The 57,671-nt window shown below is 73.4% G+C and carries 47 protein-coding genes (2 of these 47 running past the window's edge); 22 read left to right on the top strand and 25 right to left on the bottom strand.

Translation table 11 applies throughout. The features are described 5' to 3' along the window. Window positions 1–332 carry the beginning of a phosphatase PAP2 family protein gene (locus IEY96_RS29130; RefSeq protein WP_189198024.1) on the bottom strand. The gene continues 499 nt to the left of window position 1, outside the view, so only the first 332 of its 831 coding nucleotides appear in the window; it begins with the start codon at window positions 330–332; its stop codon lies beyond the left edge, outside the window. A 151-nt stretch (window positions 333–483) separates the two neighbouring features. Between IEY96_RS29130 and IEY96_RS29125 the strand changes: the two genes are divergently transcribed. Continuing rightward, window positions 484–1,158 carry a DUF3159 domain-containing protein gene (locus IEY96_RS29125; protein ID WP_189198023.1) on the top strand — a complete coding sequence of 225 codons (675 nt, stop codon included), beginning with the start codon at window positions 484–486 and terminating at the stop codon, window positions 1,156–1,158. Window positions 1,159–1,447: 289 nt separating this feature from the next. On the opposite strand, the gene IEY96_RS29120 is transcribed toward IEY96_RS29125, so the two are convergent. After that, window positions 1,448–4,345 carry a glycoside hydrolase family 48 protein gene (locus IEY96_RS29120; RefSeq protein WP_189198005.1) on the bottom strand — a complete coding sequence of 966 codons (2,898 nt, stop codon included), beginning with the start codon at window positions 4,343–4,345 and terminating at the stop codon, window positions 1,448–1,450. 855 nt (window positions 4,346–5,200) lie between these two features. Here IEY96_RS29120 and IEY96_RS29115 point away from each other — a divergent pair. Next, on the top strand, window positions 5,201–6,694 hold the full coding sequence (locus tag IEY96_RS29115) for a GH1 family beta-glucosidase (protein WP_189198004.1): 1,494 nt from the start codon (window positions 5,201–5,203) through the stop codon (window positions 6,692–6,694). On the opposite strand, the gene IEY96_RS29110 is transcribed toward IEY96_RS29115, so the two are convergent. The 4 genes from IEY96_RS29110 to IEY96_RS29095 form a co-directional block, all read right to left on the bottom strand. Further along, window positions 6,691–8,598: a zinc ribbon domain-containing protein gene (locus tag IEY96_RS29110; protein WP_189198003.1), complete on the bottom strand. Its 1,908-nt coding sequence runs from the start codon at window positions 8,596–8,598 to the stop codon at window positions 6,691–6,693. The genes IEY96_RS29115 and IEY96_RS29110 overlap by 4 nt on opposite strands. Before the next feature lie 299 nt (window positions 8,599–8,897). Next, window positions 8,898–9,320 carry a roadblock/LC7 domain-containing protein gene (locus IEY96_RS29105; protein WP_013287300.1) on the bottom strand — a complete coding sequence of 141 codons (423 nt, stop codon included), beginning with the start codon at window positions 9,318–9,320 and terminating at the stop codon, window positions 8,898–8,900. Further along, window positions 9,317–11,824 carry a sensor histidine kinase gene (locus tag IEY96_RS29100; protein WP_229791954.1) on the bottom strand — a complete coding sequence of 836 codons (2,508 nt, stop codon included), beginning with the start codon at window positions 11,822–11,824 and terminating at the stop codon, window positions 9,317–9,319. The genes IEY96_RS29105 and IEY96_RS29100 overlap by 4 nt, the downstream gene beginning before the upstream one ends. 224 nt (window positions 11,825–12,048) lie before the next feature. Then, window positions 12,049–13,452, bottom strand: coding sequence for an FGGY family carbohydrate kinase (locus IEY96_RS29095; RefSeq protein WP_189198001.1), 1,404 nt, complete (start codon window positions 13,450–13,452; stop codon window positions 12,049–12,051). A 260-nt stretch (window positions 13,453–13,712) separates the two neighbouring features. Between IEY96_RS29095 and IEY96_RS29090 the strand changes: the two genes are divergently transcribed. Continuing rightward, a complete protein-coding gene (locus IEY96_RS29090; protein WP_189198000.1) occupies window positions 13,713–15,632 on the top strand; it encodes a chorismate-binding protein in 1,920 nt (639 codons plus the stop codon). 70 nt (window positions 15,633–15,702) lie between these two features. On the opposite strand, the gene wrbA is transcribed toward IEY96_RS29090, so the two are convergent. Together wrbA and IEY96_RS29080 are read right to left on the bottom strand one after the other, a co-directional pair. Continuing rightward, complete coding sequence (gene wrbA / locus IEY96_RS29085) at window positions 15,703–16,320, bottom strand: NAD(P)H:quinone oxidoreductase (RefSeq protein WP_189197999.1); 618 nt, start codon at window positions 16,318–16,320, stop codon at window positions 15,703–15,705. Between the two features lie 341 nt (window positions 16,321–16,661). Further along, window positions 16,662–17,057 carry a hypothetical protein gene (locus IEY96_RS29080; protein ID WP_189197998.1) on the bottom strand — a complete coding sequence of 132 codons (396 nt, stop codon included), beginning with the start codon at window positions 17,055–17,057 and terminating at the stop codon, window positions 16,662–16,664. 187 nt (window positions 17,058–17,244) lie between these two features. Between IEY96_RS29080 and IEY96_RS29075 the strand changes: the two genes are divergently transcribed. Further along, window positions 17,245–17,973 (top strand): YsnF/AvaK domain-containing protein, encoded by a 729-nt coding sequence (locus IEY96_RS29075; protein WP_189197997.1) that lies wholly within the window; start codon window positions 17,245–17,247, stop codon window positions 17,971–17,973. A 114-nt stretch (window positions 17,974–18,087) separates the two neighbouring features. Next, a complete protein-coding gene (locus IEY96_RS29070; protein WP_189197996.1) occupies window positions 18,088–19,191 on the top strand; it encodes a winged helix DNA-binding domain-containing protein in 1,104 nt (367 codons plus the stop codon). A 50-nt stretch (window positions 19,192–19,241) separates the two neighbouring features. On the opposite strand, the gene IEY96_RS29065 is transcribed toward IEY96_RS29070, so the two are convergent. The 4 genes from IEY96_RS29065 to IEY96_RS29050 are packed head-to-tail and all read right to left on the bottom strand — an operon-like array spanning window position 19,242 to window position 23,581. Further along, window positions 19,242–20,450, bottom strand: coding sequence for an ABC transporter ATP-binding protein (locus IEY96_RS29065; RefSeq protein WP_189197995.1), 1,209 nt, complete (start codon window positions 20,448–20,450; stop codon window positions 19,242–19,244). Between the two features lie 11 nt (window positions 20,451–20,461). Further along, window positions 20,462–21,298 carry a carbohydrate ABC transporter permease gene (locus IEY96_RS29060; RefSeq protein ID WP_091321024.1) on the bottom strand — a complete coding sequence of 279 codons (837 nt, stop codon included), beginning with the start codon at window positions 21,296–21,298 and terminating at the stop codon, window positions 20,462–20,464. A 1-nt stretch (window position 21,299) separates the two neighbouring features. Continuing rightward, window positions 21,300–22,301, bottom strand: a complete 1,002-nt coding sequence (locus IEY96_RS29055; protein ID WP_308429955.1) for a carbohydrate ABC transporter permease — start codon at window positions 22,299–22,301, stop codon at window positions 21,300–21,302. Further along, window positions 22,298–23,581 (bottom strand): ABC transporter substrate-binding protein, encoded by a 1,284-nt coding sequence (locus IEY96_RS29050; protein WP_189197994.1) that lies wholly within the window; start codon window positions 23,579–23,581, stop codon window positions 22,298–22,300. Before IEY96_RS29050 ends, IEY96_RS29055 begins: the two co-directional genes overlap by 4 nt. Window positions 23,582–23,842: 261 nt before the next feature. On the opposite strand from IEY96_RS29050, the gene IEY96_RS29045 reads away from it, so the two are divergent. The 3 genes from IEY96_RS29045 to IEY96_RS29035 all read left to right on the top strand — a co-directional run bounded on the left by IEY96_RS29045 (window position 23,843) and on the right by IEY96_RS29035 (window position 25,484). Then, window positions 23,843–24,547, top strand: a complete 705-nt coding sequence (locus tag IEY96_RS29045) for a VOC family protein (RefSeq protein WP_189197993.1) — start codon at window positions 23,843–23,845, stop codon at window positions 24,545–24,547. Window positions 24,548–24,729: 182 nt separating this feature from the next. Further along, complete coding sequence (locus IEY96_RS29040; RefSeq protein WP_189197992.1) at window positions 24,730–25,161, top strand: RusA family crossover junction endodeoxyribonuclease; 432 nt, start codon at window positions 24,730–24,732, stop codon at window positions 25,159–25,161. Between the two features lie 47 nt (window positions 25,162–25,208). Further along, window positions 25,209–25,484: a hypothetical protein gene (locus IEY96_RS29035; protein ID WP_189197991.1), complete on the top strand. Its 276-nt coding sequence runs from the start codon at window positions 25,209–25,211 to the stop codon at window positions 25,482–25,484. A 60-nt stretch (window positions 25,485–25,544) separates the two neighbouring features. Here IEY96_RS29035 and IEY96_RS29030 read toward each other — a convergent pair whose 3' ends face one another. The 5 genes from IEY96_RS29030 to IEY96_RS29010 all read right to left on the bottom strand — a co-directional run bounded on the left by IEY96_RS29030 (window position 25,545) and on the right by IEY96_RS29010 (window position 29,851). Next, window positions 25,545–26,240, bottom strand: a complete 696-nt coding sequence (locus IEY96_RS29030) for an AMIN-like domain-containing (lipo)protein (RefSeq protein ID WP_189197990.1) — start codon at window positions 26,238–26,240, stop codon at window positions 25,545–25,547. A 73-nt stretch (window positions 26,241–26,313) separates the two neighbouring features. Next, window positions 26,314–27,246, bottom strand: a complete 933-nt coding sequence (locus tag IEY96_RS29025; RefSeq protein ID WP_189197989.1) for a rhomboid family intramembrane serine protease — start codon at window positions 27,244–27,246, stop codon at window positions 26,314–26,316. A 37-nt stretch (window positions 27,247–27,283) separates the two neighbouring features. Continuing rightward, window positions 27,284–27,922: a L,D-transpeptidase family protein gene (locus tag IEY96_RS29020; protein WP_189197988.1), complete on the bottom strand. Its 639-nt coding sequence runs from the start codon at window positions 27,920–27,922 to the stop codon at window positions 27,284–27,286. Window positions 27,923–28,338: 416 nt separating this feature from the next. Further along, window positions 28,339–29,130, bottom strand: coding sequence for a DUF4184 family protein (locus tag IEY96_RS29015; RefSeq protein ID WP_189197987.1), 792 nt, complete (start codon window positions 29,128–29,130; stop codon window positions 28,339–28,341). Between the two features lie 22 nt (window positions 29,131–29,152). Further along, window positions 29,153–29,851 (bottom strand): HAD family hydrolase, encoded by a 699-nt coding sequence (locus tag IEY96_RS29010; protein ID WP_189197986.1) that lies wholly within the window; start codon window positions 29,849–29,851, stop codon window positions 29,153–29,155. A gap of 215 nt (window positions 29,852–30,066) precedes the next feature. On the opposite strand from IEY96_RS29010, the gene IEY96_RS29005 reads away from it, so the two are divergent. Next, window positions 30,067–31,404: a hypothetical protein gene (locus IEY96_RS29005; RefSeq protein WP_229791953.1), complete on the top strand. Its 1,338-nt coding sequence runs from the start codon at window positions 30,067–30,069 to the stop codon at window positions 31,402–31,404. A gap of 36 nt (window positions 31,405–31,440) precedes the next feature. Here IEY96_RS29005 and IEY96_RS29000 read toward each other — a convergent pair whose 3' ends face one another. Then, window positions 31,441–34,143: an MGH1-like glycoside hydrolase domain-containing protein gene (locus tag IEY96_RS29000; protein ID WP_189197985.1), complete on the bottom strand. Its 2,703-nt coding sequence runs from the start codon at window positions 34,141–34,143 to the stop codon at window positions 31,441–31,443. Window positions 34,144–34,185: 42 nt separating this feature from the next. Here IEY96_RS29000 and IEY96_RS28995 point away from each other — a divergent pair, with 42 nt between their 5' ends. The 11 genes from IEY96_RS28995 (at window position 34,186) to IEY96_RS28945 (ending at window position 49,391) form a co-directional block, all read left to right on the top strand. Next, window positions 34,186–36,129 carry an amylo-alpha-1,6-glucosidase gene (locus tag IEY96_RS28995; protein WP_189197984.1) on the top strand — a complete coding sequence of 648 codons (1,944 nt, stop codon included), beginning with the start codon at window positions 34,186–34,188 and terminating at the stop codon, window positions 36,127–36,129. A 130-nt stretch (window positions 36,130–36,259) separates the two neighbouring features. Further along, window positions 36,260–37,585, top strand: a complete 1,326-nt coding sequence (locus tag IEY96_RS28990; RefSeq protein WP_189197983.1) for a glycosyltransferase family 4 protein — start codon at window positions 36,260–36,262, stop codon at window positions 37,583–37,585. A gap of 78 nt (window positions 37,586–37,663) precedes the next feature. Further along, window positions 37,664–39,313 (top strand): serine/threonine-protein kinase, encoded by a 1,650-nt coding sequence (locus IEY96_RS28985; protein ID WP_189197982.1) that lies wholly within the window; start codon window positions 37,664–37,666, stop codon window positions 39,311–39,313. A gap of 196 nt (window positions 39,314–39,509) precedes the next feature. Then, window positions 39,510–40,319, top strand: coding sequence for a metal-dependent hydrolase (locus tag IEY96_RS28980; protein ID WP_189197981.1), 810 nt, complete (start codon window positions 39,510–39,512; stop codon window positions 40,317–40,319). Window positions 40,320–40,342: 23 nt separating this feature from the next. Further along, window positions 40,343–41,248: an amidohydrolase family protein gene (locus IEY96_RS28975; protein WP_189198020.1), complete on the top strand. Its 906-nt coding sequence runs from the start codon at window positions 40,343–40,345 to the stop codon at window positions 41,246–41,248. Window positions 41,249–41,395: 147 nt separating this feature from the next. After that, a complete protein-coding gene (locus tag IEY96_RS28970; protein WP_189197980.1) occupies window positions 41,396–42,511 on the top strand; it encodes a LacI family DNA-binding transcriptional regulator in 1,116 nt (371 codons plus the stop codon). A gap of 37 nt (window positions 42,512–42,548) precedes the next feature. Continuing rightward, window positions 42,549–43,853 (top strand): ABC transporter substrate-binding protein, encoded by a 1,305-nt coding sequence (locus IEY96_RS28965; protein ID WP_189197979.1) that lies wholly within the window; start codon window positions 42,549–42,551, stop codon window positions 43,851–43,853. 66 nt (window positions 43,854–43,919) lie between these two features. Continuing rightward, a complete protein-coding gene (locus tag IEY96_RS28960) occupies window positions 43,920–44,894 on the top strand; it encodes a carbohydrate ABC transporter permease (RefSeq protein WP_189197978.1) in 975 nt (324 codons plus the stop codon). Further along, window positions 44,894–45,772, top strand: a complete 879-nt coding sequence (locus tag IEY96_RS28955) for a carbohydrate ABC transporter permease (RefSeq protein WP_189197977.1) — start codon at window positions 44,894–44,896, stop codon at window positions 45,770–45,772. The genes IEY96_RS28960 and IEY96_RS28955 overlap by 1 nt, the downstream gene beginning before the upstream one ends. Next, window positions 45,769–47,991 (top strand): alpha-xylosidase, encoded by a 2,223-nt coding sequence (yicI, locus tag IEY96_RS28950; RefSeq protein ID WP_189197976.1) that lies wholly within the window; start codon window positions 45,769–45,771, stop codon window positions 47,989–47,991. Before IEY96_RS28955 ends, yicI begins: the two co-directional genes overlap by 4 nt. After that, window positions 47,988–49,391, top strand: a complete 1,404-nt coding sequence (locus IEY96_RS28945) for a GH1 family beta-glucosidase (RefSeq protein WP_189197975.1) — start codon at window positions 47,988–47,990, stop codon at window positions 49,389–49,391. The genes yicI and IEY96_RS28945 overlap by 4 nt, the downstream gene beginning before the upstream one ends. 60 nt (window positions 49,392–49,451) lie before the next feature. Here the strand turns inward: IEY96_RS28945 and IEY96_RS28940 are convergent, their stop codons facing one another. Further along, complete coding sequence (locus IEY96_RS28940; RefSeq protein WP_189197974.1) at window positions 49,452–50,687, bottom strand: MFS transporter; 1,236 nt, start codon at window positions 50,685–50,687, stop codon at window positions 49,452–49,454. 72 nt (window positions 50,688–50,759) lie between these two features. On the opposite strand from IEY96_RS28940, the gene IEY96_RS28935 reads away from it, so the two are divergent. Both IEY96_RS28935 and IEY96_RS28930 read left to right on the top strand, forming a co-directional pair. Then, a complete protein-coding gene (locus IEY96_RS28935; protein WP_189197973.1) occupies window positions 50,760–51,638 on the top strand; it encodes a LysR family transcriptional regulator in 879 nt (292 codons plus the stop codon). Window positions 51,639–51,875: 237 nt separating this feature from the next. Then, window positions 51,876–52,403 carry a DUF1062 domain-containing protein gene (locus IEY96_RS28930; protein ID WP_189198019.1) on the top strand — a complete coding sequence of 176 codons (528 nt, stop codon included), beginning with the start codon at window positions 51,876–51,878 and terminating at the stop codon, window positions 52,401–52,403. Between the two features lie 60 nt (window positions 52,404–52,463). Here IEY96_RS28930 and IEY96_RS28925 read toward each other — a convergent pair whose 3' ends face one another. The 6 genes from IEY96_RS28925 to IEY96_RS28900 all read right to left on the bottom strand — a co-directional run. After that, the gene (locus IEY96_RS28925; protein WP_189197972.1) at window positions 52,464–52,796 is read right to left on the bottom strand and encodes a TfoX/Sxy family protein; all 333 of its coding nucleotides are present in this window, start codon (window positions 52,794–52,796) and stop codon (window positions 52,464–52,466) included. A gap of 64 nt (window positions 52,797–52,860) precedes the next feature. Continuing rightward, window positions 52,861–53,637 (bottom strand): hypothetical protein, encoded by a 777-nt coding sequence (locus IEY96_RS28920; protein WP_189197971.1) that lies wholly within the window; start codon window positions 53,635–53,637, stop codon window positions 52,861–52,863. Window positions 53,638–53,695: 58 nt separating this feature from the next. After that, window positions 53,696–54,289 (bottom strand): nucleotidyltransferase family protein, encoded by a 594-nt coding sequence (locus IEY96_RS28915; RefSeq protein WP_189197970.1) that lies wholly within the window; start codon window positions 54,287–54,289, stop codon window positions 53,696–53,698. 143 nt (window positions 54,290–54,432) lie between these two features. Continuing rightward, complete coding sequence (locus IEY96_RS28910; protein WP_373293667.1) at window positions 54,433–56,067, bottom strand: bifunctional 3'-5' exonuclease/DNA polymerase; 1,635 nt, start codon at window positions 56,065–56,067, stop codon at window positions 54,433–54,435. A gap of 102 nt (window positions 56,068–56,169) precedes the next feature. Further along, window positions 56,170–57,111, bottom strand: a complete 942-nt coding sequence (locus IEY96_RS28905; protein ID WP_189197969.1) for a carbohydrate ABC transporter permease — start codon at window positions 57,109–57,111, stop codon at window positions 56,170–56,172. 13 nt (window positions 57,112–57,124) lie between these two features. Beyond that, on the bottom strand, window positions 57,125–57,671 hold the 3' portion of the coding sequence (locus tag IEY96_RS28900) for a carbohydrate ABC transporter permease (protein ID WP_189197968.1). 395 nt of this gene lie beyond the right edge of the window; the window shows 547 of its 942 coding nt (coding positions 396–942); its start codon lies beyond the right edge, outside the window — the gene reads right to left on this strand; it ends in the stop codon at window positions 57,125–57,127.

The raw sequence follows: 57,671 nt of genomic DNA, 5'->3' as shown, positions 1-57,671 counted from the left end.
TTGCCGGCCGCGGCCCGCTCCGGGTCGATGCCGAAGTCGGGACGGTCCAGGTAGCGCTTGAGCAGTTGGGTGCTGACGTTGGCGCCGGCGATGAGCAGGGTGGCGGTGACCGCGAGCGCCTTGCGGCCGCGGATCAGCGCGATGAAGCCGATCATCGCGGTGACCGCCAGCAGCGACACCACCGACATGGCGTTGAGGATGCGGTTCACCGGCTCGTCGATGCGGTCCTGGCCGATCCGGTTGCCGGTCAGCGCGACGGTGTCGAGCCACTGGCCGAGCTCGGTGTGCACGGCGAAGCGCCACACCACGATGAACGCGGCCGTCTGGGCCATGGCCAGTACGACCAACCAGACCGCCGTCCAACCCCTCGCCGTCTCGCGCACCCGGACAACTTAACGGTAGGCCGGGTCGGGCGCTCGTCGGAGCACCGTGGCCGTGGGGTTAGGTTGGTGACGCGACAGGAGGAGGTGGCGCGTGACCAGCATGCCGGAGCCGGAGCGGCCGCCCGGGGACCGGCCGGAGTCGCTGGCCGACCTGCTCGGTGGACGGCAGGGCGCGGTCGACGCCACGGTGCCGCCGGTGGCGTTCGCCATCGGCTGGCTGGCCGCCGGTTTGTGGGGCGGGGTGGTCGCCGCGGTGCTGGCCGGTACGGCCGTGGCGGGCTGGCGGTGGCGGCGCGGGGACCGGCCGCGCTCGGTGCTGATCGGGCTGCTCGCCGTCTGCGTGGCCGCGCTGATCGCGCTGCGGACCGGGCGGGCGACGGACTTCTTCCTGGTGCAGTTGGTCTCCAACGCGGCGAGCGGGCTGGCCTGGACGGTGAGCATCGTGGTGCGCTGGCCGCTGCTCGGCGTCGTGGTCGGCGCGGCGCTCGGCCAGCGCTCGCGGTGGCGGCGCGACCCGGCGCTGCTGCGGGCGTACGCGCGGGGCAGTTGGGTCTGGGTGGCGAGCTACCTGTTGCGGCTGGCGGTGTTCGTTCCGCTGTGGCTCGGCGGGCAGGTGGTCGCGCTGGTGGTGGCGCGGGTGGCGCTGACCTGGCCGCTGGTGGCGGCGGCGCTGGCGGTGAGCTGGCTGGTGATCCGGCGGTCGCTGCCAGCGGATCACCCGGGGTTGCGGCACCCGGTCGTGCTGTTCGAGCGCGACGACGTGCCGGCAAAGTAAAAGAGAGGCCGCCACGGGGGGAGCGGCCTCTCCGGTGAAGTACGTTACTCCGTCCCCGGCTCTCGCGTGATCCCGTGGAGCGCCGATTTTCACGGGCTTTTTCGCGGCAAGTTCGTCTCCGGGCGGTTGGGTGGGCCGGTCCGTCCGCTGCGTCGGCCGGACGGCCGGCCCACCCGGGCCTGACCGTGGGAATCAGGCCGCCCGCCGACCGGGCCGCTCCGTTCCCCCTTCGGCCCGGGTCGGCCTCCGTCGCGGGCGGGCCTGACCCGCCCGCGACGGAGTGGTCATCTCAGCCCGCCGGGAAGTAGGTGCCGTAGTCGGCGTACGCCATGGCGACGTCGGCCTGGGCCCAGAACCGGTGGTAGTTGAAGACCGGCTCCGCGCCGCCGTTGAGGTACGCCTGCACCTTCGGCCAGTCCGGGTCGTTCTTGTAGAACGAGCGGATGTCCAGGAAGCTCTTGCCGGCGGCGATCGCGTCGCCGTTGGGCATCTTCCCGGTCCAGCCGGAGGGGACGTAGAGGCCCTGGCCGTCGGCCGCGTTGTAGACGTCGTCGAAGCGCTTGTAGTCGCCGCGCTTCTCCGGCATCGAGACGCCCTTGGCGTCGGCGGCGGCCGACAGCGCGTCCAGCAGGCCCTTGGCGGTGGTCTTGGCCGCCGCGTTGCCGGACTTGGCCGCGTACGCGATGAGGGTCCGGGCGTAGGCGGCGGCGACGCCGACGTCCTGGCCCTTCACCGTCACCTCGACGTGCAGGTTGGTGTTCGGCTGCGGGCTCGTCGGGTTCCAGTTGGCGGGCTGGCCGGTCCACTTCATGTCCGAGGGGATCGACCAGTTGGCGCCCACCGTGGTGTTGGCGATCGCCCACGGCACCCACTTGTCCAGCAGCGCCTTGGCCTTGGCGTTGCCGGTCTGCAGGTACAGCTCGGCGATCCGCTGCATCGACCAGGCCTGCATGCCGAACCACTGGTTGGACGGCGGGTCGTTGTAGACCGGGTCGACGTCGTAGTACATGCCGTAGAAGGTGGCGGTGCCGGCCGGCGGCTGGGCGTAGCTGCCGTCCCAGCTGTTGGTGGCGCCGCCGGCGATGCCGCCCTCGGCGGACTGGAGCCAGGTGTAGAACTCCAGCTGCCGGTCGAGGCTCTTCTGCCAGTCGGAGACCGCGGTCGGCGACCTGGGCTTGAGCTCGTCGACATTGGTCAGCGCCCAGGCCGCGAACGGGTTCTGGTAGCCGAAGTGGTTGTGGCTGGAGCCGATCCGCCAGGACCAGTTCTGCGACGTGTCGTAGGCGCCGCCCCAGGCGTAGTACCAGGAGAGCAGGTAGTGCGCCGAGTCGCGGCCGCTGCCGGCCGGGCAGGTGGACGCGCCGACGCAGTTGCCGATCTTCTTGAAGTACTTGTCGAACATGGCGTAGCGCAGGTAGTCACCCATCTTGGCGGCCTTCGCCACGGTGGCCGCGACGTCGGCCTGCCTGCCCTGCGCCTTGGCCCAGGTCAGCGCCCAGTACGCGGCCTGCACGGCGCGGGCGTCGGCGTCCGGGGCGTTGGTGTACTTCCACTGCTTGGCCGGGGCGTTGGACTCCTTGACGAACAGGTCGAGGTAGCCGTACTGGCCGCCGTGCTTGAAGGTGTCGCAGGACGGCTGGGGCACGGTCTCCCAGACCGACTCCTGGGTGCCGCGCTGGAAGGTGTTGATGTAGGCGGGACGGGTGGTGCCGTCGCCGCAGTGGCCGTAGCCGTAGGTGTTGTCGACGTCGAGCAGCCAGTGCATGCCGTAGATGTCGCCGGTGCCGTACGTGGACTGGAGTTCCGAGCGGAGCGGGTCCTGGCCGACCGGGACGTTCGGCTCCAGCGCCGACGGGTACTGGCTGGGCAGGTTGTGCTCGGCGGCGTACTGGGGGGTGCCCGGGGCGCCGGCGGTGGGCTGGTCGGCGTGCGACGGGATGATGTACTTCTCCATCACCGTCCATGCGTTGTTGAACGGGGCCCAGTTCTGGGTGACCCGGCCGTACTGCGCCTCCAGCCAGAGCCAGAAGCTGAACGCCTCCGAGGTGGTCTCGTGGCCGTGGTCGGGCGCCTCGACGATGAGCGTCTCGACGGAGTGGTACGGCACGCCCTCGGCGCTGAAGTAGCCCGAGTTCTTGATCTTGCCGTACTGGTCGAGGAACTTCTTGATGTACGCGTTGTCCCCGCCCGGGGTGTCGTTGTCGATCTCGGTGGCGGTGACCACGACGGGGGCGTAGCCGGTGGCCGAGGCGGTGATCGTGGCGGTGCCGCCGGTGGTGTCGGCGTCCTCCGCGGCCGCGACGGTGGCGCTGACCCCGGTGTTCCAGTTGCTCGGGGTCAGGGTCAGCGTCGAGGGCGACACGGTCACGTCGCTGTCGCCGGCGACGGCGAGGGTCACCGGGACGTTGGCGGTCGGGGCGGCGCTGAGGGTGAACTTCACCGACGACGTGCCGCCCTCGTTGACGCTCACGCCCGACGGGGTGGCCACCAGCACCGGGCCGGACGCCGGGTTGACGGTGAACGACTTCTCGGCCACCCCGATGCCGTTGGCGTTGTCGTACGCCTTGGCCTGCACGGTGTAGCTGCCCGCCGGCAGGTCCTCCAGCGTGTAGCCGTAGGGGGCGCTGGTGTCGGTGTTGACGAGCAGGCCGTTGCGGTAGAACTCGACCTTGCTGATGGTGCCGTCCGGGTCGCTGGCGGTGGCCGTCAGCGGCACGTCGGCGGGCGCCTCGAAGGGCCCGGCCGGCACGCCGAGCGAGACCGTCGGCGGCTGGTTGGCCGGGGTGCCGTTGCAGGTGACGCCATTGAGGGTGAACGCGGTCGGCTTCGGGTTGCTGCCCGAGTAGGCGCCGTTGAAGCCGATGGTGGTGGAGGCGCCCGTGCCGAGGTTGCCGTTCCACGACTCGTTGGTGGCGGTCACCTCGCTGCCGGACTGGCCCCACTTGGCCGACCAGCCCTGGGTCAGCTTCTGGGTGCTGTTCGGGAAGGCGAACCTGAGCGTCCAGTTGGTGACCGCGTCACCCAGGTTCTTGATGGTCACGTTGGCGGTGAAGCCCGTGCCCCAGTCGTTCGTCGCATAGGTCACGTCGCAGGCGGGGGCGGCCTGCGCGGCGCCCGCCGGCAGGGCCACCCCGCCGATGGCGAGGGCGGTGGCGGCGAGCATCGCCGTCCGGCGACGTCTGGCCATGAGTCTCATGTGCGCGGTGTCTCCTCGGACCGGGCCGGGACGCGGAGCCCCGGCGGGGCGCCTCCACGCGTCGATGAGGACGGACGCGGGGGGACGGAGGCGCCCGGAAAGGTGGTCGACCCGGCCGTGCCGGGGGGATCGGGGCGCCGCACCGGTGCTACCGGGTGCCCTCGGCGGCCCTCACTCACGCGAGCTGGCTCCGCGTCGCGGTTGAGAGTGTGCCATGGAAGCGCTCCCATCACAACGGCCAGGACAGACACGCACGCCAATGTTTCGATCTCGTTCAGGGGGTTTCACAAACCCGTGACGGGCGTTACAGTCGCAAGCATCGCCGATGGGAGCGCTTCCATCGACGGAGATGCAAGTACAAGATCGCCGGGGACCTCGTGTGCCCGGTGCGCCAGCCCCATCGGCTGACGGCGGGCCAGCCCGGACGCCGCCGTCAGCCATCCACCCACCGACATGGAGGGAGGTGGAACCAGAGCCACTCGCGTGGCCCGGCTCCCGCGCGACACGCACGACCGGACGCCAATTCCACACGTGCGTGTGTGCATCACAGGTGGGGACGGGGGTTGCCCTCCCCCGTCCCCACACTAAACCCCCGTTGTCGACGGGAAAAGAGGCCGACGGGACAGGCGCGACGCGCCGCCCGGACGGCCTTCTTCGCTATCTGCCCCACCCTCGCCGCTCGCCCCCGCCCCCGAGCGACACCCCGCCCACCCACACCTCCGGCCGCCCGGCGGCCGGGCCGCGCCCCTGCCGCGGTCCGCCCGCGGGACGCGGCCGGCCGCGCCTGGCCTATGCTGGGAGCGCTCCCGGCCCCCAGGGCGGCCAGTCACTCCGAGGAGAACGCCCATGTCGCTACTCACCAGACGGCGCATGCTCCGCCGTGCCGCCCTCTCCGCGACCGCCGCCGGCGCGGCCCGGACCGGGCTGGTCGGCGCCGCCGCGGCCGGGACCGTCGCGTCCACCACCGCCGTCGCCGGCTGCGACGGCACACCCGATCACGACGGCGACGCCGACCCCGACGGCGCGCTGCGCTTCCCGACCGGCTTCAGCTGGGGCGCGGCCACCTCGGCCTACCAGATCGAGGGGGCGGCCAAGGAGGACGGGCGGGGCGAATCCGTCTGGGACACCTTCAGCCACACCCCGGGCCGCACCCGCAACGGCGACACCGGCGACGTGGCGGCCGACCACTACCACCGGTACGCCGAGGACCTCGACCTCATGCGCGACCTCGGGCTGCGCAGCTACCGGTTCTCCATCTCCTGGCCGCGCATCCAGGCCGACGGGTCCGGCCGGCCCAACCAGCGCGGCCTGGACTTCTACCGGCGACTGGTGGACGGGCTGCACGAGCGGGGCATCGCGCCGATGGCCACCCTCTTCCACTGGGACCTCCCCCAGGCCCTCCAGGACGCCGGCGGCTGGGAGAACCGGGACACCGCCGAGCGCTTCGCCGACTACGCCGACGCCGTGTTCCGCGCCCTCGGCGACCGGGTGCCGGTCTGGCTGACCGTCAACGAGCCGAAGACCGTGGTGCAGAACGGCTACCTCTGGGGGCACCACGCGCCCGGCCGGCAGGACCCGGCGGCGGCGTACCTGGTCGCCCACCACCTCCAGCTCGCCCACGGCCTCGCCGTCCGCGCGCTGCGCGCCGCAGGCGTCGAGGGGCGGATCGGGCCGGCGCTCAACCTGCACCCCTGCTACCCCGCCGACGACACCGCCGAGGCGGCCACCGCGACCCGGCTGTACGACGGCTACGAGAACCGGCTCTACCTGGACTCGATCTTCAAGGGCGCGTACCCGGAGGACGTGCTGGCCGACCTGGGCGCCGAGAGCCGGATGGTCCGCGGCGTGCGGGACGGCGACCTGAAGATCATCTCCAGCCCGGTCGACCTGCTCGCGGTGCAGTACTACACGCCGATCTACGTCACCGGCCAGGGCGACACGGTCCGCAGGTGGCCGACCTCCGAGGCGGAGTGGCAGCAGATCTACCCCGAGGGGATGTACGACATCCTGACCCGGGTCACCCGGGACTACGGCCGAGTGCCGATCACCATCACCGAGAACGGCCTGCCCTGCCCCGACACCCTCGCCGCGGACGGCACCGTCGACGACAGCGCGCGGATCGACTTCCTCCGCGACCACTTCGCCGCCGCCCACCGGGCCATCCGGGACGGCGTGCCGCTGGAGAGCTACCACGTCTGGTCGCTGCTGGACAACTTCGAGTGGGCCGAGGGCTACGAGCAGCGCTGGGGCTTGGTCTACGTGGACTACCCGACCCAGCGCCGGGTGCTCAAGCGCAGCGCCCACTGGTACCGCGACGTGATCCGCCGCAACGGGCTCTAAGAGTTGAGCCGCAACGGCTGTTGCGGCTCACGGCCCGGCCCAGCTGCGCCCGAAGGCAGGTGCGGCTGCTTGGGTTGGGTGGTCCTGCGTGGCCGTGGCACCCGGCGTACCAGGTGCTCGTTCTCATCAGGGGTGTCCCGTGGTCGGGTCTTTCGTCCGGCAGAGGCCACCAGGGTGGTGGCTGCCGCACCTGCCGTGCCACGGCGGTGGAGCCGGGGCAGGGTGGTCACGGTTGACCGGGCCAGGGCCTCTTGCTGCCCTTGCACCCGTGCCGCCAGCGCGGCCCGGAAGTCTTCATCGATGTAAGCGGTTGCCGGCTGGTCGGGGTGGGTGAGACGGACGCAGGCGGCCATCGCCGCGGCGACCAAGTCCCTATCCCCGGCCAGCCGGCAGACCGGGCAGGTATGAGTGCGCTGGCCGAGGGGTTTCTTCTCCCGGCGGCCACACGGGCACTGCTGCGACAGCGCCGTCTGCCGGGTTCCGGCCCGTAGCAGCCGGCCACCGGCCACCGCGCACTCGGCTCTCAGCGCGGTAATGAGCATGCCCGGCGAGAACAGGGCGATGCCGCGGCCCCACAGCCGCGCCCAGGCGCGAATGTCGGTGTGCTCGACGACTAGGTGCGGGCCGTGCACGGCGACAATGCTGCGGGCGGTGTCGCGGGCCCGGGCGTGTCTCGCCTGCGACGCGGAGCGACTGTCGGCGGCGTGCTGGCCGCGGGTGCGCCGGTAGGTGGTGGAAAGGGTGTCGCGGCGGTACGCCTGCCTCGGCCTACCGGCCGCGTCCGATATGCGGGCGCCGCCGGGGAGGTCGACGCTCCTCGCCGGCAGGCCGGCGCCTGCGCGCCGGGCGGCGCGCTTCTGCTGCCGGACAGACAGCCGGTACTGGTAGGGGTTGCTGTTGCGGCGGGACCGGTCCAGGGCCCGCTGCCGGCGGCGGGCGGTGACTGTGGCCTTTTCCGCCGCGGCGCGCTGGTTCGGGATGACGGTCACCTGGCCAGCGACGAGGCCGCCAGGGACGCCGGGGTCGGCAGGCATCGAGACGACCGAGAGATTGGACACGTTACCGTCCACCCCGCCGACCCGGTCCCGCGGTGCGGCCGCCCGCCGGGTGGCGACCGCCGGACTCGTCCAGCCCTGGTCGAGGATCATCAAGTGGGCGTAGACGCGCCACCCGCCGGGCGCTTTCGGGTCCTCGATTCGCACGAGGTCGATCTTGTGCCATTGGTCGGGTCGGCCGAGAAAGTGGTCCAGACGGCTCTGCTGTCCGGCACCCTGCGGCAGCCGGACCGGCAGGACCAGGTCTTGACCGCACCCGGTGAATACCACCGCCAGCGGCCCGTCGTACGCCCACCAGCCGGCGGAGTCGGCGGGTCGTTCCGGTGCTTGCAGGACAGTCGGCTGCGACAACGCGGATTCCGGATCATGGGGCGGGAACGCCATGCGGTGCCCATCGAGGGAGCCGACCAGCCGGAACGTCTCCCACGTGTGCGGCTTCGTGTGCGAACGCGCCCGGCCGGGGATCCGGGTCGAATCCCACCAGGTGCCGACCCTCGGCCGGCCATGCCGGTGGCCGGTGGCGTCGGCGAACAGGTGCCGGTCGACCGTCTCCCAGACCTCGTCGGCCAAGTGCATCGCCAAGGCTTTGGTCAAATGGTGGCGCAGCCACACCGACTCGTCGAGGTGCTGGTATGCGGCCTGCTCAAACGCGGTCCGGGACAGCCGGAACCGGCGGCGCGCCTCGGCCGGGCTCCACTCGGCGCGCAGCTGGTGCGCGGCCCAGTACGCGTCCACCCGTGCCCGGGCCTGCCGCTGCAACGCCCGCCGCAGTTGGAACTCGGCGGCGAATATGCCGAACACCCGGCGCCGGCGGCCGGTCTCGGTCAGGTCCACCTCGAGCCGGATCACCGCGGTCGGAGCGTCCTTGTCCCGGCGCCAGTTCCTCGCCTTCGACTTGCCCCGCGTGCGCCGGGCGCCGGGCCGCTCTGCCGTCAACGTTTCCCGTCACCTCCACCCACGTGCACAGCGCCGTGCCGGTAGACGGCAGCATACGACCACGATTCACATGTACATCAGTCGCCGCATCGACCAGACTGACCAACTGATCAGCGCCGTCGCGATCTACAACCAGCGCCTCGACCAGTTACGACTCAACTCTCAGGCGGGCAGGCCCGGCCGGCGCGACGCCGGCCGGGCCTGCCCCACCGTCAGCGGGGCAGCGCCTGCTGGAGTTCCGCCCGCAACGCCGGGGTGAGCATCTCGCCGGCCTGCTTGGCCAGCCGCGCCATCTCGTAGCCGACCACGCCGATGTCGGCGTCCGCCCCGGCCAGCGTCGCCAGGATCGAGCCGTCCCGGATCTGCATGACCAGGAAGTAGCCCCGGCCCATCTCGACGACGGTCTGCTTCACGACGTCACCGTCGAACATCTGCGCCGCGCCGGCCGTGATGCTCATCAGCCCCGAGGTCACCGCGGCCAGCTTGTCCGCGTGGTCGCGGGGCAGGTGCGCGGAGATCGCCACGAGCAGGCCGTCGGAGGAGACCACCACGGCGTGGGCCACCCCCGGCACCCGCTCCGCGAACGCGTTCACCAGCCAGCTCAGGTCCCGTGCCTCCTGGCTCAACGTCGTCACTGTCGTCGTCCTCCTTCGTCGCGCGGCAGGTAGATCTCGGTGGTCTCCTCGGCCTCCGCCCGCCGTACCCCGTTGTAGTAGCGGGAGAGCATGCCGCCGACCGCCTCCGGGTCCGGTTCGTGGCGCGCGGACCGGTTCGGGCCCGCGGGCCGGGTGACCGCGGTGAGCTGGGCCATCGGTACGCGTACCGGCAGGCCCCGCTCGTTGGTCCCTCCGGTGACCGGCGTCGTGGCGGGCGGTGGTGTCACACCGAGCACCGCGGACGACGGGCCCTGGCGGCTGAACCAGCCCCCGCCGGCCGGCGACCCGGCCGCCGGGGCGAGCACGTCCTCGGCCCGGCCCGGCACCGGGCGCGGCCTCGGCACGGCCGCCCCACCGTCGGGCGCCGCGACGGGCCGGCCCGGCAGCGGTGACTCCGTGGCGGGCGACGCCACGCCGAGCGGCAACCCCGTCAACGGCGACACCGGCAGCTCCGCCGGCGCGGCCAGCGGGCGGCGGCCGGCCACCGGCAGCTCGGCGGTCGCCGCGCGGAGCGGGCCGGCGTCTGGCGCCAGGCGGGACGCGGCGGCCACCTGGCTGGTCAGCATCCGCGGCGCGGCCGGCTGGTCCAGCGCGGGCGGGGGCGCGGCGGCCAGCAGCTCGGCCGGGATCCGGACCCGGGCCACCAGGCCCTCGTGGCCGCCCCGCAGCCGCACCCGCACGCCGTGCCGGGCACCCAGGTGGCTCACCACGAACAGGCCCATCCGCTCGGAGGCCGCCACGTCGGCCGCCGGCGGCTCGGCCAGCACCGCGTTCGCCTCGGCCAGCGCGGCCGGGCTCATCCCCAGCCCCTGGTCGACGATCTCCACGTACGCGCCCGGGCCCTCGGCCCCGGCGACCACCCGCACCACCGTGTCCGGCCGGGAGAAGGCGGTGGCGTTCTCCAGCAGCTCGGCGAAGAGGTGCACCAGGTCACCCACCGCGTGCCCGACGACGTGCAGGTCGGACCGGGAGTCGTGGCGCACCCGCTGGTACTGCTCGATCTCCGCGCTGGCCGCCAGCAGCACCGCGCCGAGGCCGACCGGCCGGTTCCACCGCCGGCTGGACTCGGTGCCGGCGAGCACCAGCAGGCTCTCGTCGTTGCGGCGCATGCGGGCGGCCAGGTGGTCGAGCTTGAACAGGTTCTCCAGCTGGTCCGGGTCGCTCTCCTCGCGTTCCAGCTCGTCGAGAAGTTCGAGCTGCCGCTCGACCAGCACCTGGCTGCGCCGGGCCAGGTTGACGAACATGGCGTTGACGTTGCGCCGCATCATCGCCTGCTCGACCGCCACGTCGACGGCGCTGCGGTGCACCGCCACGAACGCCTCGGCCAGCTCGCCGATCTCGTCCTGCGAGTCGACCACCGCCGGCGGCACGTCGATCACGCCCACCGGGCGGTCGACCGCGCGCAGCCGGTCCAGGGTGTGCGGCAGCTCCACCTGCGCGATCCGCAGCGCCTGGCCGCGCAGCAGCCGCATCGAGCGGGCCACCGACCGGCCGACCAGCAGCGAGATCAGCACCGCCACCAGGAGCACGCCGACGATGCCGCCGACCACCAGCAGGGTGTCCCGCAGCTGCCGGGCGCTGGCGTCGTCGGCCTGGCGTACGGCGTCGTCGAGGACCTCGCTCTCGAGCTGGCGCAGCAGCTCCTGCCGCTGCTCGCTGGCCGCCCACCACTGCGTCGCGGGCAGCAGCGCCGGCTCGGCGGTCCCGCTGGGCAGGGTCTGCTCCTCGAGCCGGGCGGCCGAGACGAACGCCGGGTCGACCGAGGTCTGGTCGTAGCGGCGGACCTGGTCGGCGGTCGCCGCCACCCGGAACGCGCCCAGCGCGGTGAGCTGCTGGGCCCGCAGGTCGGTCAGGGAGACCTGGTCGTCCACCTCGTACCGGCCGGCCCGGGCGGCGGCGTAGAGCTCGGCCCGGATCCGCGAGGACAGCTCCTTGACCCGGGAGAGCTGCACGTACCGCAGCACCGCGTTGGTCAGCGCCCGCTGGCGGTCGCCGGGCGACGGCTCGGCCAGCAGGTTGAGCAGGGCCGCGATGGCCCGGTGGTAGTTGCTCAGCACGGTGTCGCTGGAGAGCACCGCCGGCGCCACGGCGGCGCGGATGTAGACGACCTGGTCGTATGCCTCCAACACCTCGGAATAGGCCACCCGCCAGGCGGCATCGGCGTCGGCGAGGGGCTCGGCCGCGGCGCGCAGCTCGGTCACCGCCCGGTCGGAGGCGTCCTGGAGCGGCTTGAGCGCGGCGACCGCGGCGTCCCGGTCGGCGCCGCCGCCGGCCTTGCGCAGCGCGGCCAGCTCCCCGGCGGAGCGGTCCCGCTCCTGCTGGAGGCGGTCCACCGCCGTGCTGATCTGCCGGCCGATGCCGACCTGCTGGGCGAAGTCGCTCAGCGCGGTGGTCTGCCCCACCAGCCCGCGGGTCTGCACGCCGGCGAGCACCAGGAACGCCACCGAGGGCAGCACCAGCACGGTGGCGAGCTTGGTGCGCATCCGCCAGTCCCGCAACCGGAAGCGCGAGCGCCGCCGGTGCGGCGCCACCCGGTCCTCGGACGGGCTCCGGCGCGACTGCGGCGCCGTTCCGCGAGCCGGGTCGGGACCTGCGCCCAACGTTCCTCCTCGGTCCCACTCGGCTCCACCCGAACGGGGAGCGGAAGTCCATCCAACCAGGCCGGCGGGCGGTGTCAAACGGTCGGCCGGCCGCACGACCAGGAAGGTCAGCGCGGCGGGCGGCCGCCTACGGTGTTCGGCGCGTTCCGGTCGTCCGTCCGGCCGATGCCGGCCACGTGCGCCGCGTCGGCGACCCGGCCGAGCGCGACCAGCGCGGCCCCGGTGGCCCCGATCTCCGGGTTGCGCTGGTAGCGCACCGTGCGCGGGGCCAGCGCGTCGACGAACGCCCCCCGCCACCAGGCCGAGGCGGCCATCGCGCCGCCGCCCAGCACCACCTCGGCCGGCCCGCTCGCGCCGGCCTCCACCAGGGCCAGGTCGTCGGCCATGAGCCGGCACAGCTCGGTCATCAGCACGGCGAGGATGTCGACGGCGGTGGTGCCGAAGCTCAGGCCGCGCAGCTCCCCGGAACCGGCCGGGGCGGCCCCGGGCGGCCGGTCCCCGCCGAGCCGCGGGTTGGCGCGCAGGGTCAGGTTCGCGCCGGCCCGGGTCAGCGCGGCCTCCAGGTCGGCGCCGGGCGGCAGCCGCAGCTCGCGGGACGCCCAGGCGAACAGGTTCCCCCCGCTGGAGTACGCAGCCCCGGTCACCACGTGCTCGTGGTCGACCCGGTAGCGCCAGAGCTGCTCGGGCAGGGGCGGCAGCGGCGCCCCGGCCGGCACCGCCTGGAGGAGGCGTACCGCGGCGGAGGTGCCGACGGTGATCGCGGCGCGGGACGGGTCGACACAGCCGGAGCCCACGTTGGACGCCGCGCCGTCGCCGATCGGTGCGGCCCAGCGGGCGTCGGCGAGCTGCGGCCAGCGCTGGGCGTGCTCGACGCGGAGCCGGCCGCGCCACCGCTGCGGGGCCAGCGCCGGAAGGTCCTCGGGGCGTACGCCGGCCAGCTCGCACGCCTCGGCGTCCCACTCCAGCCGGCGCAGGTCGAGCAGCCCGGTGCCGGAGGCCATCGACACGGACATCGGCGCCTCGTCGAGCAGCACGCCGAGGACGTACTCGACCAGCCCGCTGAAGCGGGCGACGGGGGTGCCGCAGTGCGCCCGCAGCCAGGGCAGCCGCATGGTCCAGTAGCAGCGGTGCCACCAGCCGCCGGTGCGCTCGTGGAACGCGTCCGGGTCGGTCGGGCCGGGGGCGCCGGCGGGGGCCTGCGGCCGGGTGTCCATCCAGGTGAGCACCGGGCCGAGCGGCGCGCCGTCGGCGCCCAGCGGCAGCACCGAGTGCCACTGCGCGGAGGTGGCCACCAGTTCCACGTCGCGCAGGTGCCCGCCGGCGGCCAGCTCGTCCAGGCACTCCGTGAGGCAGGCCAGGTAGCGGGGGCCGTCCAGCGTGCCGCTGCCGTCGTCGCCGGCCGTGAGGTGCACCTTGCGGCGGGCCAGCGCGCCGGGGCGCGGGACGGCGTCCGCGTCCAGCACGAGCCCGCGCACCGAGGAGGTGCCCAGGTCCAGAGCGAGAATGTCCATCGCGGGTCAACCTACCCGTCGGGAGGGGCGCCGAAGCCAAGATCCGCCGGCCGGCGCGGCGATCGGGTTCCCCGCCGCGGCCCGCTCGCGTACAGTGATCGCCATGCCCGCGCACCTGTCCTGCTGGTGGCCCGCCGACCCGGCGGCCCACTCCCGCGCGTAGCTTTCCCCACGCGGCCGCCCCACGAGGCGGCCGCCGGTCTCTTCCCGGCACCCCGGGGCCGCCCCACCGGCGGCCTCCGGCCCACCGAGGAGACCCGATGACCCGCCCGCACGACCCGCTGGCCGCCGTCGCGGCCGGCCGCGACCCCGGCCCGTTCGCGCTCGTCCGCCGCGAGGGCGCCGACCACGTCGACCTGTTCGCCGGTCCGGTACGCACCGTCGACCGGCTCGCCGACATCCCGCTGCCCGACGACGCCCCCGGGCCACGCACGCTGGCCCTGGTCCCGTACCGGCAGATCGCCGAGCGCGGCTTCGCCTGCGTGGACGACGGCCTGCCGCTGGAGTGCCTGGTGATCTCCGAGCACCGGCGGCTCCCGCTCGACGAGGTGCTGGCCGCACTGCCCGACGCGCCGGTGGTGACCCGCGACGCCGCCTTCGACATCTCCGACGCCGAGTACGCGGACACCGTCGGCCGGGTGCTGACCGACGAGATCGGCCGGGGCGAGGGCGCCAACTTCGTCATCCACCGCACCCTGCGGGCCGGTGTGCAGGGCCCGCCGCTGGTGGCCGCCCTGGCCGCGCTGCGCCGGCTGCTGCTGCGCGAGCGGGGCGCGTACTGGACGTTCGTGGTGCACACCGGCACCCGGATCCTGGTCGGGGCGAGCCCGGAACGGCACGTCAGCGTGGACGACGGCCTGGTCATGATGAACCCGATCAGCGGCACCTTCCGGCACACCGGCGCGGCGGCCGACCGGGACGCGCTGCTGCGCTTCCTCGACGACCCGAAGGAGGTCGAGGAGCTGTACATGGTGCTCGACGAGGAGCTGAAGATGATGGCCACGGTCGCCGAGCACGGCGGCCAGGTGGTCGGGCCGTACCTGAAGGAGATGGCGCACCTCGCGCACACCGAGTACCTGCTGGCCGGGCGGGGTTCGTCGGACGTCCGGGAGGTACTGCGGGAGACCATGTTCGCGCCCACGGTCACCGGCAGCCCGATGGAGAACGCCTGCCGGGTGATCGCCCGCCACGAGCGGACCGGCCGGCGCTACTACGCCGGGGTGCTCGCCCTCCTCGGCCGCGACGAGCAGGGCCGGCAGACCCTCGACGCGCCGATCCTGATCCGCACCGCCGAGCTGTCCCCCGCGGGCGAGCTGCGGGTGCCGGTCGGGGCGACCCTGGTGCGGCACTCCACGGCCGCGGGCGAGGTGGCCGAGACGCACGCCAAGGCGGCCGGGGTGCTGGCCGCGCTCGGCCTCGGCCCGGACGCCCCGGCCCGTGACGCCGGGCCCGCGCTCCGGTACGCCGACGACCCCGAGGTGCGCGCCGCGCTGGCCGCCCGCAACACCCCGCTGGCCCGGTTCTGGCTGGACCAGCGGGTCCCGGGGGCGACCGCGCTGCCCGGGCTGGCCGGCCGGCGCGCGTTGATCGTGGACGGTGAGGACACCTTCACCGGGATGCTCGCCCACCAGCTCGGCGCGCTCGGCCTGGCGGTGACCCGGCGGGACTGGCACCGGGCCGGCCCGGTCGACGGGTACGACCTCGTGGTGGTGGGCCCGGGCCCGGGCGACCCGAACGACCTCGCCGAGCCGAAGATGGCGAGCATGCGGGCCCTGCTGGCGGGGCTGCTCGCGGCCGGCCGCCCGACCCTGGCGGTCTGCCTCGGCCACCAGCTCCTGGCCGGGCTGCTCGGGCTGCCGCTGCACCGCCGCGACGCGCCCTACCAGGGGTTGCCGCGGGACGTGCCGGTGTTCGGGGTGACCCGTCGGGTCGGCTTCTACTCCAGTTTCACCGCCCGCGCCGAAGCGGACCGGGTCGCCACCGGGTACGGCCCGGTGGAGCTGTCCCGTGACCCGGCGGACGGGGCGGTGCACGCGCTGCGTGGGCCGGGCTTCGCCGGCGTGCAGTTCCACCCGGAGTCCGTGCTCAGCCGGGACGGCATGGCGGTCCTGGCGGACCTGCTCGGGCATCTGCTGGCCCATCCCGCGCTGACCGGGCATGGTCCGGCCGATCGGGGGTAGGGCGGGAGGCGACCGGTGGTGGGGCGAGCCGAGAGCCCTCGTCCCGCCACCGGTCACCACGGGTCCGGGGTCAGCCGGCCATGCCCTTCTTGAACGCCGCGCCCATCTGCACGGCCCGCTTGGCGGTCAGCGCGGTGGCCCCGAGGGCCAGGTGGTCCGGGGCGATCTCGCCGTTGTTGCTGGTGTGCGAGGCGCCGTACGGGTTGCCGGCGACGAACTGGCTGGGGTCGGTGTAGCCGGGGGTCACGACGATGCCGCCCCAGTGGTAGAAGATCGTGTAGAGCGAGAGCAGCGTGGCCTCCTGGCCGCCGTGCGAGGTGGCGGTCGAGGTGAAGCCGCTGTAGACCTTGTTGGCCAGCGCGCCCTGGGCCCAGAGTGGGCCGGTGGTGTCGATGAACTGTTTGAGCTGGGCGGCGATCATGCCGTAGCGGGTGGGCGAGCCCATGATCACCACGTCGGCCCAGGAGAGGTCGTCCGGCTGCGCCTCCATCACGTCCTGGGTCTCCAGCCGGTGCGCCTGCCAGCCCGAGTTCGAGCGGATCGCCTCGTCCGGCGCCAGCTCACGTACCTTGCGCAGGCGTACCTCGGCGCCGGCCTCGCCGGCGGCCTCGCACGCCGCCTGCGCCATCTGGTAGGTGATGCCGGTCGCGCTGTAGTAGATCACCGCGGCCTTGACCTGGCCATCCATCAGACGATTCCTCCTCGGTGTCAGGGTCAGCTCCGGCGACTACCCGTTGCTTGCGAGAGCAAACGCCGGGCGCGGACCGGCCGGGCGCCGGAGGGCTTCCGGCACCCGACGAGCCGGGGGTACGGGGACCTACCCGCCGAACGAGCGGGGTCGATACCTTGCCGCCGCTCAAGATTTGCGCAAGTTCCGATGGAAACCGCTTCCCCGGGTCCCGGCGCCCGGGGATCCTGATGCCACCGGTGCCGGCGTACCGCCGCCGCCCCGCACCGGGCACCTGAACGGGGGATCGCGCTCCGCCGGCAACGTGGCTGGCGTAGCGCGATCAGGGGCACCGGCCCGGCTCAGTCGTTGAGCTTGTCCCGCAGGTCGGTCACCCGCTTCTCCAACCGGTTCACCGCCTGCTCGTTGTTGATGAAGGTGCTGATGCCGGCGGCGAGGGCCAGCCCGATCAGCACCGCCAGGGCGCTGAGCACCAGACCACCGATCGCCACCCCGCGCCCGGTGACGCCGGGCCGCCGGCTCATCCGCAGCCCGAAGACGCCCAGGATGAGCCCGATGATCCCCAGCAGCAGCCCGACCGAGGCCAGGATCGCGGTGAGCACGCTGAGCAGGGCCGCCACGCCGAACACCAGCGAGAAGGTCGCCGCGGCGCTGGTCTTCGCACCGCCGGCCGTGCCCGCCGGCCGGGCGGTGGTGGCCCGTCCGGCGCCCCGGGCCGGTTCACTGGACGCTGTCATCACGCACACCTCGCATTCCTCGCATCGGTTTCCGGCGGGGCATCCCCGCTCCGGCGGCACTCATGCCTCGCACCCGGGGTCGTTTCCGGCACCGTTGCTACCCCTCCTCCTATTCGTCCGGGTTCTGCGGAATGCCGGGCGCGCTGCCGGGGATCCACGTCGTGACCCACGAGAGGAAGGACGAACCATGCGACTCACGGAGCAGCAGGTCCGCTCGCTGTACGGGCAGGACGTCCAGGACCGCTCGGGCGCGAAGATCGGCAGCGTGGGCCAGGTCTGGGCCGATCCCAGCGGCGAGGCGACCTGGGTCAGCGTGAAGACCGGCGTGATGGGCCACCACGAGTCGATGGCACCGCTGGAGGCGGCCCGGATGCAGCAGGACGGGCGGCTCCAGGTGCCGTACGACAAGGCCACCGTGCGCAGCGCGCCGAGTGTGGAGACCGGCACCGCCCAGCCGCTCAGCACCGAGCAGCTCGCCCAGCTCTATCAGCACTACCAGCTCGGGGAGCAGGCCGGGCCGGCGCCGCAGCGGATGCCGGGCGCTCCGGAGGTGGTCCGCTCCGAGGAGCGGCTGCGGGTCGGCACCCAGAGCGAGCCGGCCGGCGCGGCACGGCTGAGCAAGCGCGTGGTCACCGAGAATGTCCAGACGAGCGTGCCGGTCGAGCACGACGAGGTGACCGTCGTCCACGAGCCGATCAGCGAGGCCGACCGGGACGCCGTCCGGGCCGGCATCGGCGAGGAGCAGCGCGAGATGGAGCTGCGCGCCGAGCACCCGGTGGTCGCCAAGGAGCAGGTCCCGGTCGAGCGGGTCCGGCTGAACAAGGACGAGGTCGTCGAGGAGCAGCCGGTCAACGCGCAGGTCCGCCGGGAGCTGGTGGACGCCGACGTGCCGGAGCGGGCACGCCGCAACCGCTGACGCGAGGCGCATCCCGGGCGGGTGGGCCACGGCCCGCCCGTCCGGTCGTCCGTCCGCCGGGAACGTCGCACCGCCGACCTATGCTGACCGTCCACGTCGACGGGAGGCCACCGCGTGACCGTACGTCTCACCGGCGCCGAGGCGCTGGCGCTGCGGATGACCAGCCTGCTGCTGCGCCCGCACCCCACCGCGCGCCCGGAGAGCGTGGCCGAGGTGGTCGAGTGGTTCGGCGCCATGCAGGCCCAGGACGCGGCGAGCGGCCTCTGGTCGCTCGGCGTACGCCTGCCCGGCCGGACGCAGGACGACGTGCGGGCGGCGCTGGAGCGGCGCGAGGCGCTGCGCACCTGGCCGATGCGCGGCACGGTGCACCTGGTGCCGCCCCGGGACGCGCGGTGGATGCTGGCGGTGACCGGCGTGCGGGTGCTGGCCGGCGCGGCCACGCGGCGGGCCCAACTGGGCCTGAGCGAGGCCGACGTGGACCGTGCCGCCGACGCGCTGGGCGAGGCCCTCGCGGGCGGGGGCCGGCTCACCCGGGCCGAGTGCCTGGCCACGCTGCGCGCCGCCGGCCTGGACACCACCGGCCAGCGCGGCTACCACCTGCTCTGGTACGCCAGTCAACGTGGCGTCACCTGCATCGCCCCGCACGTCGGCACCGAGCAGACGTTCGCGCTGCTGGACGAGTGGGCGCCGGACCCGCGCCACCCCGAGCGCGACGAGTCGCTGGGCGTGCTCGCCCACCGCTACGTCCGCGGCCACGGCCCGGTGACCCGGCACGAGCTGGCCCGGTGGACCGGGCTCACCGTGACCGACGCCACCCGGGGCATCGCGGCGGCCGGCGACGCGCTCGCCCCGGTCGAGGTCGACGGGGTGCCGGCGGTGGTCGACGCCGCCCTGCTCGACGCGCCCCGGGCCCCGGTCGACACCGTGCACACCCTGCCCGGCTTCGACGAGTACCTGCTGGGCTACAAGGACCGCACGCTGATGCTCGATCCCGCGCACGCGAACGCCGTCGTCCCCGGCAACAACGGGATCTTCCAGGCCACGGTGGTGCGCGGCGGCCGGGTGGTCGGCACCTGGAAGCGCAGCGTGGGCAAGCAGGTGGTCACCGTGACCGTGCAGCCGCTGGAGCCCTTCGACGCCGCGCTGCGGGCCGGCGTCGAGTCGGCCCTCAACGGCTACGCCGACTTCCTCGGCCTGCCGCTGCGGCTGACCTGGTGACACGCGGCCGGGCCGGTGGGCGCCGCCCACCGGCCCGGACCCGGTGCCGTTCAGTCGGCCAGCGCGCCGGACGCCCGCCCCTCGTGCAGCGTGAGGTTCCGGCCGGTGGACGGGTCGAAGAGGTGGATCTTCTCCAGGTTGAACCAGACCCGCCGCGACTCGCCCTCGCGCACCGGCGACTCCGCCGACAGCCGGGTGACCAGGCTCGACCCGGTCCCGGTGAAGTCGGCGGCGCCCGCGTCGGCGGCCAGCTCCTCCAGCTCGGCGGCGCTGGCCCGCTCCCCCTCGACCGTGAAGTAGACGTACTTGTCCGAGCCCATCGACTCGACGATGTCGACCGGCGCGTCGAACTCCAGGCCCCGGCGGCGGGTCTCGTCGTCGATCAGCGCGGCGTCCTCGAAGTGCTCCGGACGGATGCCGAGGATCAGCTCGCGCGGGGCGTCGGCGCCGTCGAGCTGCCGGCGTACCCGGTCCCCGATCGGCACGTCGCCCAGCGCCGTACGCAAGTGACCGTCCTCGACGGCGGCGTGCAGGAAGTTCATCGACGGTGAGCCGATGAAGCCGGCGACGAAGAGGTTGCGCGGGTGGTCGTAGAGCTCCTGCGGCGGGCCGACCTGCTGCACCGCGCCGCCCCGCATGATCACCACGCGGTCGCCGAGGGTCATGGCCTCGGTCTGGTCGTGGGTCACGTAGACCGTGGTGGTGCCGAGCTGCTTCTGCAGCCGGGACACCACGGTGCGCATCTGCACCCGCAGCTTCGCATCCAGGTTGGACAGCGGCTCGTCCATGAGGAACGCCTTGGGCTGGCGGACGATCGCCCGGCCCATGGCCACCCGCTGCCGCTGCCCGCCGGAGAGGTTGGCCGGCTTGCGGTCCAGCAGCGGCGTCAGCTCCAGGACCTTCGCCGCCTCCTCCACCTTCTGGTGGATGGACTCCTTGTCCAGCTTCGCCAGCCGAAGCGGGAAGGCCATGTTCTCCCGCACCGTCATGTTCGGGTAGAGCGCGTAGGACTGGAAGACCATGGCGATGTCGCGGTCCCGGGGCGCCTTGTCGTTGACCCGCTGCCCCGCGATGCGCAGCTCCCCGGAGCTGATGTCCTCCAGCCCCGCGATCATGTTCAGGGTGGTGGACTTCCCGCAGCCGGAGGGGCCGACCAGGATGACGAACTCGCCGTCGGCGATCTCCAGGTCGACGCCCCGCACCGCGGTCGTCCCATCCGGGAACCGCTTGCTCACCTTGTCCAGCACGATGTCAGCCATGACAACACCACCTATCCCTTGACTGCGCCGGAGGTCAGGCCGGAGACGATGCGGCGCTGGAAGAAGAGCACGAACAGGATGATCGGAATGGTGATCACCACGGCGGCGGCGCAGATCGCCCCGGTGGGGTCCTCGAACTGCGACTCGCCGGTGAAGAACGACAGCGCCACCGGGACCGTACGGGCCCGCTCGGTCGAGGTGAGCGTGATGGCGAAGAGGAAGTCGTTCCAGCAGAAGATGAAGACCAGGATGGCCGTGGTGAACAGCCCCGGCGCCGCCAGCGGGGCGATCACCCGCCGGAACGCCTGGCCCTGGGTGGCGCCGTCCATCTTCGCCGCCTTCTCCAGGTCCCACGGGATCTGCTTGAAGAACGCCGAGAGCGTGTAGATCGCCAGCGGCAGGGCGAACGTGATGTACGGCAGGATCAGCCCCGGCCAGGTGTCGAAGAGGCCGAGCTGCCGCTCGATCTCGAACAGCGGCGACACCAGCGACACCTGCGGGAACATGGCGATCAGCAGGGACACCCCGACCAGCAGCTTCTTGCCGGGGAAGTCCAGCCGGGAAATCGCGTACGCGGCCATCGCGCCCAGCACCACCGCGATCAGGGTGGCGATCAGCGCGATGCCGATGGAGTTGACCAGGGCCCGGACGAACTGGTCGGTGTCGAAGATCGTCCGGTAGTTGTCCAGCGTCCACTCCCGGGGCCAGAACTTCCCGTCGGTGAGGGTGGCCGGGGTCTTGAACGACAGCGAGGCGATCCAGAGCACCGGGACCAGCGCGAAGACGACGACGATGACGTCCAGCAGGCCCCAGCGCACCTTCGCCCGCGTGGTGGTTTCGACTGCCATGTCAGCGCCTCTCCCCGTCGTCGCTGCCGGGGGCAGCGGTGCCGAACAGCTTCACGAACACGAACGCGATGATCGCCACGGTGAGGAAGATCAGCACCGACATCGTGGAGCCGATGCCGAGGTTCAACCCCCGGATCAGGTTGTTGTAGGCGAGCATCGACACCGACGAGGTCTCATTGCCGCCGGCGGTGAGCACGAAGATGTTGTCGAACACCCGGAACGCGTCCAGGGTGCGGAACAGCAGGGCGACCAGGATGGCCGGCTTCATGACCGGCAGCATCACCTTGGTGAACCGCTGCCAGGCCGTCGCGCCGTCGGTGGAGGCGGCCTTGAGCAGGTCCTCCGGCACCAGCGCCAGCCCGGCCATGAGCAGCAGCGCCATGAACGGGGTGGTCTTCCAGATCTCGGCCAGCATGATGATCGCCAGCGAGCTGGCCCGCTCGGTCAGCGGGGCACTGCCGTCGAACAGGTTGGCCAGGTAGCCGGTGCCGGGCGTCCAGGCGTACCGCCAGGAGAAGGCGGCGACCACGGTGACGATGCCGTACGGGATGAGCGCCGCGGTGCGGACGATGCCCCGGCCGACCAGCGTCCGGTGCATGATCAGCGCCAGGCCCATGCCGAGCACCAGTTCGACGGCGACGGTGACCACGGTGATCAGCGCGGTCACCCCGAACGCCGTCCACCAGAACTGGTTGGTCAGCACGGTCACGTAGTTCTCCAGCCCGATGAACTCGCGCTGGTCCGGGAAGCGCAGGTCGAAGCGCTGGAGCGACAACCAGACCGAGTAGAGGATCGGGTAGGCCGTGACCAGCACCATGACCAGCGCGGCCGGCGCGCAGAGCAGCCAGCCGAGGCGCCGCTCGGCGCGCTTGTTCTCGCTCAGCGGGGCCCGGGCCCGGCGGCCGGCCCGCTGGGTCGGGACGGCCGCGTGCCGGCCGCCGCCCCGGGTGGCGGTCTCGTCGGCGGCGACGTCCGCGCCGGCGGGAGTGGCGTTCACACTCACGGCAGCACCCCCTTCGACTCCAGCGCGTCGGCGATCGCGTCGCGCAGCTCGTTAGCGGTCTGCTCGGGCCGGATGGCCGACGGCGGCGACAGAATCGCCGACATGACCGTGGAGATGCTCTGGTACGCCGGGGTCAGCGGCCGGACCGCCGGCTCCTTCAGCTCCTCCAGGATGGTGTCCTTCATGGGGTACGCCTTGTCCATCTCCGGGTCGGCGTAGACCGACTCGATGGTGGGCGGCACCCCGTCGTTGACCGCGGAGAACTTCTGGTGCTCGGCGTTGCGGATGCACTTCGCCGCCTCGAAGGACTCCGTCGGGTGCTTCGAGTAGGCGCTGACCGCCATGTTGACCCCGCCGATGGTGACCTTGCTCGGGGTGTTCGCGTCGATGCCGGGCATCCGCGCCCACTTGACCTTCTTCGCCAGATCCGGGGCCGCCTCCTGCATCGCCGGGTAGACGAAGGGCCAGTTGACCTCGAAGGCGCCACCGCCGGACTGGAACTCCAGCCGGACCGGGTCCTCGGTGGCGTTGCTGAACGACGGCGACGTCACGCCCGACGTGGCGAACTTCTTGAGCTGGTCGAGCGCCTTGACGGTGCCCTCGTCCATGACGGCCTGCTTGCCGTCGTCGCTCAGGATCTTCCCGCCCGCGCTCTCGGCCAGGGTGTTGTAGAGGACGACGAGGCCCTCGTACTGGGCCCCCATGGTGAGCACCTGGTACGGCTTGCCCTGCTGCTTGAGCTGCTGGGCGGCGGAGATCATCTCGTCCCAGGTCTTCGGCGGCTCCTGGACCAGGTCGCTGCGGTACCAGAGGAGCTGCACGTTGGTGTTCTTCGGCGCCGCGTAGAGCTTGTCCTCGTAGCGGGCGGTGTCCAGCGGGCCGGCGAGCGTGCCCTGCTCCGCCTCGGCCTTGTCCTGGCCGGTCCACTCCCGGATCCAGTGGGCACTGGCGAACTCCTGCGTCCAGGTGACGTCGAGGCCGAGCACGTCCATCCCGCTGTCCTGCGCCGCGAGCCGCCGCACCATCTGCACCCGCTGGTCGTCGGCCTGCCGCGGCAGGACCCGGTAGACGATCTGGTAGCGCCCCTGGGCCTGCGCGTTGCAGTCGTCGACCACCTTCTGCAGGTTCTGCTCGGGCGGGTAGTACAGGTTGATCGTGGGCGGGCCACCGTCGCCGCCGGAACCGCAGGCGGCCAGCGGGGCCACCAACGCGAGTGCGGCGGCTGCCGCCGCCGCACGCCGGGCCGGCCGCCGCGCGGCCGGGTCGGGGTCCGTCGTCATCGCCCTCCCCCTTTCTTCGGCGAAGAGCCGGGGAGGTCACCCGTGCCCCGGCGCACGGCGAGACGGTCGGAGCGCCGGCCGGTCGGCCCGCGCCCGGGACGTTTCGTGCGGCAGACAGTGCCCGGCCTGCGACGCTGCGAAACCTGGCGGTCACGAGACGGATACGACAGCCGCGGTCGCGGGGCGGATCACCGCGACCGGCCGCACCCGGCCCGCGCTCGCGCTCGGGTGGACGTCCGACCCGGCCGGCATGATGGCCGGATGATCGCACGCTTCAAGGACCTCTGCCTGGACGCCGCCGACGCCCACCGCCTCGGCGGCTTCTGGGCCGCCATCCTCGACGGCAACCTGGTCGACACCGGCGACGGCGACGCCCGGATCGACCCCCGCGGCGCCGCCTCCGCCGCCGAGTCGATCTGGGTCAACACGGTGCCCGAGCCGCGGACCGGCAAGACCCGCGTCCACCTCGACCTGCGGCTCACCGGTCCGGAACCGGCCCCGCTGCTGGCCGCCGGCGCGCGCCTGGTCCGCGAGCCGGACGCGGAGATCAGCTGGTGGGTGCTGGCCGACCCGGAGGGCAACCAGTTCTGCGCGTTCCCGCCGCGCGAGGACGCCCGGCCCGGCGTCTTCGAACTGGTCGTGGACAGCGCCGACCCGGACGCCCAGGCCGCCTGGTGGGCGCGGGTGGTCGGCGGCCGGGTGGAGACCACCCCCGAGGGCGCCGCCTCGGTGGTCGGCGCGGCCGGCTTCCCGTGGGACCACTGGGTCTTCGACCCGGTGCCGGAGCGCAAGCAGGTGAAGAACCGGGTGCACTGGGACGTCGAGCTGACCGGCACGGAGGTCACCGCACTGATCGCGGCCGGGGCCACCCTCTTGCGCGAGCCCACCCCGGCGACGTCCTGGTGGGTGCTGGCCGACCCGGAGGGGAACGAGTTCTGCGCCTTCCGCCCGCGTCCCACCCAGTGAACGGCGAGGCTACCCAGCGTCCGCCGGGTCGACTAGCGTTTTCGTAGCTCCGCAGCCAGCGCGTCGCCGTCGAAGTCGATACGCCTCCGGCCGACCCCAGCCCGTCCGATCGGTTGGTTCTCGCGCGAACTCCCTTCTGCGGTTCCACCGGTTGGGCAGGATTCCCACGAGGAGGTGCCGTCGTGCAGGACACCCGCGCTCTCGCCCTGACGTTCGAGGTGAGCGGCCTGCCCCCGGTCAAGACCGAGGCCCTGTCCATCTTCGCCGCCGGCCACCGGCAGGCGGCGAGGGTCCGCACCCTGCTCCAGGCCGCCTGCACGGCGGCCCAGCGCACCGGGTGGACCCCGCTCGACGGTCCGATCGAGGTGGACGTGACCCTGCGCTGCCCGCCCGGGCACCGCACCTCCGACGCCAGCACCCTGGTGGGCGGTGTCTGCGCGGTGCTCCAGGACAAGAAGCGGGTGGCGAACATCGGCCTGGCCCACCTCGGGGTGCTGGTCGACGTCGCCCTCTGGTCCGACGACCGGCAGATCCGCCGGCTGTCCTACGTCGAGGAGCCCGCCGAGGACTTCTCGTACCAGGTCCGGGTGGCGGCCGCACCGAGGATGGTTTGACCGACGATCGCGGTGGGGTACCGCGGTCGCCGACGAAGGGAGCGCCGATGTCGGAGCCACATGTCACGCTCGATCCGAGCGGGCTCGATCCTGTGCAGCAGAAGCTGCGCGGCCCGCTTGAGGATCAGCTGACCTCGGCCCTGCAGGCGGCCGCCGACCGGGTCCGCGCCAGCTACGCGGGTGAGCCGGTCGAGGAGGTCTGCCGTCGGCTGCTCGACGAGACCCGCGCCGGGCTGCACCCGGACATCGCCGCCGGCTTCCAGCCGGACATGGACGAGTTCTGCCGGGTCGCGGTGGCCATCGTCCGCGGCGAGGTCGGCTGACCCACCCGCACCCCGACCGCGCCGGCCACCGGGCCGGCGCGGTCGGTCCGCGCGGGCCGGTCAGCCGCGTCGCACGTCGACCGCGACGACGTGGGTGCCGTCGGGGCGGGTGGACTCGCCCAGCCGCACCGGCAGCGTCCCGCCCGCCGGCGGCCGGAGCCCGAGCCCGAAGCTGAGGCGCCCCTCGAAGTCGCCGGCCGCGGCCCAGCCGCGCAGGGTCGGGTAGCCGATCCGCGACGGCGGCACGTCGGCCGTGGCGGCGCCGCGGGCGTCGTGCGCCTGCGCCGGGTCGAACCGCACCGACAGGTAGGCCGTGCCGGGCAGCTCGACGGGCGCGCCCCGGCCCTCGGTCACCACCTGCGGGACGTAGCCGACCTGGTAGGAGGGCGTCGGGCCGCGGAAGGCGAAGGTGATCCGGCTGAAGCCCTCGGCCGGGTGGTCGCCGACGCGCACCTCGACCAGGACGGGCAACGGCTCCCCCGGCGCCGGGGTGACCGGCACCCGGACCTGGTGGGTCACCCGGGCGGGCGTCGCGAGGACCGCCCAACCGTAGGTCACCCGCCAGGAGCCCCCGACGGGTGCGCCGGTGGTGGGCGCGGCCGGAGTGGTGGCGGGCGTGGTCGCGGCGGAGGTCGCGCCGGGCGGCGGCGCCGGCGCGGTCGTCGGGGCCGCGCCGTCGTGGTCGGTCGTCGTCGTGCAGGCCGCCGCGAACAGCACGACCAGGCTGGCGAGCAGTGGTACGCGCTGAGGTGTCATGGCTCAGTGTCACGCCGGGCCGCGCCCGTCCACCAGGGCCGTTCGTCCGCCCCGCCGCGGGCGCTCGGCGGGGTCAGCCGGCGAGGGCGAGCGACTTCACCACGACCAGCGCGACGAGGAGCACGGCGACGGCCACGGTGACCGCCACCTGCACGGCGTTCCGCCGCTTCGCCGGGGCGTACGCGAGCCCGAGGCCGACCACGCCGCCGACCAGCAGGCCGCCCAGGTGGCCCTCCCAGGAGGTCCAGCCGGCGGAGAGCACCATCCAGATCACGAACGGGATGAGCACCCGCTGCGGGTCGATCGGATGGTGGTGCAGCCGCCGGGTGAGCACCACGTAGCAGCCGGCCAGGCCGTACACCGCGCCGGACGCGCCGACCGCGGCCTGGTGCGGGGAGACCAGGAAGCCCAGGACCCCGCCGCCCAGCGCGGAGAGCAGGTAGACGGCGAGGTACCGGACGTGCCCCAGCCGCTCCTCGATGACCCGGCCGAGCTCCCACAGCCACCACAGGTTGAACGCGATGTGCAGGAAGCCGAGCGCGCCCTGGGTGGGCAGCAGGTGCAGGAAGGACGAGGTGATGAGGCGGTACCACTCGCCGTGCGCCACCCCGATCGGCTCGTACCCGGGGCGGGCCACGCCGTCGTCGACGTAGCGCTGGCCGGCGTCGTCGACCAGCCCGGTGCCCAGGCTGTCGAACTGGTCGAGGACGGCCGGGTGGACCAGCTCGACCAGGTACGCCAGCAGGATGAGGGCGACCAGCGCGTACGTCACCAGCGGGCGGGCCACCAGCCGGCCGCCGAAGACCGTGCGGGCCTGCCGGACGGTCCGGTTGTCCGCCCGGACGCACTCCGGGCAGCGGTGGCCGACCGGCGCCTCGCGCATGCAGTCGGGACAGATGTGGCGGTCGCAGCGGGTGCAGCGCAGCAGCGTCTCCCGCTTGGGGTGCCGGTAGCAGGTGCTGGCGGCGTTCTCGGCGGGCGGCTGCCCGGTGCTGACGATGTCCATACGAATGCGGTCCTGGCGGCTCGTGGGGGCGGGGGGATCAGTAGCGGTCGAGGCGTTCGGCGGGGGTGAGCACGATGTGCGGCGCCGCCCCGGGGTCGAACCAGGTGAGCACCGCGACCAGGTGCTCGTGGGACAGGCTCACGCAGCCGGCCGTCGGGTTGCCCCCGGCGCGGCTGAACTGGTGCAGGAAGATGCCGCTGCCGGCGTGCGGCACCGGAGCCGGGACGGTCGGCGGCATGTTGTAGGTGATCACCGCGAAGTGGGTGTACGCGGGGTCCTCCCGCCACAGCGCCTCGCTCTGGCCGCCCAACGGCTCGGCGGAGCGCTGGAAGCTGTTGTAGTGCGGGGAGTCCGGCTCGGCGTTCCACCAGTCGTCGGCGGCGACCCGGTGGTACGGGTGGCGCACGCCCGGGTCCGCGGCGATGCCGTAGACGGTGGGGCCGATGGCGTAGACGCCGGTCGGGGTGGTCGGCACGCCCTCGACGTGCCGGTCGCTGAAGCCGTCCGCGCCGATCCGGGCCGGCAGCGGGGGCAGAGCCGGTCGCCAGTGGTCGCCGGCGCGGTCGTACGTCTCCAGGGTGGCGTGGGTGGTGCGCCAACCCTCCCCGGTGACGATGACGACCTGCGCCGTTCCCGCTGGCAGGGAGGTCAACCGGGCGGCCTTCGTCGGCTTCACGCGGAGGATCCTCGCACGGAGCCGGGGCCGCGCACCGCCCCCGTCCGGGTGATCTTCGCGAGGTCGCGGGAGGTGGCCGGATCGAGGTGACGGGAGGTGGCCGGACGGGTCAGGACCGGGTCCGCAACTCCCCGGTCCTGACCCCCAGCCGTCCGGCGTGGTAGCGGTAATTCGCCGTTGCGAGCGCGGCAGGCGTGGCACGCCGCCAACGCCGGGCTCAACACGGCGAGCCGGCCCGCCTGCACTCAGCTCCACGGTGCCCAACTACCGGACTTCGGCGCGCCCCCGTCTCACCCCGAAGAGGCGTGGGCGCGGGCTCAGGTTAAGCAGGTTCCCGCAGGTCGGACAAGGTTCGGCGGCCCCGGGAGAATGTGATTGATGCCAACGTTGAAATACGGCATGTCGGCGTAACAGGGTCAGCCGGACGGGCGCTGTTTGTCTTCGAGGCGATCACTGCGCGCGGCGTCCGGCGAGGGCGCCGTCAGGGCTCCGGCCGCGGCCGCCCCGGCGATGAGGGCGACCGCCGCGAGGTGCAGCAGGCGCACCCCGGCCGGCGCCGGAACGGTGGCCGCCGGCAGGCCTGGCAGCACCAGCGTCCCGAGCCCGGTGACCGCCAGGGCCACGGCCCAGAACACGCCCGGCCGGGCCGGCGGCGCCGGCGGCCGGACACCCTCGAAGATCTCACGCCGGCGGGCGGCGCGCACCGCCAGGGCGGCGACCAGCAACCCGCCGCCGAGGGTGCCCGTCACGTCGGACAGCTGCCACCAGTAGAGCCCGGTCAGGGCGTGGAAGTCGGCGATGCCGAGCAGGCGGGGCCACCGGTCGCTGTGGGTGATCCGGTCCCAGGCCACGTGGCTGAACGCGCCGATCAGCGCCGAGCAGACGGTGACCTGCCAGGGATGCCGAACGCCGGCCAGCGCGGCGTGGTCGGGCCAGCCGAACAGCCGCTGGCCGGGCAGGTGCACGGCGACTCCGGCGATCACCCGGCGGACGACCCAGGCGTAGCCGAGGGCGACCGGCAGGCACCACCAGAGCAGCCCGCCGAGGGTGTGCGTCCGCAGCCCGGGGGCGAGCGCGGTGCCGGTGAGCAGGTAGCCCACGTCCGGGGCGACCGCGCCGGTGGACAGCGCCACCCCGTCGAACCAGTGCGGCCGCCAGAGCTTCAGCGGCAGCACCGGCGCGAGGTGCGACGGGAAGGTCAGCGGCACTCCCCGGACGTTACCGGCCGGATCAGAAGTGCCGGAGCAGGTCGGGGAAGGCGGCCAGCCGGATCACCCCGGGGTCGGACGGGTCCAGCTCGTCGTGCTCCAGCACCCAGGTGTTCTCGTTGGGGATGAAGACCGCGTTCAGGCCGGCGGCCCGGGCCGGCAGGATGTCCGAGCGCGGGGAGTTGCCGACCATCCAGGCGGCGGCCGGGTCGAAGGCGTGCTCCCGGGCCAGCCAGCGGTAGGTGTCGACGTCCTTTTCCGGCACGATGTGCGCGGCGCGGAAGTGGTGCAGCAGCCCGCAGGCGTCGAGCTTGCGCTGCTGCTCCTCGCGCTCCCCCTTGGTGAGCAGCAGCAGCTCGTGCCGGGTGGCCAGGTCGTCCAGGGTCTCCGCCACACCGGGCATCAGCTCCACCTGGTGGCCGACCAGCGCCGCCGCCAGGTCGTCGATCTCGGCGCGCTCCCGGTCGGTGGCCGGGCGGGCCTGCAGCTTCTCCAGGCACTCCCCCAGGCTGCGCAGGAAGACCTTGCTGCCGTAGCCGTGCGCGATCGCGTTGGCCCGCTCGATGTCGTCGAGCACCGCCCGGATCTGGATCCGGTCCAGCGTCGGATGGTCCAGCCAGGTGAGGAAGTCGTCGATCACCCGCTCGAAGAGCACGTTGTTCTCCCAGAGCGTGTCGTCGGCGTCGAAGACCAGCACCGCGGCTTCCCGGCGCTGTGGCATCGCGTACTCCTCCCGTGTGGCGGACCGGGACACGGTACTGCCCGCGGCCCGCCCCGGCACCCGGGTTTCCGGCGCGCCGGGCCGGGATCGGCCGGGATCGACCGACAAGATCATCCCCGACCGGACGGACGGACCGTCCGGACTGGCCGAACGCCGTGCGACGGGCGGCGGGAACCCGACTGCGCCGACCCGGCCCGGGGCGGCATGCTTCGGCGATGACGACCTCACGCGATCAGCCCCGCGCGACCCCGGCACGGCGCCGGCGTCGCCGGAGGGCGGCCACCGCCGTGGTGGCCGCGCTCGCCGCCGCGGGCGGCGCGCTTCCCGCTTCCCCGGCCCTCGCGGTCAACGCCGCACACTCCACGGTGGTCGGCGTCAACCCCGTGGACTGGACGCCGCACGCCCTCGACGGGACCGTGTACCGGATCCTCCAGATCGGCAACCGGGTGTACCTGGCCGGTTCGTTCACCAAGGTCCGCAACGCCGGGCAGACCGCCCAGCTGGCGATGCCGCGCCTGGTGGCCGTCGACGCCACCACCGGCCGGATCGACACCACGTTCCGGCCGGTGGTCAACGGCACGGTGAAGGCGCTCGCCGCCTCGCCGGACGGCCGCTCGCTCTACATCGGTGGCGCCTTCACCACGGTCAACGGCGTGGCCGCCCCGCGGGTGGCCCGGGTCGACGCGGCCACCGGCGCCCGGGTCGCCGGGTTCGCCCCGGCGGCGCTCAACAACCAGGTCAACGACATGCGGCTGGTCGGCAACCGGCTGATCCTCGGCGGGGCGTTCCAGACCGTCGGCGGGGTGACCCGCCGCGCCCTGGCCGCCCTGAACGCCACCACGGGCGCCGCCGACGCCTCGGTGAACCTGCGGATCGAGGGACCCCGGAAGACCACCACCGGCGCCACCGCCCCGGTCAAGATCGAGGCCCTGGACGTCTCCGCCGACGGCCGGCGGCTGGTCTTCGTGGGCAACTTCAGCTCCGTGGCCGGCGTGGCGCGCCACCAGCTCGCGGTGGCGAACCTGAGCGACACCGGGGCGACGCTCTCCGGCTGGTCGACGCTGCGCTACCAGCCGCAGTGCGCCGCGTCCATGCCCACCTACCTGCGCGGGGTGGACATCTCCCCGGACGGCACCTGGTTCGTGGCAGTCACCACCGGCGCCGCGTTCCCCGGCACGCTCTGCGACGCGGCGTCCCGCTTCGAGTTCGGCACGGAGGCCGGCGGCAAGCAGCCGACCTGGGTGAACTACACCGGCGGCGACACCCTGCTCTCGGTGGCGATCACCGGCGCGGCGGTCTACGTCGGCGGCCACCAGCGCTGGCTGGACAACCCGTACGGGCGCAACTCGGCCGGCGCGGGCGCGGTGTCCCGGCCGGGGATCGGGGCGATCCACCCGACCACCGGCAAGGCGCTGGCCTGGAACCCGACCAAGGACCGGGGCGTCGGCACCGCGGAGCTGTACGCCACCGACCGGGGCCTCTGGGTCGGCAGCGACACCGTCACGGTGGCCGGCGAGTACCACGCGCGGGTGGCGTTCCTCCCGCTCCCGTGAGTTGGTGGGGCGCGGCGGTTCCGTCGCGCCCCACCGTCAGCGGCGCAGGGTGAGGATCAGGTCGGCCACCAGGGCCGTCCACCCGGTCTGGTGCCAGGCGCCGAGGCCGGCGCCGTTGTCGCCATGGAAGTACTCCGGGAAGCAGATCAGGTCCCGCCAGTCCGGGTGGGTCTGGAAGAGCTGGGCCGCGCCGTAGATCGGCCGCCGGCCCCAACCGTCCCGGGTGAACAGCGAGATCAGCCGGGCCGACAGGTCGTCGGCGATCTCGTCGAGCGTGCGCTTCACCCCGGACCGGGTCGGGTATTCCACCTGGAGGTCGTCGCCGAAGAAGGCGGCGTAGTCGCGCAGCGCGCTGATCAGCAGGAAGTTGGTCGGCATCCAGATCGGGCCACGCCAGTTGGAGTTGCCGCCGAACAGGCCGCTGGTCGACTCGGCCGGCTCGTAGCCGACGCCGAACTCCTGGCCGCTCAGGGTGACCGTGAACGGCTTGTCCAGGTGAGCGCGGGAGAGGGTGCGCAGCCCGTATTCCGAGAGGAACTCGTCGGTGTCGAGCATCCGGGCGAGCAGCCGGACGACCTGGTCCGGGCCGACCATGGAGAGCAGCCGCTGCTGCCGGCCGTCCGGGCCGAGCCGGCGGGCGCCGATCACCTCGGCGTACTCGGGGCGGTTGGTGAGGAACCAGCGCAGCCGGGCGCCCAGCTCGGGCAGCCGGTGCAGCGTACGCGCGGTGAGCCGGGTGACCGCGGCGAGCGGCAGCAGCCCGACCACCGAACGGACCTTCAGCGGCACCTTCGTGCCGTCCGCCTGCCGCAGCACGTCGTAGAAGAACGCGTCCTCGTCGTCCCAGAGCCCCTGGTCGTACGCGGCCGCGGCGATGTACGCGAAGTGTTCGAAGAACTTCGTCGCGGTGTCCACGTACGCCCGGTCGTGCTCGGCCAGCACGATGGCCATGTCGAGCAGGTTGAGCGCGTACATGGCCATCCAGCCGGTGCCGTCGGACTGCTCCAGCACCCCGGCCACCGGCAGCGCGGCCGACCGGTCGAACGGGCCGACGTTGTCCAGCCCGAGGAAGCCGCCCTCGAACACGTTGTTGCCGCCGGTGTCCTTCCGGTTGACCCACCAGGTGAAGTTGAGCAGCAGCTTGTGCATCACCCGGGCGAGGAACTCGTGGTCCCGGGAGCCGTCGATCTCGAACACCTTGAGCGCCGCCCAGGCGTGCACCGGCGGGTTCACGTCGCCGAACGCCCACTCGTACGCCGGGATCTGCCCGTTCGGGTGCAGGTACCACTCGCGGAGCAGGAGCAGCAGCTGCTCCTTGGCGAAGCTCGGGTCGACCCGGGCGATCGTGACGCAGTGGAAGGCCAGGTCCCAGGCGGCGTACCAGGGGTACTCCCACGGGTCCGGCATGGAGATCACGTCGAAGCTGTTCATGTGCCACCAGGCGCTGTTGCGCCCGTGCCGGCGGCCGGCCGGCGGCGGCGTGGAGCCCGGGTCGCCCTCCAGCCAGCGCTTCACGTCGAAGTGGTAGAACTGCTTGCCCCACATCAGCCCGGCGATGGCCTGCCGGGCCACCAGCGCCTCGTCGGCGCTGGCGGCGGCCGGGATGACGCTGTCGAAGAACCGGTTGGCCTCGGCGCGCCGGGCCCAGAGCACCGTGTCGAACCCGTCGCCGAGGTCGGCCGGGGGCGGTGGGTCGCTCGCCGGCGGCGGGGCGGTGCGGGTCAGCCGCAGCCGGATCTGCCGCTGCCCGCCGGCCGGCACGTCCAGCACGTAGTGCAGCGCGCCCTTGGTGCCCTCCCGGTCCGGGTTGACGGTGGCCGCTCCGGCCACCACGTGGTCGTTGATCCCGTCCTTCGGGTACGCCGACCGCCCCGGCAGCCCCCACAGCCGCTCGGCGTTGGTGTCGTTGTCGCAGAGCAGCGGCGTGGGCGCGCCGTCCCCCTCCAGCAGGAGCTGGCCGAGCACCCGGTGCTCACCGATCAGCCGGGCGCCGTCGCCCACGAGCCGGGGCACCCGGTCGGCGCCGGGCAGCCCCCACGCCCAGGTGTTGCGGAACCAGAGGGTGGGCAGCACGTGCAGGGTCTCGTCGGTGTCCCCCCGGTTGGCCACCGTGATCAGCACGCACAGGTCGGTCGGGGACGCCTTGGCGTAGTCGACGGTCACCGCCCAGTACCGGTCGTCGTCGAAGATCCCCGTGTCGACCAGCTCGTACTCGGTGTCGTCCCGGCCGCGCAGCGCGTTCACCGCGACCAGCTCGTCGTAGGGGAAGGCGGCCTGCGGGTAGTGGTAGCGCCAGCGCATCCAGGAGTGGGTGGGCGTGGAGTCCTCGTACCACCAGTACTCCTTCACGTCCTCCCCGTGGTTGCCGCCGTCGCCGCCGAGCCCGAACATCCGCTCCTTGAGGATCGGGTCCCGCCCGTTCCACAGGGCGAGGGCGAAGCAGAACGTCTGCCGGTCGTCGCAGACGCCCGCCATTCCGTCCTCGTTCCACCGGTAGGCTCGGGACCGCGCGTGATCGTGGGGGAAGTAGTCCCACGCCGTGCCGTGTTCGCTGTAGTCCTCCCGTACCGTCCCCCACGCCCGCTCGGACAGATAGGGACCCCATGCGCGCCAGTCCTGCTCCCCGGCGTCGGCCTGGGCGAGCCGGTGCCGCTCGGGGTCGGGGGTCGCGGAGGTCGGGCGGTCAGTGATCACCTGCACATCTTCGACGCCGCCGGGGTACATCTCCACAGGGGCCATTGTCGTCGTGGCGGGTGACACCCCGCCGGTGGTGGAGGAAAGTTGATCGACATTCGTTTCGGTCCGCAGGTCTGCGGGGAGCTGTCCGCCTCGTCGACCCGGGAGTGGCTGCTCACCGACGGGCGCGGCGGCTACGCCATGGGCACGGTCGCCGGGCTGCGCACCCGTCGCTACCACGGGCTGCTCGTGGTGGCCGGGGAGACGCCCGCCGCCCGCAGGGTGGGACTGGTCAGCCTCGACCCGGCGGTGACCCTGCCGTCCGGGCAGCAGGCCCGGCTGGGCGCGCACGAGTGGTCCTCCGGCGTGGTCGACCCGCGCGGCTTCGAGCTGCTGGAGCGCTTCGACCTCACCGAGGGGGTCCCCCGCTGGCGCTGGCGGATCGGCGACGTGGTGATCGAGCGGGAGATCGCCATGGCGTACGGCCGGTCCTGCGTGGCGGTGGTGCACCGGCTGATCTCCGGCGGCCCGGTCCGGCTCGACCTGGCCGCGGCCTGCACCTGGCGGGACGCGCACGGCGAGCGGCGGGCGGACGGCCCCGCCCCGCGGCTGGAGCAGGTGGCCGGCGGCGCGGTGGTGGAGGGCGCGTTCCGGCTGGCCGGGCCCGACTGGACGCCGGAGGGGCGGTGGTGGCTGGGCGCGCGGCACCGGGAGGAGGCGGCGCGCGGGCTGCACCCCGACGAGGACCTCTGGTACGCGGGCCGGTTCTCCGGGGCCCTCGACGAGCCGGGCGCCGAGGTGTCCGTGCTGGCCTGGGCGGACGACCTGGCCGAGGAGCCGCCGCCGGCCACCGCGCTGGTCGAGTCGGCCCGGCGGCGGCACCGGGCGGTGGTGGCCGCCGCGAAGCCGGACGACGACGTCGACGCGACCCTGGCGCTGGCCGCCGACGCGTTCGTGGTGCGCACGTCCACCGGCCCGGACGTGGTGGCCGGCTACCCCTGGTTCGGGGCCTGGTCGCGGGACACCATGACCTCCTACGAGGGGCTCTTCCTCCGCACCAACCGCGGCGACGAGGGGCGGGACCTGCTGCGGGCGTACGCGGCCACGCTGTCGCAGGGGATGCTCGCCAACACCGCCGACACCGGTCGGGTGGAGCACAACACCGTCGACGCGACGCTGTGGTTCCTGCACGCGGTGAGCCGGCACGTCGCCCTCACCGGGGACACCGACCTCGGCGCGGAACTGCTGCCGGCGCTGCACGGCGTGGTGGCGGCGCACGTGGCGGGCACCCGCTACGGCATCCGGGTCGACCCGACGGACGGGCTACTCACCCAGGGCGGCCCGCCGGACGTCGCGCTCACCTGGATGGACGCCCGGGTCTACGGGGTGCCGGTCACCCCGCGCACCGGCAAACCGGTCGAGGTCAACGCGCTCTGGGTGAACGGGCTGGCCGGGCTCGCCGAGCTGACCGAGCTGGCCGGACAGGACGCCACCGAGCTGCGGGGCCGGCACGCGCGGGCCGCCGCCGCGTTCCGGGAGCGCTTCCCCACGCCGGCCGGCTGGCTGCACGACGTGGTGGACGCGCCGGCGCCCGCGTACCCGCTCGGCGGGGCACCGCACCAGGACGACGACCTGCTCCGCCCCAACCAGCTGCTCGCCTGGTCGCTGCCGTACGCGCCCCTCGAACCGGACGAGGCCACCCTGCGCGGGGTCACCGAGGCGCTGTTCACCCCGCTAGGACCGCGCAGCCTCGCCCCCGACTCCCCCGGCTTCGTCGGCCGGCACCGGGGCGGCCCGGCCGAGCGGGACTCCGGCTACCACCAGGGCACGGTCTGGCCCTGGCTGATCGGGCCGTTCGTCGACGCGTACCGCCGGGCCGGCCTGCCCACCGACGACCTGCTGGTGGGGCTGGAGGGGCACCTGACCGAGTACGGCCTGGGCTCGGTGAGCGAGACCGCCGACGGGCTCGCCCCGCACGCCGCCACCGGCTGCCCGTTCCAGGCGTGGTCGGTGGCCGAGCTGCTGCGCGTCCGGCGGGCGCGCCGGTAACGCGTTACAGACCGGCAACCGGCGCGTCTCCGCTGGTTATCGACCGCTGGGCAGGATGGGCTGCGACCCCACGACGCGCCCCACGCGGTGCCGTCGGGCGGTGCGGGAACCACAACTCCAAGGGGGCCGCATGTCAGCTGACGCCGAAGTGATCGACATCCAGCCCGCCCGGCACCAGCGGGTGCTGATCCTGTCCTGGGAGTACCCACCCGTGCTCGTCGGTGGCCTCGGCCGCCACGTGCACGCCCTGTCCGTCGCCCTGGCCGCCGCCGGGCACGAGGTCACCGTCGTCACCCGGCACGCCGAGGGCGTCCCCCTGGAGGAGTACGCCGAGGGCGTGCGCGTCCTGCGGGCCGCCGAGGACCCGGTCCGGTTCCCGCTCGCCACCGACTCGCTGCTGGCCTGGACCATGGCCTTCAACCACACCCTCACCCGGGTGGCGCTGCGCGCCGCCGAGTCCGGCGCATACGACGTCATCCACGCCCACGACTGGCTGGTCGCGCACACCGCGGTCACCCTGGCCGAGCACCTGGACCTGCCCCTGGTCACCACCATCCACGCCACCGAGGCCGGCCGGCACCAGGGCTGGCTGCCGGCGGAGATGAACCGCACCATCCACGGCGTCGAGCACTGGCTGAGCAACGCCTCGGCCCGGGTGATCGCCTGCTCCGGCTACATGCGCGACCAGGTGGCGCGGCTGTTCGACGTGCCGGCCGGGCGGATCGACGTGGTGCCCAACGGTGTGGACGACCGGGCCTGGCACGCCCGCCCCCGCGCGGTCTCCGCCGCCCGGGCCCGGTTCGCCGGGGACGGCCCCCTGGTCGGGTACGCCGGCCGGCTGGTGTACGAGAAGGGCGTGCAGCACCTGGTGCACGCCGTGCCGTACCTGCGGGACCGCCACCCCGGCCTGCGGGTGGTGATCGCCGGCGACGGCCCGTACCGCGACGAGCTGGTCGACCAGGCACGCCGGCTGCGCCTCACCGACACCGTCCGGTTCGCCGGCTTCCTGGACGCCACCCAGCTCCCGGCCGTCCTCGGCGCCACCGACGCGACCGTGATCCCCAGCCTCTACGAGCCGTTCGGCATGATCGCCCTGGAGGCGGCCGCCGCCGGCGCGCCCCTCGCGGTGGCGGACACCGGCGGCCTGGCCGAGATCGTCGAGCCGGGGGTGACCGGGGTGACCTTCCCGCACGGCGACCCGGACGCGCTGGCCGGCGCGGTCGACCGGCTGCTCGGCGACGAGGTCTTCGCCCGCCGGGTGGCCCGCCGCGCCCGCGCCATGGTCGCCGAGCGCTACGCCTGGTCCGCCATCGCCGCCCGGACCGCCGGCACCTACGCCACCGCCCGCCGCGAGCACGGCGCGTTCCAGGCCCGCCGGGCGACGGGGCTGCTGGCCGGTGACCGGTCCGCCATCGCCATCCCGGACGGAAATCTGCTGGCCGGAGCCGCGAGCTGAGCCGCGCCGCCCGCTCGGGCGATAGGTGTCGCCCGATCTGTTGGCTATTGTGGACCTCCACCAGCGGTGAGGAGTGCGGTGCAGCAGGTAGTGATCGCCGGCCGGTACCGCCTGCTCGACCTGGTTGGACGCGGCGGGATGGGCCGGGTCTGGCGGGCCCGGGACGAGATGCTGCACCGCGAGGTGGCGGTGAAGCAGGTGGTGCCGCCGGCCTGGCTCGCCCCCCACGAACGCGACGAGCTGCGCGGCCGGACGCTCCGCGAGGCGCGGACGGCCGCCCGGCTCAGCCACCCGAACGTGGTCCGGGTCTACGACGTGGTCCGGGTCGACGGCGACCCGTGGCTGGTCATGGAGTACGTCCCGTCCCGGTCGCTCCAGGAGATCGTCGAGACGGACGGGCCGGTGGACCCGCGCCGGGCCGCCACGATCGGGCTGGCGGTGCTGGCCGCGCTGCGCGCCGCGCACGAGGCCGGGGTGCTGCACCGGGACGTGAAGCCCGGCAACGTGCTGCTGGCCCGGGACGGCCGGGCGCTGCTCACCGACTTCGGGCTGGCCGTCTTCGACGGCGGCGACGGGATGATGACCCGCCCCGGCCTGGTCCTCGGCTCCCCGCAGTACGTGGCCCCGGAGCGGGCCGCCGAGGGGGTGTCCAGCGTCGAGGCGGACCTGTGGTCGCTGGGCGCCACCCTGCACGCGGCCGTGGAGGGCCGGTCCCCGTACGCCCGCAGCACCGCGATGGCCACGCTGACCGCACTGGCCAGCCAGCCGCCGGACCCGGCGCCGCACGCCGGCCCGCTGGCGCCGGTGCTGGCCGGGCTGCTCCGCCGCGACCCGCGGCACCGCCTCGGCCACGACGACGCGGCCCGGCTGCTGGCCGCCGCCGCGGCGCCGGGCGTCGACGTGCCGGCCCGGCCGTCCCACGCCGCCCCGGCGGCCGGCGCGGTCGGGCCGGCGGCGGCACCGGCCGGGCCGGCCGCCGCGGACGGCGGCGATCACCCGAGCCGCCGGCGCCGGGCCGCGGCCCGACGCTGGGGGCTCGCGGCGGCCGCCACCGTGCTCGCCGTGGCGGCGGGTGTCGGCACCGCGCTGGCGGTCACCGACGACCACGACGGGCGGCCGGGCGGCGACCCGCACGCCGGCGCGCCGGAGGAGCCCTGGGACCGCCGTCCCGGCCCGCCCGGTGGCCCGCCGCCCGGCGTACCACCGCCCCCGTTCCCCTGCGTCCGGCCCGAGGCCACGGGCACGCCGGTGCGGGCCGGCCCGCCGCCCGCGGACGCGGCGCTCACCCTCCCGGCCGGCTGGATCTGGTACGCCGACACGGCCGGCTTCCGGGTCGCGGTGCCGGCCGGCTGGCTGGAACTGCGCTCCGGCAGCACCACCTGCTTCCAGGACCCGGCCACCCGGCGGATCCTCGGCATCGAGCCGTACCCGGGCGGGGACCCGGTGGGCCAGTTGCGGGCGGCCGAGCAGGACCTCACCACCGGCGGCCGGCTGCCCGGGTACGAGCGGGTGCGGCTGGCCGCCGGCGGCGGCGGCGCGGAGTGGGAGTGCCGCTGGACCGCCCCGTACGGGGAGCGGCTGCACGCGCTGCGCGTGCTGCCCGGCGACGCGGGCGGGTGGACGCTCGGGTGGACCACCACCGACGCCGACTGGTCCACCGGAGCCGCGCAGCTGGCGCTGATCCGGGACAGTTTCCGGCCGGACCGCGCCACCCGCGCGGCCGGCTGACACGGGCGTCCCATCCCCGACAGTTGCCCGGGCCCGCCGGGGCCGGGACGACATACTCCCTGGTGGTCCGGGGGCACCGGCCGGACGGCCCGCGAACCCCTCCCCAGTGGACCGTCCGGGTGATGCCCCGCGGCCCGACGGCTAACTACAGTGGCGTAGTTTTGGCGATCAAGATCTCTGGGGAGGGCGAGCCGAGATGATGGGACCGTCCCACGCGCTGTCCGGCGCGGCGGTGTGGCTGACCGGGTCCTGGGCGCTGGACCAGTTCGCCGACTACCACCAGACGCCACTCGCGCTGGCGGTCGGCACCGCGGTCTGCGCGGGCGGGGCGCTCTTCCCCGACCTCGACCTCTCCGGCAAGGTGACCCGCAACCAGGGCGGCGCCACCGTGGCCCGGACCTTCGGGGTGTTCAGCCTCTTCATCGCCGAGGTGATGGAGAAGATCTCGCTGGGCGTCTACTACGCGACCAAGCTCAGCAGGGACCCGCGCCGCAACAACGGGCACCGGACGCTCACCCACACCCTCCCGTTCACCCTGCTGGTCGGCTGGGGCACCACCGCGCTCTGCGCCGCGTACGGCAAGTGGGCGGTGGTCAGCATCCTCTTCTTCATGATCGGCCTGGCGCTGCGCGGGCTCTTCGACGAGTGGGCCGAGCGGGCCGGCTGGGTGGTCGTCACCCTGTTGTCGGCGGCCGCGGCCTGGTTCACCTTCGCCAACCTGCCCGGCGACCGTGGCTATCCGCTGATCGGCACCGCGGTCGGGGTGGGCTGCTTCGTGCACATCCTCGGCGACATGATCACCAAGGCGGGAGTGCCGATCCTCTGGCCCATCCCGATCAAGCGGCGGATGTGGACGATGATCGGGCTGCCCAACGGCATCGCCCTGCGTACCGGGAGCAAGGCCGAGACGATCGTGCTGCGCGCGGCGCTGACCGTGCTCTCCGTGCTCGCCGCGGTGGGGCTGGTCGCGCCCTCCGTGCTCCAGCGGTTCAACATCGAGGTGTGACGGACCTGGTCGACGGCGACGAGGTGCCCGCGGACCACACCCGGCCGCCGGCCGAGGACGCGGCGGTGCCCGAGTTCTGGGGGCGGCTCGGGTTGCCCGGGCTCGCCGACGTGCACACCCACTTCCTGCCGCCCCGCCTGCTGCGCAAGGTGTGGGCGTACTTCGACGCGGCCGGGCCGCTGGTCGGCACCGAGTGGCCGATCCGCTACCGGTGGGACGACGAGGCCCGGGTGGCGCACCTGCGCCGGCTCGGCGTGCGGATGTTCACCGCGCTGGCGTACCCGCACCGGCCCGGCATGGCCGAGTCGCTGAACACCTGGACGCTGGACTTCGCCGCGCGTACCCCGGGTTGCCTGCCCTCGGCGACCTTCTTCCCGGAGCCGGCGGCCACGCGCTACGTGGCGGACGCGCTCGCGGCCGGCGCCCGGGTGTTCAAGGTGCACGTCCAGGTGGGCGGCTTCGCGCCGACCGACCCGGCGCTGGACGGCGTGTGGGGGCTGCTGGCCGAGGCGGGCGTGCCGGTGGTGGTGCACGCCGGGCACGCCCCGGTCGGCACCGCGCACACCGGACCGGCGTCGTTCGCCGCGATGCTGGCCCGGCACCCCGCGCTGACCGCCGTCGTGGCGCACCTGGGCGCCCCGGACTACGCGGCCTTCCTCGACCTGGCCGAGCGGTACCCGCGCGTACGGCTGGACACGACGATGGCGTTCACCTCGTTCTTCGACCGGTTCGTGCCGTTCCCGAAGGCGGAGCTGCCGCGGCTGCGCGAGCTGGGGCTGGCCGGGAAGGTTCTGCTCGGCAGCGACTTCCCGAACATCCCCTACCCGTACGCGGAGCAGCTCGCCGGGCTGGCCCGGCTCGACCTGGGTGACGACTGGCTGCGGGCGGTCTGCTGGGACGCCGCCGCCGCGCTGTTCGACCTGGCCTGAGCGGGGCCGGCCGCGCCGGCGACCCCATCTTGTCACCGGCTATTGACGTGGGTGTAACACCTGACCTACCTTCTGTCGAAACGCTTCGTCGAAGCGCTTCGACAACCACCCGGGACAGCGCCCGGGGAGGGCCGGAGGAGGTGCGGGATGGCCACCATGCAGGACGTCGCCCGCCGCGCCGGCGTGTCGGTCAGCACCGTGTCGTACGTGCTCACCGGTACCCGCCCGATCTCCCAGGCCACGCGCGACAAGGTGCACGCCGCCATGGCGGAGCTGGACTACCAGCCCAACGCGATGGCCCGCGGGCTGGCCAGCCGGCGCAGCCGGATCCTCGGGCTGCTCATGCCGATGGACGAGCGCGGGCTGGGCGCCACCGAGACCGCCTTCGTCACCGGAGCGGCCGCCGCCGCCAGCGCCGCCGGCTACCACCTGGTGCTCTCCCCCATCGGCGTGGCGGACACCGACGAGCTGCGCCGGCTGGCCAGCCAGCGGATGCTCGACGGGGCGCTGCCGATGGAGGTGCAGCTCGACGACCCCCGGGTGGACCTGCTGCGCGAGCTGGGCGTCCCGCTGGTGCTGATCGGGCGGACCGGCGACACCACCGGCCTGTCGTACGTCGACATCGACTTCGACCGGACGGTCCGCGACGCCGTCGACCACCTGGTCGGGCTCGGGCACCGGCGGATCGTCTACGTGAACCACTCGACGGCGACCATCGCGCACGGCTACGGCCCGGCGCTGCGTACCCGGGACGCCTTCGTGGCGGCGATGACCGGGCACGGGCTGGACCCGCTCATGATCGCCGCGGAGGACAGCGCGGCCGGCGGGCGGGCAGCGCTCAGCGAGGCGTTCGACCGGGCGCCCGACCTCACCGCGGTCCTCGCCATGAACGAGAACGCCATCTTCGGCATCCTCGGCGAGCTGGCCGGCCGGGGCCTGAGCGTGCCCGGCGACGTCTCGGTGGTCTCCATGGTCACCTCACCCCAGGTCGCCGAGCTGGCGACACCGGCGCTCACCGCGATGACCTCACCCGGCTCCGCGCTGGGCCGGATCGCGGTCGAGACGCTGCTGCGGCACCTCGACGGCGGCAGCGGCGAGATCCACCAGCAACTGCTCCCCTGCGTCCTGGAGGTCCGCGGTTCCAGCGGACCACCCCGTGCGACGGGTGGCGACAGCACGACCGGGACCGGCCCTGCCAGGCCGGCACCGGCACGTACCGAGGAAGCAGCCCGCCGCCGCGCTGCCACGCGACGACGGGCCTGAGGGAGTACCGGCTCGATACTCACCAAGGAGACTAGCAATGCAGCGACTCCGGAGAGTCGCCGCGGCGGCCGTGGTGGCCGCGCTCGCGGCGACCGGCGTGACCGCCTGCGGCGACGACGGCGAAGACGGCGGCGGCGGGGCGAAGGTCCTCAAGCTCTGGCACTACGAGAGCGCGAACAGCGCGATGGGCGTCGCCTGGGACAAGGCGATCGAGATCTTCAAGCAGGAGCACCCCGGCGTCGAGGTCCGCTTCGAGCGCAAGGCGTTCGAGCAGATCCAGCAGAACGCCGGCATGATCATCAACTCGTCCGAGGGCCCGGACATCATGGAGTACAACAAGGGCAACGCCACCGCCGGCCTGCTCTCCTCCCAGGGCCTGCTCACCGACCTGACCGCCGAGGCGACGAAGCGCGGCTGGGACAAGGCGCTCAGCCCCAGCCTCCAGACCACCGCCCGCTACGACGACAAGGGCGTGATGGGCTCGGGCAACTGGTTCGGCGTGCCGAACTACGGCGAGTACGTGATGGTCTACTACAACAAGGACCTGTTCACGAAGTACGGCGTCCCGGTGCCCACCACGCTCGACGAGATGACCGCGGCCATGGACACCTTCGTCGGCAAGGGCGTCACCCCGCTGGGCACGGCGGGCGCCGAGTACCCGGCCGGGCAGCTCTTCTACCAACTCGCCCTGTCGAAGGCGGACCGGGCGTTCGTGGACGACTACCAGCTCTACAAGAAGCCGGTCGACTTCCACGCCGACCCCCTGAAGTACGGCGCGGAGACCTTCGCGCAGTGGGTGGGCAAGGGCTACGTGTCGAAGGACTCCGCCAGCGCGAAGGCGGAGGACATGGGGACCGCGTTCATCGCCGGCAAGACCCCGATGATCGTCTCCGGAAGCTGGTGGTACGGCCGGTTCAAGGACGAGATCAAGTTCAACTGGGACACCTTCCTCTTCCCCGGCAACAAGCTCAACGCCGGCTCGTCGGGCAACCTCTGGGTGGTCCCGGCCACCAGCAAGGCCAAGAACCTGGCGTACGACTTCGTCGACATCACGCTGCGGCCCGAGGTCCAGTCGCTGATCGGCAACAACGGTGGCGTCCCGGTCGCCGGCGACCCGACCAAGATCAGCGACCCGAAGGACAAGAAGCTGATCGAGAACTTCAACGCGATCAGCGGCCAGGACGGCCTGGCCTTCTACCCGGACTGGCCGGTGCCCGGCTACTACGACGTGCTCGTCTCCGGCTTCCAGGGGCTGATCAACCGGTCCAAGTCGCCCGAGCAGGTGCTCGACGCGATCGCCAAGCCCTACCAGGACGGCGTCGCGGAGATCAAGCGCGATTGACGACGGCGGGGGCGGCGGCGCCCGGCGCGACCCGGCGCCGCCGCCCCACCGCGGAAGGACCCTCCCATGGCAGTGCCCGACACCGTGGCCGCCCCCGAGCGCGCGACCACGCCACCCCCGCCCGCGGTGACCGCCCGGCGGGGCCGCCCCCGCCCCGACCGGGCGTACTGGCTCTACCTGCTCCCCGGCGCGGTGCTCTTCCTGCTGGTCATCGGCGGCCCGCTGGTCTACACCGGCTACCTCTCGCTCACCCGCTGGTCCGGGGTCGGCGACCCCACCTGGATCGGCCTGGAGAACTACCGGAACCTCTTCCACGACGACGTCTTCTGGACCTCGTTCCGCAACACCCTCGCGATGATCGTCGCGATGGTGGTGCTGCCCACCCTGGTCGGCCTGGTGCTCGCCGCGGTGCTCTTCGACGCCATCGGGCGCCGGTTCCGGCCGCGCACCGCCGCCGCGCTGCGGGCCGCCTTCTACCTGCCGCAGGTGCTGCCGGTCGTGGTGGCCGGCATCGTCTGGGGCTGGATCCTGCGGCCGGACGGCGCGTTCAACGGACTGCTCGACGCGGTCGGGCTCGGCGCGCTGCGGCACGACTGGCTCGGCGACCCGGACACCGCGCTGCCCGTGGTGATGGCGGTGATGATCTGGGTGCAGATCGGCTACCCGGTGGTCGTCTTCATGGCGGCGCTGGAGCGGGTCGACCCGGAGCTCTACGAGGCCGCCGAGCTGGACGGGGCCGGCTGGTTCCGCCGCTTCCGGGCCATCACCCTGCCGCAGATCCGGCCCGAGACGTTCGTGGTCGGGCTGACCTGCACCATCGCGGCCATGAAGGTGTTCGGGCCGATCTACGCGCTCACCCGGGGCGGGCCGGAGAACGCCACAAACGTCCCGTCCTACTTCGCCTACTACACCTTCTTCAAGAAGCTGCACGTCGGCTACGGCTCGGCGATCTCCATGGTGCTCACGCTGATCATCGTGGTGGTGAGCGTGCTCTTCATCCGGGCGCAGAACCGGGCCGAGCGACGGGACGGAGGGCTCTGATGGCCGTCACGATCACCCCGGCCACCGGCCGGGCCCGCCGGGTCCGGGACCGGCACCACCGCGGCGCGGGCCGCTGGGTGGTGCTCGCCCTGGTCACGGTGGCGGCGCTGGTCATGCTGGTGCCGTTCGCGTTCATGCTGCTCAACGCCTTCAAGTCGCCCGGCGACTACTCGACGAACGGCCCGCTGAGCTGGCCGTCGGAGTTCTACACGAAGGGGCTGCGGACCTACTGGGAGCAGGTCGACTTCCCGGTGAAGCTGTGGAACTCGATCCTCATCTCCGGCTCGGTCGCCGTGGCCGGCGTGCTGGTCTCGCTGCTGAACGCGTACGCGCTGGGCATCGGCCGGGTCCGCGGCCGGCTCTGGATCATCGGCCTGTTCCTGCTGGCCAACATGCTGCCGCAGGAGGCCCTGATCTACCCGCTCTACCACTTCGCCAAGGAGGCCGGGCTCTACAACACCCGGCTCGCGGTGATCATCATCTTCACGGTGATCCAGAGCGCGTTCGGCACCTACCTGCTGGCCTCGGTGCTGAGCACCTTCCCGCGCCAACTGCTGGAGGCGGCGGCCCTGGACGGCGCCGGCAAGTGGCGGACCCTGTGGCGGGTGGTGCTGCCGAACCTGCGACCCACCCTCGCCGTGCTGCTGGTCTTCTTCTTCATCTGGACCTGGAACGAGTTCCTCATCCCGCTGGTCATGCTCATCGACAACCAGACCCAGACCGTCCCCGTCGCGCTCGCCTCGTTGCAGGGCGACCGGCTCATGGACGCCCCCACCACCAACGCCGGGTCACTGCTCAGCCTGGTCCCGGCGATCCTGTTCTTCCTCATCTTCCAGCGCACCCTGGCGCGCGGCATCACGGCAGGAGCCGAGAAGTGAAGTTCACCGACGGGTACTGGCAACTGCGCCCCGGGGTCCGCGTGCTGCGCCCCGGCACGGTCGAGTCGGTGGAGCCGGACGAGCGCGGGTTCACGGTGTTCGCCCCGACCGGCCGGATCACCGGGCGCGGCGACACCCTCAACCGGCCGGTGGTCACCGTCCGGTTCTTCTCCGCCGCGCCCGGGGTGGTCGGGGTGACCATCGGCCACCACACCGGCGGGCTGCCCCGGCAGCCCCGCTTCGCCCTCGCCGACTCCGCCGACCACCCGGTGCACGTCGACATCACCGGGCTGCACGCCCTCCTCACCACCGGCGAGCTGACCGTCCGGGTCGCCCTGACCGGCCCGTGGCGGGTCGACTTCCTCCGCGGCGACCGGCTGGTCACCTCCTCCACCGAGCGCAGCGTCGGCGTCGTCACCGACGCCGACGGCGGCACGTACGTGCACGAGCGGCTCGCGCTCGGCGTCGGCGAGACGATCCACGGCCTCGGCGAGCGGTTCGGGGCGTACGTGAAGAACGGCCAGACCGTCGACATCTGGAACGCCGACGGCGGCACCGCCAGCGAGCAGGCGTACAAGAACGTGCCGTTCTACCTGAGCAGCGCCGGGTACGGCGTCTTCGTCGACCACCCCGAGCACGTCTCCTTCGAGATCGGCTCGGAGGTGGTGTCGCAGGCCCAGTTCAGCGTGGCGGGGCAGTCACTCACCTACCACGTGATCGACGGTCCCACCCCGAAGGACGTGCTGCGCCGGTACACCGCGCTGACCGGCCGGCCGGCCCGGGTGCCCGCCTGGTCGTACGGGCTCTGGCTGTCCACCTCGTTCACCACCTCGTACGACGAGAAGACGGTGAACGAGTTCATCGACGGGATGGCCGAGCGGGACGTGCCGCTGTCGGTGTTCCACTTCGACTGCTTCTGGATGCGGCAGTTCCACTGGGTCGACTTCGTCTGGGACCCGGCGACCTTCCCCGACCCCGAGGGCATGCTGCGCCGGCTGCACGAGCGCGGCCTGAAGGTCTGCGTCTGGATCAACCCGTACATCGCCCAGCGGTCGTACCTGTTCGAGGAGGGCCGGCAGGCCGGCTACCTGGTACGCCGGCCGGACGGCTCGGTCTGGCAGTGGGACATGTGGCAGGCCGGCATGGCGCTGGTCGACTTCACCAACCCGGACGCGGCCGCCTGGTACGCCGGCAAGCTCAAGGTCCTGCTCGACATGGGCGTCGACTGCTTCAAGACCGACTTCGGCGAGCGGATCCCGACCGACGTGGTGTGGCACGACGGCGCCGACCCGCAGCGGATGCACAACTACTACTCCTACCTCTACAACCGGACGGTGTTCGAGCTGCTGGAAGCCGAACGCGGCGAGGGCGAGGCGGTCCTCTTCGCCCGGTCGGCCACCGCCGGCGGCCAGCAGTTCCCGGTGCACTGGGGCGGCGACTGCGAGTCCACCTTCGCGGCGATGGCCGAGTCGCTGCGCGGCGGGCTGTCGCTGGCCGCGTCGGGCTTCGGCTACTGGAGCCACGACATCGGCGGCTTCGAGGGCACGCCCGACGCGGCGGTGTTCAAGCGGTGGATCGCCTTCGGGCTGCTCTCCTCGCACTCCCGCCTGCACGGCTCCGGCTCGTACCGGGTGCCGTGGCTCTTCGACGACGAGGCGGTGGACGTGCTGCGCCACTTCACCCGGCTCAAGCTGCGCCTCATGCCGTACCTGGCGGCGGCCGCCGAGGAGGCGCACCGGGAGGGCGTGCCGATCATGCGGCCGATGCTGCTGGAGTTCCCCGACGATCCGACCGCCGCGTACCTGGACCGGCAGTACATGCTGGGCCCGGACCTGCTGGTGGCTCCGGTGCTGAGCCCGGACGGCCTGGTGACCTACTACGTGCCGGCGGGCACCTGGACCCACCTGGTCACCGGCGAGCGGATGACCGGCCCGGGCTGGGTGACCGAGAAGCACGACGTGGACAGCGTGCCGGTACTCGTCCGGCCCGGCGCGGTGATCCCGACCGGCGCCCGCGACGACCGGCCGGACTACGCCTGGGCCGACGGGGTGCGGCTGCGGCTCTTCGCGCCGGTGGAGGGGCAGCGGACCCGGGTCCGGGTGCCGGCCCCCGACGGCGGGCCGGGCGCCGAGTTCGAGATGCGCTACCAGGACGGTACGGCCGGCGCCGAGCTGGTGTCGGGGACTTCGTCGGGGTACGTGGTGGAGGTGACGGGATGAGCACGGTCGAGTTTCCCGAGGGCTTCGTCTGGGGTACGGCCACGGCCGCCTACCAGATCGAGGGGGCGGCGCGGGAGGACGGGCGGGGACCGTCCATCTGGGACACCTACAGCCACACGCCGGGGCTGACGCTCAACGGGGACACCGGGGACGTGGCGGCCGACCACTACCACCGGTGGGCCGATGACCTGGGCCACCTGGCGGAGCTGGGGGTCGGGGCGTACCGGTTCTCGATCTCCTGGCCCCGGGTGCAGCCCGGCGGCGCCGGCCGGCTCAACCCGGCCGGGGTGGACTTCTACTCCCGGCTGGTGGACCGCCTGCTCGACCTGGGCATCCAGCCGGTCGCCACGATGTACCACTGGGACCTGCCGCAGGAGGTGGAGGACGCCGGCGGCTGGCCGGCCCGGGACACCGCCTCCCGGTTCGCCGACTACGCCGCCGGCATCGTCGGTGCCCTCGGCGACCGGGTGCACACCTGGACCACGCTCAACGAGCCGTGGTGCTCGGCCTACCTCGGATACGCCTCCGGCGTGCACGCCCCCGGGCGGACCGAGCCGGCCGCGGCGCTGGCCGCCGTGCACCACCTGAACCTGGCGCACGGCCTGGCCGGGCGGCTGGTCCGCGAGCTGGCACCGGCCGCCCAACTCTCGGTCACGCTGAACCTGCACGTGATCCGGCCGGCCTCGGACTCGCCTGCCGACCACGACGCGGTACGCCGGATCGACGCGCTGGCCAACCGGGCGTTCCTCGGCCCGATGCTCGACGGGGCGTACCCGGCCGACCTGCTGGCCGACACCGCCGGGGTGACCGACTGGTCCTTCGTACGCGACGGCGACGAGCGGACCGCCGCCGTGCCGCTGGACGTGCTGGGCGTCAACTACTACTCCAGCACCCTGGTCCGGGCCTGGGACGGGGCGTCGCCCCGGTCCGACGCGGACGGGCACGGTGCCTCGGCCCACACCCCGTGGGTGGGCGCCGGCGACGTCGACTTCCTGCCCCAGCCCGGTCCGCACACCGCGATGGGCTGGAACATCGACCCGGGCGGGATGATCGAACTGCTGCTGCGCCTGCACCGGGAGCACCCCGGCCAGCCGCTGATGATCACGGAGAACGGCGCCGCGTTCGAGGACGTGGTGTCCCCCGACGGCGCGGTGCACGACGACCGGCGGGTGGACTACCTGCGCCGGCACGTCGGCGCGGTGGCCGACGCGATCGCGGCGGGCGCCGACGTCCGCGGCTACTTCGTCTGGTCGCTGCTGGACAACTTCGAGTGGGCGTACGGCTACGACCGCCGGTTCGGGATCATCCGGGTCGACTACGACACCCAGGCGCGCACCTGGAAGGACAGCGCCCACTGGTACCGGCGCCTGGCCACCACGAACCGGCTCCCCGACGCCTGACGGTCCCGCCCGGCCCGACCCACGACGCCTGACCATGGGCCCCGCCGCGGGCCCGGCCGGTCACCGGGCCACCGGCTCCGGGACCGGCCGGTCGACGGTCCGAGCCGGGACCTGAGTCGGAAGCGGGAGCAGCCAGGGGCCGGCGAGGAGCCCGACGGCGATCTGGGCGGCGCCCGCGACGACCAGCGTCGGACCCGCACCGGCCAGGCCGATGACCGCACCGCCGGCGAGCAGGCCGATCGAGACGGCGCCGTCGTGCACGAGGCTCTCCGCGGCGAAGGCCGCCCGCCGTTCCGCGCCCTCGGTGCGGGTGGTGATCAGCCGGTTGAGGGCGGCGATGCCGAGCGGCATGGCGAAGCCACCGACCGCGGCCAGGAACGCGATCAGCAGGAGCGACGAGGTGACGGCGGGCAGCGCGGCGAAGGTGGCGCCCAGGAGGATCCAACCGGTCGCCATGGTGGCCAGCGGCGGCAGCCGGGGTACGAGCACCGGCGCGAGCAGCGCGCCGCCGAGCGAGCCGGCGCCGTAGCCGGTCATGCCGGCCGAGACGAGCAGCCCGGGCCGGCCCGTCTCGGCGCCGAGGATGGCCAGCCCGAGGGTGAAGGCGAACCAGGTGAGGCCGCCGACGCCGGCCATGGTCACCGCGCGGCGTACGTCGGGGTGCCGGGCCAGCACGTGCCGGAGCGCGGGAGCGCCGGCGACACGCTCGCCGGTCCGGGGCGCGGCGGTGCCGCGTACGGTCAGCAGCAGGGCGGCCCCGAGTGCGACACCGGCCGCCTCCGCCCAGAGCAGCCGGAACGGTCCACCGACGGTGACCGCCCAGCCGGCCAGCGGCGGCGCCAGGACCATGGTGCTGCGGTGGGCAAAGTCCTGCCAGGCCAGCATCCGGGCGGCGAGACCGGTGCCGACGCCGTCGCAGAGGTCGGCCAGCAGGGCCCGCTGTCCGGGTCCGCTGAGGGTGGTGGCGGCGCCGGTGACCAGCCCGGTGGCGGTCAGGTGGAGGGGGCCGACGGTGCCGACCGCCGCCCCGACCGGGATGACGAGCAGGCCGAGCACCTGGATCGCGAGCACCCCGGCGAGGGCCCGACCGGTGGTGAGCCGCTGCCGCAGGCCGCGGGCCCACCAGGCGGAGGTGAGCATGGGCAGCCCGACCGCGCCGCCGACCAGCCCGGTGGTCCAGGCCGACCCGGTCTCGGCGAGCGCGACCAGGGGCAGCGCGACGGCGGTGGTGCGCTGCCCGAGCCAGGTCACGAAGGTGGTGGTCAGCATGGCGGCGAGGTCCCGGCGAACGGTCATGGACCGATCATGTGGCCGGGCCGGGCCCCCGGGTAGCCGGCGGATCACCGGCCCGGCTCATAATCTGTGCCTATGAGCTCCCTACCCTCGGTCGAGGATCTGCGCCTCGTCGAGGCGCTGCTCCGGCACGGCTCGCTCGGCGCGGCCGGCCGGGAGCTGCGGATCAGCCAGCCCGCCGCCAGCAACCGGCTGGCGGCGCTGGAGCGGCGGATCGGCGAGCGGCTGTTCGACCGCGACACCACCGGCGCACGCCCCACCCCCGCCGGCCGGGCGCTGGCCGCCGAGGCGGCCCACGTGCTGGATCACCTGGAGGGCATCTTCGACCGGACCCGGGCGGCCGCGCGCGGCCGGGTCCTCAGCGTGGGGACGTTCGCGAGCCTGGCCGCGTGGCTGTTCCCCGCGCTGGTGGAGCTGCTCCGGGACGCCACCGTGCACCAGGTCCTCGACCACGGTGACCGCCTGGTCGAGTGGGTGGGCGAGGGCTCGTTGGACGCCGCCTTCGTCACGATCGCCAACCAGATGCGGCTGCCGGCCACGGTGACCGCGGCGCCGGTCGCCAGCGACCAACTGGCCGTGCTCACCCCGCCCGGGGTACGACTCGGTGGCGGACGCCGACCCTTCGCCGGCCTCGACGTCGTCACACACACCTACGACGTGTCCGCCGAAGCCCTCCACCGGCGGCTCTCCGAACTCGGCGGCCGCCCGAAGCGGGTGGCCACGGCCGAGACCGCGGTACGCATGGGCCGGCTGCTGCGCTGCCCGGTCATCCTGCCCCGCGGGCTCGCGCGCGTCTACGCCGGCCCGGACGAGGAGGTCTCGACGGCGCCGGTGCCGGGCCGCTTCACCCTCTTCCTGGTCACCCGGCGGCCGGCTCCCCCGGCGCTGGCGGCGATGGTGGGCGAGCTGGCCGACCGGCTCGGTCTTGAGCGGCCGTCCGGCGGCCGACCCTAGGTCCTTTTTGGACGCAGCCTCGCGGCAGAGGCGCCGGAAAACCGGTGGAGCGGCGCCGTGGTGCGCCGTTACCGTGCTGCCGGGCCAGATCGTCCAGGCAGAGGATGTGCCGTTGTACACCCTGTGAGACCTCCCGAGCGCTGATTCGTCGCGCGTCGCGCAGTTGCGCCGCGCTTCCTTTTGCTGCGGACTTCTCACTGAAATCGGTGTATTTCTGCGCTCACCAATTGGGTGGTCATGCCCACCTGCCTACCGCTCGTCATCCGCCGTTGCCACGCATGCGCGTCCGACCGCTTCCGGGCGAGCGGCAAATTCCGCGTCAACGCCAACCACAAGCTCCTCGACGCCTGGCTCCTCGCGCTCTGTACCGGGTGCGGGGACACGGCGAAGCTCACGCTCCTGGAGCGCACGACTGTCCGCTCCATACGACCCGAGCTGCTGGACCGACTGCATGACAACGACCCGGGCCTGACAGCCAAGCTGCTCCAGGATCCGGTCGTGCAGCGCCGCAATCGCATCGCCCTCGACTGGGACGACGCCTGGCGCCTCGACACCGGCGGAGGGGACCACCTGGACGCCGAGGTGATCGACGTCGCGGTCCGCTTCGCGGCGCGGATTCCCGTCCGGCCGGTGCGACTGATCGCCGAGGGTTGCGGGCTTTCGCGGGCGGAGGTCGAGAGGCTGATCGCGGAGGGGACGGTCGTTTCGGCGGTCCGGCTGACCGGCCGGCTCTCCGGCGACTTCACCTTCACGCTCAAGCGCTGATCCCTCGTCGGGACCAGAGCCTGTCCGGCAGGATCCGCCGGGCAGGCTCTGAGCGGCGCCCTACTTCGCCGGCAGGGTCCCGGCGTAGCCGACGCCGCGATCGACCCACCGGGCCAGATCGGCATCCTGCGCGCAGGCCGACGGATCCACCGTGATCCACCCGCGCATCGGGCGCCCGCGCATCACCGTCGCCTGCGCGCCGGGCTCCGCCTCCAGCCGCTCGGACTCCGCCGGGTCGACGCGCACCATGAGGCCACCGGCACCGCGGACGACCACCGCCATATTGCCCTTCACCATCATCGCCAGACCGCCGAACATGCGCCGCTCGTCGAACCCGGGCTCGCGCCCGACCAGTTCGCGGACCCGGTCCGCGAGGTCCTCGTCATACGCCATACCCGCATCCTGGCATCCAGCTACGACAGCGCGAAGCAGCGGCGACGAGCGGCTTCGCCGACGGTCACGGCTTGGGCAGTTCGGCGCACAGCTTCGTCGGGAACGCCGGCTCCACGGTGCGGACCCGTCCGCAGCCGGCCTCCGTCGAACTGGCGATCATGGCCCAGCCGCGCTGGCCGGCCCAGCGCAGGAAATAGCGGCGTACGTTGACCGTCGGCTCGCAGCCCGGCCTCGGCTCGGCGCCGCACGGCACCGGATCGAACGGCACCGTCATGACCAGCCAGGTGCCGTCGCAGCCCTCGGGCGAGCCGACGGAGTGGCGGGACACGTCCATGCCCCGGACGGTGACACTGATCCAGGCCGGGTCGCAGTGGTCCGCGGGCATCGGGTCACAGCCGAACGTCGGATCGCAGCGGTGGTACTCCGCGCCGTCGCGCTTCCACGGCTCCTGGTTGAGCACGACGAGGCGGCCGGCGATCGGCCCCGGCGCGGTCAGCCTCACCTCGCCCGGCGTGTGGGTCGGGCAGGCGCCGACCACCCCCGACAGGCGCGAGTCCTGCACCACGTTGGCGAAGATGCGGTTGTTCTCCTCGACGAAGTAGGTGATCCGCGGATTCCGGGAGCATCCGTCGGCGTCGGCGAGCAGCGCCACGGTCAGCACCAGCGAGCGCGGGTCGTCGCTGAGGCGTACCGCCGTCACGTCGGCCTGGTAGGTGCCCCAGGTGGTGCCCTCGGTGGAGTCGCTCGGCGGGGGTCCGTCGCCCGGCGTGGGCACGCGGCCGGGTGTGGCGCAGCTCAGGAGCGCGGCCAGGCACAGCAGGGCGATAGCGAGTCGACGCATGGCTGCGAGTCTGGCCGCGCCGCCGACCCGCCGCATCCGTACGGGTACTCAGTCCACCTCAGACGCCGACGCGCTGCTCCGGGATGCTGAGGCCGTAGAGGGCCATCAGTTCCGGGCTGTCGATCCGGCTGCCGTCGGCCACCAAGTCGCAGGCGATGTCGACGATCTGGTCCTTGTGCGCCAGCAGGTAGGGCCGGGCGCCGACGTCGGCGCTGGCCAGGGTGGCGATGCCGGACCAGTGCCGGCGGCCGAAGAGCATCGGGTAGCCGCGCAGCCCGTCGTAGGTGGCGCAGGCCAGCACGTCCGGGTACGGCAGGGCGGCGACCCGGCGGATTGCCACGGCGGTGAGCCCGGGCATGTCCACCGGCACCACGACCACGGCCTCGATGGTCTCGTCGGTCAGCGCGGCCAGCCCGGCCCGGATCGAGGAGCCGACCCCGGTCCCCCAGGCCCGGTTGACCACCACGGTGGCCGCGCTCAGGTCGGTCGTCTGCCGCACCTGGTCCGCGGCCGCGCCCAGCACGACCACGACCTCCACGCAGCCCGCCTCGGCCAGCGTGTCGATCATCTGGCTCACCAGGGGCTTCTCCCCTTGATGCAGCAGCGCCTCGGGCCCACCGATCCGGCGGCCCCCACCAGCGGCGATGATCATTCCTGCGATCCGGTTCAGCGGTGCCCCCTCGACCTGGGGGACGGACCCGGGGCAGCAGCGCCCGGTCCGTCCCGTCGTACGCACACCGGGCCCAACGAGCGCGCCGGGGGGCGGGTAGCGGGGCAAAACGGAAAATTGCCCGACTATGCCGCGTCGGCGTAGCAGTCCACCACGGACAGGTCGAGCGGGAAGCGGACCGGCGTCTCGCCGAAGAGCAGCCGGGTGGCCCGCTCCCCGGCCCCGGTGACCGCCGCGGCGACCGACTCGGCCGCCTCGGCCGGGCAGTGCACGATCACCTCGTCGTGCTGGAAGAAGACCAGCTCGACCCCGCTGCCGGCCAGCTCGGTGCGGAGCGTGGCCAGCAGCGTGGAGGCCCACTCGGCGGCGGTGGCCTGGATGACGAAGTTGCGGGTGAACCGCCCCCGCGAGCGGGCAGCCCGGGCGCGCGGGCTCTGCGGATCCGCCCCGGCGTCCACCACCGCCTCGTCACCGTCGCCGAAGCCGACCGACCCCGGCGGGCAGGTACGCCCCAGCCACGACCGCACGAGCCCGCCCGCCTCGCCGGTGCGGGCGGCCGCCTCGACGTGGCCGAACGCGGTCGGGTAGTTCTTCCGGAGCACCGCCAGGGCGGGCACCGCGGCGCCGCCGGTCTGCCCGTACATGGCGCCGAGCAGGGCGACTTTGGCCCGGGCCCGGTCACCGGCGAAGGCGTCCCGGGCCAGCGCGGCGTAGAGGTCACCGGCGCCACCGGCGGCGGCCAGCCGCTCGTCGCCGGAGACCGCGGCGAGCACCCGCGGTTCGAGCTGGCCCGCGTCGGCCACCACGAACGTCCAGCCCGGATCGGCCACCACGGCCCGCCGGATCACCTTCGGGATCTGCAACGCCCCGCCGCCCCGGGTGGCCCACCGGCCGGAGACCACGCCGCCCGGCACGTACTCCGGGTGGAAGCGCCCGCCGGAGACCCAGGCGTCCCGCCAGGCCCAGCCGTGCGCCGTCCAGATCCGGTAGAGCTCCTTGTATTCCAGGACCAGCGGCACCGCCGGATGCTCCACCCCGCGCAGCACCCAGGCCCGGGTGTTCGGCAGCTCCACGCCGGCCCGGGCGAACGCCTTCAGCAACTCGGCCGGGGAGTCGGCGTGCAGCTGGCGGACGCCGAACGCCTCGGCGATCCGGGCGGCCAGCTCGGCCAGCCGGCGGGGCGGCCCGCCGACCGGAGACGCCTCGCCCAGCAGGTCGGCCAGGATCGCGTCGTGCACGTCGGCGCGCCAGGGCAGCCCGGCCACGCCCATCTCGGCGGCGATCAGCGCGCCAGCCGATTCGGCGGCCACCAGCAGCCGGAACCGGCCGGGGTGGGCGGTCCGCGCGATCCGGGCGAGCTGGTCCGCGTACACCCGGGTCAACGCCGCGATGCCCGGTCCGGGCGGGCCGGACGGCGCGTCGAAGAGCGCGTCCTGGCCGTGGCCGGGCGGCTCCGGCGGGCGCGGCGCCGGGTCGGGCGGGACCGGCGCCCCGGTGAGCCGGGCCCAGGCCGCGGCGAGCGAGCGCGGCTCGCCCCAGCGGCCGGCGTGGCCGAGCAGCAGCGCCTCGGTCAGCTCGACGTCGTGGCACCGGTCGAGCCGGACGCCGGCGCGCAGCAGCGCCGGGTAGAGGGTGGCACCGGTGGCCCAGACCCAGCGGGGTCGGTCGGCGGCCTCCCGGGCGGCCACCGCGGCGGCCAGGTCGGCCACCGGCTCGGCCGGGCCGGCCGGGCGGCCACCGTCGTCGAGCGGTTGCAGCATCCCGCCGCCCCGCTCGTCCGACTCCACCGCCACCAGCACGGACGCGATTCTGCCCGGCCCCTCCGACAGTTGGCGGAGGGGCCGGGCAGCGGGTCGCGCGGGTTACTTGCCGACGCCGGCCGTGAGGCCGGACTGCACCTGGCGCTGGAACACGATGTACACGATGAGCACCGGCAGCATCGCCATGGTGACCCCGGCGAAGAGGCCGGACCAGTCGGACTTGTAGCCCTGGTTGACCGACAGCTCGATGAGCCCCTGGGCGATCACCTGGTTCTTCGGCTCACCGGCGACCGGCTGCATGAGCAGGGTCGGCAGGTACCACTGGTTCCACTGGCCGAGCACGTTGAAGATGCCGATGCTGATCAGGCCGGGCTTGGCCATCGGCAGCATGACGCTGAAGAACGCCCGGGTGTGCGAGGCGCCGTCGACCATCGCCGCCTCGGCGATCGAGTGCGGCAGCGTCCGGAAGAACGAGTGCATGAAGAAGACGGTGAACGACAGCGACCACGCCACGTAGACCAGGATCAGCGTGAGGTGCTTGTTCGGGCCGAGCAGCGGGAACACCACGTTCATGTTGTAGACGCCCTTGAACAGCGGCACCGCGGCGAGGTAGACCGGCAGGGTCAGCCCGGACAGGAACATCCAGTAGATCAGCCGGTTGCCCCGGAACTCGTAGCGCGCCAGCGCGTACGCCGCCATCGAGCCGAGCAGCATCGTCAGGGTCACGCTGAAGACGAGCACGAGCAGCGTGTCCAGGAAGAAGCTGTCGATCCCGGCCGTCCACGCCCGGGCGAAGTTGTCCCACTGCAGCGACTTGGGGATCAGCGACAGCGGCTCGCGGATGACCTCCGAGTCGGTCTTGAGCGCGGACATCACCACCCAGAGCAGCGGGTAGATCACCATGATCGCCCAGACCGCGAGGAACAGGTGCGAGAAGCCGTTGAACACCCGGCCGGCGATGCCGTTGCCGGCGGCTTGCGCCCGTCGGCCGGGCGCTGCCAAGTCGGTTTGCTGCTGGCCGGAGGTGTGGGTCACCGTGCTCATCGTCCAGGCCTCCTCAGAACTCGATCCGGTCACGACGGGTGATCCTCAGCTGGACGGCGGCCAGCAGGATGGTGAAGATGGCCAGCGCCACGGCGATCGCGCAGGCGTAGCCGAACTGGCCCTTCTGGAACGCGTTGAACTGGATCACCGAGGCGAAGATCTCGCTGGCGTGGTTCGGGCCGCCCTGGCTCGGCGTCATGACGAAGACCAGGGCGTACATGTCCAGGGCGATGAAGCCCAGGTAGACCCAGGCGACCGAGATGGTGTCCCGGAGCAGCGGCAGGGTGACCCGGAAGAACGTGTCGAACCGGCCCGCCCCGTCGAGGATCGCCGCCTCGTAGATGTCCTTGGGGATCGACTGCATGGCCGCGGAAAAGAGCACCATGTAGAAGCCGGCGCCGCTCCACACGGCGATGAGCAGCAGCCACCAGAGCACCGCGGGGATGCCGAGGAACGGCTCCGGGTCGGCGGTGAAGGCGATCGGGTTGTCCGCGTCGACCAGCCCGATCTTGATGAGCAGGCCGTTGATCAGGCCCTGGCTGTCGGTGCGGTAGATCTGC

Source organism: Micromonospora fulviviridis (assembly GCF_014648395.1).
Taxonomy (GTDB): domain Bacteria; phylum Actinomycetota; class Actinomycetes; order Mycobacteriales; family Micromonosporaceae; genus Micromonospora; species Micromonospora fulviviridis.
Note: the sequence above shows the minus strand (reverse complement) of the source record. Positions and strands in the feature narration are given on the sequence as shown.

Coding starts and splice junctions, on each gene's coding strand:
- IEY96_RS29010 (WP_189197986.1), bottom strand. CDS start 29,851: ATGCCACAGCGCCGGGAAGCCGCGGTGCTGGTCTTCGACGCCGACGAC.
- IEY96_RS28965 (WP_189197979.1), top strand. CDS start 42,549: ATGCAGCGACTCCGGAGAGTCGCCGCGGCGGCCGTGGTGGCCGCGCTC.
- IEY96_RS29060 (WP_091321024.1), bottom strand. CDS start 21,298: ATGGCAGTCGAAACCACCACGCGGGCGAAGGTGCGCTGGGGCCTGCTG.
- IEY96_RS28910 (WP_373293667.1), bottom strand. CDS start 56,067: ATGCTGCAACCGCTCGACGACGGTGGCCGCCCGGCCGGCCCGGCCGAG.
- IEY96_RS29000 (WP_189197985.1), bottom strand. CDS start 34,143: ATGGCCCCTGTGGAGATGTACCCCGGCGGCGTCGAAGATGTGCAGGTG.
- IEY96_RS28980 (WP_189197981.1), top strand. CDS start 39,510: ATGATGGGACCGTCCCACGCGCTGTCCGGCGCGGCGGTGTGGCTGACC.
- IEY96_RS28930 (WP_189198019.1), top strand. CDS start 51,876: ATGCCCACCTGCCTACCGCTCGTCATCCGCCGTTGCCACGCATGCGCG.
- IEY96_RS29095 (WP_189198001.1), bottom strand. CDS start 13,452: ATGGACATTCTCGCTCTGGACCTGGGCACCTCCTCGGTGCGCGGGCTC.
- IEY96_RS28990 (WP_189197983.1), top strand. CDS start 36,260: ATGTCAGCTGACGCCGAAGTGATCGACATCCAGCCCGCCCGGCACCAG.
- IEY96_RS29125 (WP_189198023.1), top strand. CDS start 484: ATGCCGGAGCCGGAGCGGCCGCCCGGGGACCGGCCGGAGTCGCTGGCC.
- IEY96_RS29080 (WP_189197998.1), bottom strand. CDS start 17,057: ATGACAGCGTCCAGTGAACCGGCCCGGGGCGCCGGACGGGCCACCACC.
- IEY96_RS29115 (WP_189198004.1), top strand. CDS start 5,201: ATGTCGCTACTCACCAGACGGCGCATGCTCCGCCGTGCCGCCCTCTCC.
- IEY96_RS29050 (WP_189197994.1), bottom strand. CDS start 23,581: ATGACGACGGACCCCGACCCGGCCGCGCGGCGGCCGGCCCGGCGTGCG.
- IEY96_RS28920 (WP_189197971.1), bottom strand. CDS start 53,637: ATGCGTCGACTCGCTATCGCCCTGCTGTGCCTGGCCGCGCTCCTGAGC.
- IEY96_RS29005 (WP_229791953.1), top strand. CDS start 30,067: ATGACGACCTCACGCGATCAGCCCCGCGCGACCCCGGCACGGCGCCGG.
- IEY96_RS29045 (WP_189197993.1), top strand. CDS start 23,843: ATGATCGCACGCTTCAAGGACCTCTGCCTGGACGCCGCCGACGCCCAC.
- IEY96_RS28970 (WP_189197980.1), top strand. CDS start 41,396: ATGGCCACCATGCAGGACGTCGCCCGCCGCGCCGGCGTGTCGGTCAGC.
- IEY96_RS28940 (WP_189197974.1), bottom strand. CDS start 50,687: ATGACCGTTCGCCGGGACCTCGCCGCCATGCTGACCACCACCTTCGTG.
- IEY96_RS28915 (WP_189197970.1), bottom strand. CDS start 54,289: ATGATCATCGCCGCTGGTGGGGGCCGCCGGATCGGTGGGCCCGAGGCG.
- IEY96_RS29030 (WP_189197990.1), bottom strand. CDS start 26,240: ATGACACCTCAGCGCGTACCACTGCTCGCCAGCCTGGTCGTGCTGTTC.
- IEY96_RS28945 (WP_189197975.1), top strand. CDS start 47,988: ATGAGCACGGTCGAGTTTCCCGAGGGCTTCGTCTGGGGTACGGCCACG.
- IEY96_RS28955 (WP_189197977.1), top strand. CDS start 44,894: ATGGCCGTCACGATCACCCCGGCCACCGGCCGGGCCCGCCGGGTCCGG.
- IEY96_RS28905 (WP_189197969.1), bottom strand. CDS start 57,111: ATGAGCACGGTGACCCACACCTCCGGCCAGCAGCAAACCGACTTGGCA.
- IEY96_RS29120 (WP_189198005.1), bottom strand. CDS start 4,345: ATGGCCAGACGTCGCCGGACGGCGATGCTCGCCGCCACCGCCCTCGCC.
- IEY96_RS29090 (WP_189198000.1), top strand. CDS start 13,713: ATGACCCGCCCGCACGACCCGCTGGCCGCCGTCGCGGCCGGCCGCGAC.
- IEY96_RS29065 (WP_189197995.1), bottom strand. CDS start 20,450: ATGGCTGACATCGTGCTGGACAAGGTGAGCAAGCGGTTCCCGGATGGG.
- IEY96_RS29100 (WP_229791954.1), bottom strand. CDS start 11,824: ATGCGCACCAAGCTCGCCACCGTGCTGGTGCTGCCCTCGGTGGCGTTC.
- IEY96_RS28925 (WP_189197972.1), bottom strand. CDS start 52,796: ATGGCGTATGACGAGGACCTCGCGGACCGGGTCCGCGAACTGGTCGGG.
- IEY96_RS29025 (WP_189197989.1), bottom strand. CDS start 27,246: ATGGACATCGTCAGCACCGGGCAGCCGCCCGCCGAGAACGCCGCCAGC.
- IEY96_RS28960 (WP_189197978.1), top strand. CDS start 43,920: ATGGCAGTGCCCGACACCGTGGCCGCCCCCGAGCGCGCGACCACGCCA.
- IEY96_RS29075 (WP_189197997.1), top strand. CDS start 17,245: ATGCGACTCACGGAGCAGCAGGTCCGCTCGCTGTACGGGCAGGACGTC.
- wrbA (WP_189197999.1), bottom strand. CDS start 16,320: ATGGATGGCCAGGTCAAGGCCGCGGTGATCTACTACAGCGCGACCGGC.
- IEY96_RS29035 (WP_189197991.1), top strand. CDS start 25,209: ATGTCGGAGCCACATGTCACGCTCGATCCGAGCGGGCTCGATCCTGTG.
- IEY96_RS28935 (WP_189197973.1), top strand. CDS start 50,760: ATGAGCTCCCTACCCTCGGTCGAGGATCTGCGCCTCGTCGAGGCGCTG.